Here is a 43748-nt window from a genome sequence, read left to right on the forward strand (position 1 = left end):
CCTCCGTGACGGTGTGCTCGACCTGGATGCGCGGGTTCATCTCGATGAACACGTGCTGGCCGGCCCGCTCGCCGACGGTGTCGACGAGGAACTCGACGGTGCCCGCGTTGACGTAGCCGAGGGCCTTGGCGAACTTGATGGCGTCCGCGTAGAGGGCCTGGCGGATCGAGTCGTCGAGCTGCGGGGCAGGCGCGATCTCGATGACCTTCTGGTGCCGGCGCTGCAGGGAGCAGTCGCGCTCGAAGAGGTGGACCACGTTGCCCTCGCCGTCGGCCAGGACCTGGACCTCGATGTGGCGCGGGCGCAGGACGGCCTGCTCGAGGAACACGGTCGGATCGCCGAACGCGGCGTCCGCCTCGCGCATTGCCGCGCTGAGGGACTCGGGAAGGGCCTCGCGCGTGTCCACGCGGCGCATGCCGCGCCCGCCGCCGCCCGCCACGGCCTTGACGAAGATCGGGAACCCGATCTCGTCCGCGGCCGCGATCAGCTCGTCGGCGTCCGAGCTGGGGGCGGAGGACTTGAGCACCGGAATGCCCGCCTTGCGTGCAGCCTGGAGGGCGTGGACCTTGTGGCCGGCCAGCTCGAGCACATCGGCCGGAGGGCCCACGAAGGTGATGCCCGCCGCCGCGGCCGCGCGCGCCAGCTCCGGGTTCTCGGAGAGGAAGCCGTAGCCGGGGTAGATGGCATCTGCACCGGCTTCCTTGGCGACGCGGACGATCTCGTCCACATCGAGGTAGGCCCGGACCGGATGGCCCTCCTCGCCGATGAGGTAGGCCTCGTCTGCCTTCTGCCGGTGGATCGAGTTGCGGTCTTCGTGGGGGAACACGGCCACCGTCTTGGCACCGAGCTCGTAGCTCGCACGGAACGCGCGGATGGCGATTTCACCGCGGTTCGCTACCAGAATCTTGGAGAACATGGGACTCCTGTTGTCGCAACGCAGGATTGTCTAGGTGGTGCCTAGTGTCTATGCCAGCAAAGTAGCAGGGCAATGTGCTGTGTCTTGAATCACGGATGTAACGTCCCGCCACGTGGACGCGGCGCGAGCGCGGGCGGTCGCCGGCCGTGGCGTGGCCGGGGCGGCTGCCCGCTTCCCTTTAGGATGGAACGGTCGGCCAGCGGATAGATAGTGGATCTCACGTGCAAGTAGTCAGTATCAGCAGCCTGAAGGGCGGGGTCGGGAAGACCTCGGTGACAACGGGGCTGGCGTCGGCCGCCCTCGCGGCCGGGATCCCCACCCTCGTGGTCGACCTCGACCCGCATGCTGACGCCTCGACCGCGCTCGGTGTGAACCCCGACCGCGAGCTCGAGGTGGGGCGGCTACTCAAGGCCCCCAAGCGGGTCTTCCTCGAGGACAACGTCGTGGCGAGCCCGTGGGTGCGGCGCGCCGCAGCCCTGAACGGCCAGCAGAACCGGGTGCTCAACGTGGCCTACGGCGGTTCGCTGAGCGGCATCTACGACCGGCCGGACCTGGGGCGCCGGGACCTCCGCCGGCTGACCACGGTGCTCCACGGCCTCGAGGGCTACGGCCTCGTGCTCATCGACTGCCCGCCCTCGCTCAACGGCCTCACGCGCATGGCCTGGGCCGCGAGCAACCGCGTGCTCCTCGTCGCCGAGCCCGGCCTGTTCTCCGTGGCCGGCACCGAGCGCACGCTGCGCGCCATCCAGCTCTTCAAGCAGGAGTACGCCCCCAAGCTCGCCCCCGCCGGGATCGTCGCCAATCGGGTCCGCCCCTCCTCGACCGAGCACAGCTACCGGCTCGAGGAGATGAAGCAGATGTTCGGCACGCTCCTGCTGAACCCCCAGATTCCCGAGGTGGCCAACTGGCAGCAGATCCAGGGCGCCGCCCATGCGGTGCACCACTGGCCCGGGGAGGCCGCCCGCGGTACCGCCGCGCTGTATGACGAGCTGCTCGGCTCGGTCGTCAAGCAGGGGCGCGAGCTCCGTCCCCGCGTCGCACGGTAGGACCGCCCGCGGCAGGGACACCCGCTCAGAGACGTCGAGGGGCCGCCACCCGTAGGTGGCGGCCCCTCGACGTCGGGATGCGGGGAGGAGGTGACTCAGCCCGTCCTGCGCGCGGCGCGGCGCTTGCTCAGCTCATCCCCGGGAAACGTCTGGTCGGCGGCGTGCTCGCTCGGAAGCTCGGCGAGGCTCCCCTCCACCTCGCGCCACACGCGTCCCACTGCAATGCCGAACACGCCCTGTCCTCCTTGGACGAGGTCGATGACCTCATCGGCCGAGGTGCACTCGTACACGGACGCGCCGTCGCTCATCAGCGTGATCTGTGCGAGGTCTTCGACGCCGCGCTCCCGCAGGTGCCCGACGGCGCTGCGGATCTGCTGGAGCGACACGCCGGTGTCGAGCAGTCTCTTGACCACCTTGAGGACGAGGATGTCGCGGAAGCCGTAGAGGCGCTGGGAGCCGCTGCCGGCTGCCCCGCGCACGGTGGGCTCGACGAGGCCTGTGCGGGCCCAGTAGTCGAGCTGGCGGTACGTGATCCCGGCGGCCTTGCACGCGGTGGGCCCGCGGTAGCCGGCCTCCTCGTCCAGTGCGGGGAGGTCGTCATCGAAGAGGAGGCCCTGAGTGCCGGTCGGCGCCTCGGTGCCCGTGCCGGAAATATGCCTGAGATCTCCGTGCTCGCGCTTGGGACTCACTAAACCCTCCTTCACAGCTCCCCTGGGGGAATCGCAGTCCCCGCCAGCCTGCCTCGAAAGTGCCCCTCGTGTAATTACACTCGGGTCCACCTTCCAGTGTCGCCTGTGGCCATCGGGGAAGCAATGGGAGCTTGTCTCTAACGACGTTAGAACCGTCGGGGAACGAAATCAAAGACATCGCCTCCGGCGGTGGGGGCGTGTCGGGCTCCGCCGCGCGAGTGGCGCACGGCGGAGCCGCTCACTCGTCGAAGTCCTCCGGCTCCACGTCCGCGAGGAACTCGCGGAAGCGGCGCATCTCGGTCTCCTCCTCCTCGGCGCTGGCACCCTCCTCGGTGCCGTCGCTGCCCTCGGCCAGCTGGACGCCGGCCTCCTCGAGGACCGCGTCCGCGCACCAGATGCGGCAGTTGACCCGCAGGGCCACGGCGAGGGCGTCTGAGGCCCTCGACTCCACCGTGGTGCCGTCGTCGAACCCGAGCTGAGCGTAGAAGACGCTGTCCTCGACCGCCACGATGGTCGCGCTGACGATCTGCCGGCCCAGGCTGTGCACGACGCTCACGAGGAGGTCGTGGGTCAGCGGCCGGGGCGGCACGACGTGCTGCTGGGCCAGAGCGATGGCGCTGGCCTCCGCGGTGCCGATCCAGATCGGCAGGTGCCGCTCGCCGTGGGCCTCCTTCAGGAGCACCAGGGGCTGGTTCGAGGGCAGCTCGATGCGGACACCTACGACTTCTACCTCGATCATCAGCCATCCATCCTCGAGATCAGCCCGTGGACCAGTGCACGGTGCAGGGTCAGGAACAGCTCACCCAGCTCGCGCGCCTCCTCGGCGGCCCGCACGCGGGAGGCGGAGTCCCGCCGCGACGCGCTCGGCGCCACGGCGCGCTCGATCAGCGCCACCTCGCGCTCCGCGGTCGTCTGGAAGGGCCGCAGGTGCCGGGGCTCGAGGCCGTGGTCCGCGAGCGCGACGCAGGAGCGGGCCACGGCGAGATCGTGCTCGTCGTACCGGCCATCCTCGGCGGTGATGAGCCCGAACGTGGCCATGGCCTCCACGAGGTCCGCGCTCGCCCCTGATTCCGCCCGCAGCTGCGCCTCGCCGAGGGAGCGCGGACGCGCGCCGCCCAGCTGGGCACTGAGCTCGTCCGAGACGGCGCGCGGGGCGATGCTCACCCCGCCGGGAAGCGCCTCGGGCCGCTCGCCGCGGTCGACGGCATCGAGATAGTCCTTGATGACCTTCAGCGGCAGGTACTGGTCGCGCTGGAGGGCCAGGATGAAGCGGAGACGCTCCACGTCGCCGTCGCTGTACTGCCGGTAGCCCGAGGGCGTGCGGTGCGGCGCAATGAGCCCCTTGTCCTCCAGGAAGCGGATCTTGGAGGCCGTCATCGAGGGAAAGTCCTCGGCCAGGGTGGCCAGGACCTCACCGATGTTCAGGGCCGTGGCCCCCTTGCGCTCAGGCTGAGCAGCTGCCATGGATCCGCCTCTCAGGCGGTAGGCCGCACCGGGCTCTGTGCGGGGCTGAGGTAGAAGGTGAGCCGGAACTTGCCGATCTGCACCTCCGAACCGTTGCGCAGCGCGACCTGGTCGACCCGGTCGTGGTTGACGTAGGTTCCGTTGAGGCTCCCGGCGTCGACCACCTCGAAGCCGCGGCCCACCCTCCTGAACTCGGCGTGGCGGCGCGAGACGGTCACGTCGTCGAGGAAGATGTCCGCGTTCGGATGGCGTCCCGCGGTCGTGACATCCGAGTCGAGCAGGAACCGTGCGCCCGAGTTGGGCCCGGCATGCGCGATGAGCAGCGCCGAACCGTAGGGCAGCGCGGCGACTGCCTTGGCCTCCTCGGCGCTCAGCGCAGGTGCGATCGTCGTGTCGGCATGGATCGGCGGCATGTGGATCGACGTCGTCTCGGACGCCGATTCCTGACGCTGCGTCACCTCGTCGGCGCCGACGTCCCGGCGCTCGTGGCTCACCATCAGTTCCTCCTGAACAGTCCCGGAATCAGACTTCTACCCTACCTGCTGCTCGTACTCGGCGGCACTGAGGAGGCTCTCCGTCTGCGCGTCGTCGGCGAGGCGGACCTCGAACAGCCAGCCTTCGCCGTAGGGGTCGGAGTTCACGAGCGCCGGATCGGAGTCCAGGGCCTCGTTCCGCGCGACGACGGTCCCGCCGACGGGGGCGTAGATGTCGCTGACGCTCTTGGTCGACTCGACCTCGCCGACGACGCCGTTGGCGCTCACTTCCGTGCCGACCTCCGGCATCTGGACGTAGACCACGTCGCCGAGGGCATCCTGGGCGAAGTCGGTGATGCCGATGCGCACCACGCCGTCTCCGGGCTCAGTCGAGACCCACTCGTGCTCGGCCGTGTAGGACAGCTCCGCGGGGACCTTGCTCATGGGGCTCGCCTTTCGTCGACGTCGAGGCCGGCGGGCATGCCCGGCAGGCCTCTGGGTGCGGTATCGCTGAAAGTATAGGCACAAGCACACCGCGCCGATTCGCCACGGCCCGCTGCGCCGGGGGCCGTTTCCTGCCACGATGGAGCACGAGCAGTCCATGCCAGGTCAGGAGGGGTCCCATGCCGGAACTGCCGGAGGTCACCGCGCTGGCCGAGTACCTCGACCAGCGCCTGGCCGGAGCGGTCATCGAGCAGGTCCGGATCGGGGCCATCAACGCGCTCAAGACCGCCGATCCCCCGTACACCGCTCTCGTGGGACGACGGGTCGACTCTGTGGGCCGCCGCGGCAAGTTCCTCGTCCTGGTCACCGAGCCGCTCCCGGCCGAGGACGCAGGGTCCGGCGGCGGCGCGGTCGACGCCGGCCCGCTCGCCGTCGTCGTCCATCTCGCCCTGGGCGGGTGGGTGCGGGTGACCGACGAGGTGCCGAAGGCGGCGCCACCCCGCGGAAAGGGCTACGTCGCGGCGCGGTTCGGGTTCGTGCGCGACGGGCAGGAGACCGGGATCGACCTGACCGAGGCGGGGACGTGGAAGCGGCTCTCCGTGCACATCGTCCGCCGGCTCGAGGACGTGCCCGCCCTCGCCGACCTCGGCCCCGAGCCGCTCGCGGAGGACTTCACCCTCGAGGCCTTCCGGAAGCTCCTGCATCACCGCAAGCAGGTCAAGGGGCTGCTCCGGGACCAGAAGATCATCGCGGGCATCGGCAACGCCTACAGCGACGAGATCCTGCACGCCGCGAAGATCTCGCCGTTCGCGATCGCCTCGACCCTCGACGACGACGCGACTGCGCGGCTCTACACGACGATGCGCCGGGTCCTCACCGAGGCGATCGAGGAGGACCGCGGCCATCCGCCCGACGAGCTCAAGGACGAGAAGCGCCGGATCATGCGCGTGCACCGCCGGGCGGGCGAGCCGTGCCCGGTGTGCGGGGACACGATCCTGGAGGTCTCGTTCGCGGACAGCGCCCTGCAGTACTGCCCCACCTGCCAGACGGGCGGGAAGCCGCTCGCCGACCGCCGCACCTCCAAGTTCCTCAAGTAGCCGGGCGCCGCCGCCGACAGCGGCCCCGATCCTGTCGAGGGCTCAGATCCGCTCGAGGAAGGCGAGGACGCGGTCCACCGCGAGCGAGGCCGAGGCTGCGTCGAAGCCCGTCTGGGTCGAGTCCGCGAAGTAGTGGGCGGTGGACGGATAGAGGAAGAGCTCCGCGTCCGGTGCCCCGGCGACGATCGCGCGGGCGGCGTCGACGTCGCCCTCCTCCATGAAGATCGGGTCCTGCTCGGCGCCGTGGACCTGGAGCGGGACGCCGGCGGGCCACGGGCCGCCGAACTCCTCGGCCGGCACGCACGAGTAGAAGAAGACGGCGCCGCGCGCTCCCGCGCGGGTCTGGGCGAGCTTCTGCGCGGGCAGCACGCCGAGCGAGAGGCCCATGTAGACGAGGTCCTGCGGCAGGGACGAGGCCGCGCGCTCCCCGCGGGCCATGATCTCGTCGAAGCCGATCTCGCGCGCGTGCGCGACCCCCTCGTCGATCGTCGCGAACATCCTGCCCTCGAACAGGTCCGGCGTCGTCACGGTGTGGCCGTTGCGGATCAGGGTGTCCGCGAGGGACGCCACCCCGGGAGTGAGGCCGAGCGCGTGGTGGAACAGGAGGATGTCTGCCATGCCGCACACGCTAGCCCGGGCGCGCCCGGACGGCCAGCGATGAGGGACCGACACGCGCCGGAACGCGCGCTCAGCCGACCGGATCGCCGGCGACGGGGCCTTCCGTGTTGGGCTTCCAGCCGAGCTCCGGGGCCACGTGCTCCGCGAAGGCCTCCAGGATGTGGAGGTTGTACTCGGCCCCGAGCTGGTTCGGGATGGTCAGCATCACGGTGTCGGCGGCCATGACGGCCGAGTCCGCCCGCAGCTGCTCGACGAGCTCGTCCGGCTCGGCCGCGTAGGTCTTGCCGAAGGTGGACTGGAAGCCGTCGATGATGCCGATCTGGTCGGAGTCCGTGCGCCGGCCGAAGTACATCGCGTCCTTCGAGTTCACGATCGGGAAGATGCTGCGGCTGACCGAGACGCGCGGCGGACGCGTGTGCCCCGCCTCCCTGTAGGCGGCCCGGTAGGCATCGATCTGGTCCCGCTGGAGCTCGTGGAAGGGCACGCCCGTGGCCTCGGTGAGCAGGGTCGAGCTCATGAGGTTCAGCCCCAGCCTCCCGGTCCATTCCGCCGTGGCACGGGTGCCGCTCCCCCACCAGATCCGCTCGCGCAGGCCCGGCGAGTGCGGCTCGACGGGGAGCAGGGTCCCGGGCGGCGCCTGCCGCGGGTCCGCCGGCGCGATGCCCTCGCCGTCGATCGCCTTGAGGAACAGCTCGAAGTGGGCCCGGGCGAGGTCGGCGCCCCGCGGATCCTGCGCCCCCGTGTAGCCGAACGCCTCGTAGCCGCGCAGGGCGGGTTCAGGCGAGCCCCGGCTGACGCCGATCGCGATCCGGCCGGCGCTGATGATGTCGAGGGCGGCCAGCTCCTCGGCGAGGTACAGGGGGTTCTCGTAGCGCATGTCGATCACGCCGGTGCCGACCTCGATGCGCGCGGTCCTGGCGGCGATCGCGCTGAGGAGCGGCACGGGTGCGGCCTGCTGCGGCGCGAAGTGGTGGACGCGGAAGTAGGCGCCGTTGACGCCGAGCTCGTCCGCGCCCACGCCCAGGTCGACGGCCTGGCGGATCATGTCCGCCGCGCTGCCGGTCTGCGAGCCGCGCACCTGCGCGTAGTGTCCGAACGAGAGGAATCCGAAGGCCTTCACACGGGCGACAACTGCCGGCCGGTGCAGGCGTATTCCTCGCCCTCGCGCTGCCGCCGGCCTCAGCGCGCCTGGACGAGCTTGACCTGGTGCCCGGCCGGGTCCAGGACCCAGGCGTACCGGAGCCGGCCGTCCGGCGAGTCCATGGGGCCGGCGACGGCGGCCGCGCCCGCAGAGACGGCGCGCGCGAACAGCCCGTCGACGTCCTGCGACCAGAGCACCACCTCGGAAGACCGTCCGCCGCCCGTGCCCACTCCGAGGCCGGCGATCCGGTTGGCAGCCGCGGCGGACGTGAGCCCCAGCCGCGTGCCGGCCGCGTCCACCTCCGCGTGCTCGACGGCACCGCTCGCCGGGAAGCGGAACACCTCGGGAAGGCCCAGGGACCGGTAGAAGCCGAGGCAGGCCGGCACATCGTCGCAGAAGAGGTTGATCTGGATGTGCGCCACGGCGATCGGATCGTTGTCCACGGTCGGAAACGTGGCGCTCCCGGGCGGATCCGACGGCGCCCAACGAGAAAGGGACCCGATCCGCTTCCGCGGATCGGGTCCCTGCCGGTCGGGCTGACAGGATTTGAACCTGCGACCCCTTGACCCCCAGTCAAGTGCGCTACCAAGCTGCGCTACAGCCCGAACATCGCCCGCGCCTGACGCTCTCACGCCCGGCGAAGCAACCGCTCCAGCATATCCGAACGGGGCGATCGGCGCGAATCGAGCGGCGCCCGGCGCGCCTCCGCCGCGGCTGCCACGGGACACGGTATGGGCGGAGAAAGCACGACGCCGGTGGGCCGCCCTCTGGGGGCAACCCACCGGCGTCGTGCGGGGCCTACTTCTTCTTCGAGCGGCGCTCGCGCACGCGCATGCTGATCTCGATCGGAGTGCCCTCGAAGCCGAACGTCTCGCGCAGGCGGCGCGTGATGAAGCGGCGGTAGCCCGGGTCGAGGAACCCGGTGGTGAAGAGGACGAACTTCGGCGGCCGGCTCTGGGCCTGGGTGCCGAAGAGGATGCGCGGCTGCTTGCCCCCGCGCACCGGGTGCGGGTGGGCAGCGACGAGCTCGCCGAGGAACGCATTGAGCCGGCCGGTCGGGATGCGGGTGTCCCAGCCGGCGAGGGCCTTGTCGAGCGCGGGCACGAGGCGGTCGCGGTGCCAGCCGGTCTTCGCGGAGAGGTTGACGCGGGGCGCCCACTCCACGTGGGCGAGGTCCTTCTCGATCTCGCGCTCGAGCCAGCGGCGGCGCTCGTCGTCCATGAGGTCCCACTTGTTGAACGCGATGACGAGGGCCCGCCCGGACTCGATCGCGAGCGAGAGGATGCGCACGTCCTGCTCGGAGAGCACCTCGTCCGAGGCGAGGAGCACGACGGCGACCTCCGCCTTCTCGAGCGCGGCCTGCGTCCGCAGGGACGCGTAGTACTCGGCGCCCTGGGCCATGTGCTGCCGGCGGCGGATGCCCGCGGTGTCCACGAAGCGCCACGTCCGGCCGCCGAGCTCGATGTACTCGTCGACCGGGTCCCGGGTGGTGCCGGCGAGCTCGTTCACGACGGAGCGCTCGGAGCCGGCGAGCTTGTTCAGGAGCGAAGACTTGCCCACGTTGGGCCGGCCGATGAGCGCGACGCGCCGGGGGCCGCCCGAACGCTCGACGCCCGCGATCGCCGAGAACTCGGGCAGGACCTCGAGCGCGGCGTCGAGCAGGTCCGCCACGCCGCGGCCGTGAAGGGCCGAGACGGGATACGGCTGGCCGAATCCGAGCCCCCACAGCATGGAGGCGTCGGCCTCCTGGGCGAAGTCGTCCACCTTGTTCGCCACGAGCAGCACGGGCTTCTTGGACTTGCGCAGCATGCGCATGACGGCCTCGTCGGTGGCCGTCGCCCCGACCGTGGCGTCGACGACGAACAGGACGGCGTCCGCCATGCTCACCGCGACCTCGGCCTGCTCGGCGACCATCGCGTGCAGGCCCTTGGCGTCGCGCTCCCAGCCGCCCGTGTCCACGAGGGTGAACTTCCGTCCCGTCCACTCCGCGGGGTAGGAGACGCGGTCGCGCGTGACGCCGGGGACGTCCTCGACGACCGCCTCGCGGCGGCCCAGGATGCGGTTGACGAGCGTGGACTTGCCCACGTTGGGGCGGCCGATGATCGCCAGGACGGGGTCCATCCGGGTCGGGGTGTCCGCGTCCCAGTCCTCGCCCTGGTCCGCGAGGAGGCGCGCGTCCTCCTCGTCCAGGTCGTAGTCGTCCAGGCCCGCGCGCAGGGTCGCTGCGCGCTGGTCCGCCTCGGCGTCGTCCATCGCCGCGAGATGCTCGGCGACCTGGTCGGCGCCCTCGGGCACGTACTCGTCGTTCCCGGCGGCGCCGGCGGTCCCAGTGTCCAGGGAATCGGTCATGGGGGTCTCCTTGAAGGGTGTCAGGGGGCCGGGCTCACGCGCCGGCCGGGCGGCTCACGGCCGCGTGCACGACGCCGAGGACGGCGTCGACGGTCTGGTCGAAGTCGAGGTCGGAGGAGTCGACGGTGAAGACGCCGTCGGCGGCCTGGGTGAAGCTGGCCACCGCCGAGTCCTTGGCGTCCCGGGCGACGACCTGCTCATGCAGCTCCTCGGCGTTCTGGGTGCCGCCGAGCTGGGCCCCGCGGCGGCGCATCCGGGCCTCCTCGGAGGCGGTGAGCAGGAGCCGCACCTCGGCGTCGCGCGCGACCACGGTGGTGATGTCCCGGCCCTCGACGACCATGCGCCGGCCGTGGGCCGCGATGATCGCGCGCTGGCGGCGGATGAGCTCGTCCCGCACGCCGAGATTCGTCGCGACGGCGCTCACCGAGGCCGAGATGCGGGGCTCGCGGATCGCCGCGGTCACGTCCACGCCGCGCACGCGGACCCGCTCGGTGGCGGGGCTGGTGCTCAGCTCGAGGTCGAGGCTGCGGGCCGCGGCCTCCACGAGCGCGCCGTCGGAGAGGTCCAGGCCCCGCTCGAGGCAGTCCCACGCGACCGCGCGGTACATGGCGCCGGTGTCGAGGTAGGCGAGCCGGAGCCGGCGCGCCACCTCCTTCGAGACGCTCGACTTCCCCGAGCCGCTCGGGCCGTCGATCGCCACGACGAGAGGCCGCCCCAGCCGCAGCGGCTCGGCGCCGGGCGCGGGCATATAGCGCACGGAAGTGCCCTGCGCCGTGCTGAGGGAATGGAGCTCCGTGGACCGCGCCACGTCCTGCCCCGTCTCCTGCTCGCTCATTGCAGTACCCGCCATCCGCGCTCCTCCAGTTCCGCCACCAGGGCGTCGTGCTTGCTCGGCAGCACCGAGATCTCCACCATGCCCACGTTCCGCCCCGACGAATGGTCGAGGCGCAGGTCTTCGAGGTTGACCCCGATCTCGCCGATCTCCGTGAGGAGCCTGGCGATCTGCCCGGGCCTGTCGTCGACCAGGACTGTGAGCCATGCGAACGCCTGCGGCGGCCCGCCGTGCTTGCCCGGGATCCGCGCCTGGCCCGCATTGCCCTCGGTCATGAGCTGGGCCAGGTCGAGCCGCGCCCCCGGGGCCGTGGGGGCCTCGAGGGTGCGGATGAGGCGTTCGACGTCCTCGCGCACACCGTACAGGTGCTGGACGATCTTGGACGCATTCGCCCCGAGGATCTGCACCCAGAGGCCCGGATCGCTCGCGGCGATGCGCGTCGTGTCGCGCAGCCCGTTGCCCGCGAGGGCCAGCAGCCGCAGGTCGGTGCCCTGCAGGCGCGAGGCCAGCAGGGAGGACATGACCTGGGGCAGGTGGCTCACGAGCGCGACCGCCTCATCGTGCTCGTCGGCGTCCAGCTCGACGACGATGCCGCCGAGGTCCGAGCCGAGGGCCTTGGCGAGGCGGACCGCGCCGGGATCGGACTCGGGGGCCGTGCACACGACCCAGGGCATGGACGTGAAGAGCTCGCCCCTGGCCGCGACGGGCCCGGACTTCTCGCGGCCCGCCATGGGGTGCGTCCCGACGTAGCGGCCCAGGTCCGAGCCGCGCTCCCGCAGCCCGCGCACGATGGCGCCCTTGACGCTCGCGATGTCGACGACGACGGCGCGCGGCCACCGCTGGAGGGCGCCCGCGGCGACGTCGACGGCCACGTCCGGCGGCGTGGCCACCACCACGAGCTCCGGCTGGGCCCCGCGGTCCGCCTCGAACTCCGCGATGGGCCGCCCCGCGCCGATGTCGACGGCGACGGCCTGGTTGGTGGGCGAGGTGTCCTCGAGGAAGACCGGGACGCCGCGGTGCTCGAGCCCGAGGCCGATGCTCGTTCCGAGCAGCCCGGTGCCGATGACCACGACCGGGCCGTGGAGGTGTGTTGCGGACATGCTCTCCCCCTACAGGCCCACAGAGGCCATGAGGTGCCCGATCTCCTGCTTGCCGAGCCGGCGGATCGTGCCCTGCTTCTGGTCGCCCAGCCCGATCGGACCGATCTTGGCCCGGACGAGCCGCTGGACCGGGAAGCCCACGGCGTCGAACATGCGGCGGACGATCCGGTTCTTGCCCGAGTGCAGGACCACCTCGACCAGCACGAACCCGGGCGTGGAGTCGACGAGCCGGAACGAGTCGACCTTCGCGAGGCCGTCCTCGAGCTCGACGCCGCGGCGCAGCTGGGCGCCGATGCCCTGGGGCATGGGGCCGCGGACCTGCACGACGTAGGTCTTGGGGACCTCGTAGGAGGGGTGGGTGAGGCGGTTGGCGAGCTCGCCGTCGTTGGTCAGCAGCAGCAGGCCCTCGGTGTTCGTGTCGAGCCGGCCCACGTGGAAGAGCCGCTCGGGCGAGCCCGGGCGCAGGTAGTCCGTGATGCAGGGGCGGCCCTCGGGGTCGTCCATCGTGGAGACCACGCCGCGGGGCTTGTTGAACGCCATGTAGACGAGGTGCTCGTCGGTCTGCACGCGGACCCCGTCCACGTGGATGACGTCCGTCTCCGGGTTGACCCGGGTGCCGAGCTCCGTCACGATCTGCCCGTTGACCTCGACGCGGCCCTCCGCGATGAGCTCCTCGCACACCCGGCGCGAGGCGACGCCCGCATTGGCCATGACCTTCTGCAGGCGCACGCCCTCCTCGGCCATCTGGGCCCGGGTGCGCGGCTCGTGGGCGGGCAGCGGCGAGGGCGACCTGCGCGGCGCGCCCTGGCCGGCGCGGTCCACCGGGCCGAGCCTCCTGCCGAAGCGTTCGTTGGCGAAGGGCGCCGCGCCCGTCCCCTTGGGGGTGGGGCGCTCGCCGCGCTTGCGCGCCGCGCCCTTCGGGGCGCCCTTGGCGCCTCCGCGCGCCGCGCTGCCGCGCGCGCTGTTCCTACGGGGGTTGTCCCCGTTGCGTGGTGAACCCTGGCGTCCCGCCTGTGCCATAACCAATGCCTCTGCAGTATGAAGCAGCCCGTCCGGGGCTGCGTTGGTGGTAGAAAGTGGGCGAATGCCCCCGTCAAGGATACCGGATCGGCCCTCCCGGCCCTCCCGGGCTCAGAAGGGGGCGTCGATCCCGCCCAGCTCGTCGAGCCCGGGCAGGTGCGGCGAGAGCTTGGGCAGCTCCGCGACGGAGCCGATGCCGAGCCGCTCCAGGAAGTACGACGTCGTCCGGTACAGGATCGCTCCCGACTCGGGGTCGGTGCCGGCCTCCTCGACGAGGCCGCGGGTCACGAGCGTCTTCACCACCGAGTCCACGTTGACGCCGCGGATCGCCGCGACGCGGGAGCGGCCCACGGGCTGCCGGTAGGCGATCACGGCGAGGGTCTCGAGCGCCGCCTGGGTCAGGCGGGCGGTCTGGCCCTCGAGCACATACCGGGAGACGATGTCCGCGTACTCGGGGCGCGAGTAGAACCGCCACCCGCCGGCGACCGCGCGGAGTTCGAAGCCCCTCCCCTGCCGGGCGTACTCGGCGGCGAGCTCCTCGAGCGCGTCCTCGGCGTCCTGCTGGGGCACCTCGAGGGTGGCCGCGAGCTCGGCCGCGCTGATCGGCTCGTCGACGACCATGAGCACGGCCTCGAGCGCCGCGCGGACCGCCGGGTCAGCCAGCTGCATGCTGTCCCTCCCTGTCTGAGGCATCCTCGTACTCCTCGCTCACCCGTTCGGCGCTCCAGTCCTCGCCGGCGGTCCAGCGCACGCTCAGCTCGGCGAGCGGCGCCGCCTGCTCGAAGGCCACGGCCCGGTCGCGGAACAGCTCCAGCAGGGCCAGGAACCGCGCCACCACGACGAGCCGGGACTCGGCATCCGCCGTCAGGGCGCGGAAGCTCAGCGGGCCGGAGCCCTGCAGCCGCAGGCCGATCAGCTCGGCCTGCTCGCGCACGCTCACCGGCGGGGCGTGCAGGTGCTCCGTCCCGACCTCGCTGGGCGGGGCCTCCTTGGGCGCGAAGGCCTTCGCCGCGAGGGCGGCGAACTGCTCCGGCGTGTGCCGCCACACGAGCTCGGGGAGCAGGGCGGCGAAGGCCGGCTCGAGGGTCACCGAGCGCGGGAAGCGGCGCGCCTCGGCGTCGAGGGTTGCGGTGAAGATCCCTGCGATCTCCTTGAAGGCGCGGTACTGCAGGAGGCGGGCGAAGAGGAGGTCGCGGGCCTCGAGCCGGGCCACGTCCTCCTCGTCCTCGACGGCGCCCTGGGGCAGGAGCCGGGCGGCCTTGAGGTCGAGCAGCGTCGCGGCGATGACGAGGAACTCGCTGGCCTCGTCGAGCGCCCAGTCCTCGCCCTTCGCCTGGAGCGCCCGGGTGTAGGCGATGAAGTCGTCGGTGACGGTCGCCAGGGCCACCTCGGTGATGTCGAGGCGGTGCTTGGCGATGAGCCCGAGCAGCAGGTCGAACGGTCCGGTGAAGTTCTCGAGGCGGACCTCGAAGCCGCCCGCACCCGGTGCGGCGTCGGCCGGCTCGGGATCAGGGAGCTCCACCGCGGGCCACGAGCTCGCGGGCCAGGCTGCGGTACGCCTCGGCGCCCGGGTGGTTGGACGCGTACCGGGTGATCGGCTCCGCGGCCACCGTGGCGTCGGCGAACTTGATGGTCCTCTTGATGACGGTCTCGAAGACCTTGTCGCCGAAGGCCTCGACGAGGCGCGCGAGCACCTCGCGGCTGTGCAGGGTGCGGGCGTCGTACATCGTGGCGAGCACGCCGTCCACGACGAGGCGCGGGTTGAGGCGGTCCTGGACCTTCTCGATGGTCTCGACGAGCAGGGCCACGGCGCGCAGCGCGAAGAACTCGCAGATGAGCGGGATGACCACGCCGTGCGCGGCAGTGAGCGCGTTGACGGTGAGGAGGCCGAGCGAGGGCTGGCAGTCGATGAGGATGACGTCGTACTCGTCCTCGACCTTGCGCAGCGCGCTCGCGAGGACCTGCTCCCGGGCCACCTCGGTGACGAGCTGGACCTCGGCGGCGGAGAGGTCGATGTTGGCCGGAAGGAGGTCCACGTTGGGCTCCTCCGTGCTGCGGATGGCCTGCCGGACGTCCACGTGGCGGTCCATCATCACGTTGTACACCGTGGTGTCGAGCTCGTGCGGGTTGATGCCGAGCCCGGCGGAGAGGGCGCCCTGGGGATCGAAGTCGACGAGCAGGACCTTCCGGCCGTACTCCGCGAGGGCGGCGGCCAGGTTGATGGTCGACGTCGTCTTGCCCACGCCGCCCTTCTGGTTGACCATCGCGATGATCCGGGCCGGCCCGTGCGAACTCAGCGGCGCGGGGACCTGGAACGTGTGCAGGGGCCGGCCCGTGGGTCCGAGCTCCACCGTGCCCTCCGTTCCCTCGAGGGAGCCGGAGATGCCGTCCAGAGTCGCTGCGCTCTGCTCTGTGCTCACGTGTCCATCCACACTTTCGATTCGTTGGCGGCGATTCGCGTACCTACGGCGTCCTTGGCTCACCAGCCTACACACGGGCGACATGCATTGTGCGGACCTTGACAATCGGCCCCCGGGCGCGCCTCACCCTCAACTTGAACTTCAAGGTTCGCCTCGCGGAAGGCGGGCACGACGCCGGGCGGGGCCCCTCGCGGAGGCGACCCGCCCGGCGTCGTGCGCGGGGTCCGGCGGCGGCAGATCAGGCGCGGACGAGCTCCTCCTCGGCGCCGGCGCCGGTGGCCCCGACCGAGAGCTCGCCGCCGTCGCCGTGGCCGTGGTCGGCGATCATGGTGGTCTCGTCGAACGGGCTGCGGCCGGAGAGCACCTCGGTCACCTGCGCGGCGTCGATCTCCTTGGTCCACGTCCCCATGAGGACCGTGGCCACCGCGTTGCCGGTGAAGTTGGTCAGGGCGCGGGCCTCGGACATGAAGCGGTCGATGCCGACGATGAAGGACACGCCGCCCACGAGCTGCGGGGCGTGGGCCTGGAGGCCGCCGGCGAGGGTGGCGAGGCCGGCGCCGGAGACGCCCGCTGCGCCCTTGGAGGCGATGATCATGAACACGAGCAGCCCGATCTGCTCCCCGAGGGCGAGCGGCTGGCCCATCGCGCTGGCGATGAACAGGGAGGCCATCGTCAGGTAGATCGCCGTGCCGTCGAGGTTGAAGGAGTAGCCCGTGGGCACGGTGACGCCGACCACCGGCTTGGACACGCCGAGGTGCTCCATCTTGGCGATGAGGCGCGGCAGGGCGGCCTCGGAGGAGGACGTCGAGACGATGATGAGGTACTCGCGGCCGAGGTACTTCATGAGCTTGAAGATGTTCACGCCGGAGACGACCTTGAGGATCGTGCCGAGGACCACCACGATGAACAGGATGCACGTGATGTAGAAGGCGATCATGAGCGTCGCGAGGCTGAGGACGGCCTTCCAGCCCGTCGCGCCGACCACGGCGGCGATCGCGCCGAACGCGCCGATGGGCGCGACCCACATGATCATGATCAGGATCCGGAACACGAGGGCCTGGGCCTGCGCGATGAAGTCGAGCAGCAGCCGGCCGGTGCGGCCCATGCGCTGGAGCGCGAAGCCCACGAGCAGGGCCACGAAGAGCGTCTGGAGGACGTCGCCTGCCGTGAGCGAGGAGAGCAGGGACTTAGGGATGATGCCGAGGAGGAAGTCGGTCGTGTCCGCGGACTGCGTCGCCTTGTAGGTCGCGTCCTTGAGGTTGAGGCCCTGACCCGGGTGGACGAGGTTGCCCACCACGAGGCCGATGCCGAGCGCGAACGTGCTCATGACCATGAAGTACAGCAGCGCGAGGCCGCCGACCTTCCCGACCGTCTTGGCCTTCGCGATCGAGCCGATGCCGAGGACGATCGTGCAGAAGATGACCGGGGAGATCATCATCTTGATCAGGGCCACGAACCCGTCGCCGAGGGGCTTGAGGTTGGCCGCGAACCCGTCCTTGCCGGGGAACATCAGGCCGACCGCCACGCCGAGGACCACGGCGATGACGACGGCGATGTAGAGCCAATGGGTGCGGTCGACCGACTTCTTCTTGGCGGGCGCCGCATCGGGTGCCGTTGGCGACATTGCCACGGAGAGCTCCTTCGTTGATACCTTGACTTCTGGCCCGGGGTGGGCCGGTTCACATCCCACTGTGGATGGCGCTGTGACAGACCTCACCGTTGCGGTCATATTGGTCACTGGAGGATGAGAGGAATCCGATGCGCCCGCTGAGCCTGGCCGCCCGGATGCTCTGGACCCTCGTGCTCGCCGTCATCGTGCTCACGGGCTTCATGGGGACGGCCATGTACGTCGACGCGCGGGACCAGACGCACGACCAGGCCGGGCGCCGCACCCTGGCCGTGGCCTCGGCCCTTGCCGACAGCCCCTTCGTGGTGGACGCGGCCCGCGGTGCCGCACAGGTCAACCCCTCCTCCGTCCTGCAGCCGTACGCGAAGAGGGTCATGGCCGATGCCGGCCTGGACTTCATCACGATCATGGCCCCGGACCGGACGCGGTGGACGCACCCGGACCCGTCCCAGATCGGCGGGAAGTACATCGGGAGCATCGACCAGGCGCTCGCGGGGCACCCGTTCACCGAGGAGGTCGAGGGGACCCTGGGGCCCTCCGTGCGCACGATCGTCCCGATCACAGACGGCGGCAGGGTCATCGGCATGGTCGCGGCGGGCGTGACCGTGAGCGCCATCGAGGTCGCCGTCGCCGGCCGGCTGCCCGCGCTCCTGGCGATCGCCGCCGTCGTGCTCGCCCTCGGTTCCCTCGGCTCCCTCGGCGTGGGCCGGTACCTCAAGCGGGTGACGCGCGGCTACGGGCCCGAGCAGCTCGGCCAGCTCTTCGCCTACTACGAGTCGGTGCTGCACTCGGTCCGCGAGGGGGTCCTCCTCGTCGACGCCAGAGGCCGCGTGGTGATCCGGAACGACCAGGCCTCCCGGCTCCTCGGCCTCCCGGAGGAACAGGAGGCGGACGACGCCGGCCCCCGCACCTCGCGCTGGCCCCGCGCCCCGCGCCGTGCGCTCCCCGCGCCTCCGGCCCTGAGCCGGCTCGGCATCCCGGGCAGCCTGCGCGAGCTGCTCGCGAGCGGCCGGACGGCCCGCGACGAGATCCACGTGACCGACGAGCGGGTCCTCGTGGTGAACCAGGAGCCGGCTATCTCCCAGGAGGGCCGGCGCAGCCGCGTCCTCGGTTCGGTGGCGACCCTGCGGGACCAGACGGAGATCGAGGCCCTCGGGAACGAGCTCGAGACGATGCGCACCCTCTCCGACGCGCTCAGGAGCCAGACGCACGAGCACGCCAACCGGCTGCACACCATCGTCTCGCTCCTCGAGCTGGGCCAGACGGACCGGGCCCTGGCCTTCGCGACCGAGGACCTGCAGCTGAGCCAGTCCCTCGCCGATGAGCTCGTCGTCTCGATCGACGAGCCGGTCCTCGCCGCCCTCATCATGGGCAAGGCGGCCCAGGCCAACGAACGGGGGGTCCGGCTCGACGCGGAGGCCACCGCGTCCCTCGCCGGGGCGGGCCTCGCGGCGGCAGACCTGGTGACCATCGTCGGCAACCTCGTGGACAACGCGATCGACGCCGCAGCGGCGGGGGACGCCCCCCGCTGGGTCTCCCTCGAGATCGCCGAGCACGGGGCCTCCCTCGTGATCGAGGTCGCCGATTCGGGGCCGGGCGTGCCCGGAGGCGAGGCGGAGAAGATCCTGCGCTACGGGTACTCGACCAAGCCGCATGCCGGCCAGGGCCGCGGGCTCGGCCTCGCCCTCGTGAAGCGGTCCGTCGAACGCCTCGGCGGCACCCTGGCCGTCACCGGCGGAGCCGGGGCGGTGTTCACGGTGGAGATCCCGAGGAAGGGGGACACCCCGTGAGCGCGGCGAAGGGACGCGGGTCGGCCACCTCCGGGATCCGGGTGCTCGTGGTCGAGGACGAGCCGATCGCGGCGGCGGCGCACGCCGCGTACGTGGAGCGCGTCCCCGGATTCGTCCATGCCGGGACGGCGCGCGACGGCGCGTCGGCGCTGCGCCTGGCCGGCGAGCTCGCGGCCGCCGGGGAGCCCGTGGACCTGGTCCTGCTGGACATGAACCTGCCGGACCTGCACGGGCTGGACGTGGGCCGGCGCATGCGGGCCGCGGGCCATCCGGTGGACATCATCGCGATCACGGCGGTGCGCGAGCTGCCGGTCGTGCGGCGGGCGATCTCTGTCGGCGTCGTGCAGTACCTCATCAAGCCGTTCACCTTCGCCGCGTTCGCCGAGCGGCTCGAGCACTACCGCGCCTACCGGGAGGCGCTCGCGGACGGCGCGGGCCCGGCCTCGCAGGCCGCCGTGGACGAGGCCCTGGCCGCCCTCCGCGCCCCGGTGGCCCGGCCCCTGCCCAAGGGCCTCTCGGCGGGGACGCTCGAGGCGGTCCGGGACTTCCTCCGTGCAAAGGCGGCGCCCGTCTCCGCCTCCGAGGTCACGGAGGCGGTGGGGGTCTCCCGGGTGACGGCGCGCCGGTACCTCGAGCACCTCGCGGAGACGAAGGAGGTCACCCGCTCGGCCCGGTACGGGGCGCCCGGTCGTCCCGAGAACGAGTACCGCTGGAACGGCTAAGGCGCCTTCCCGGGACCCTGTCGCGACCGCCGCGGGCGGCCTAGATTTGATGCAGGAACAGCGAGAGGACAGATGATGACCCACAGCCTCGACTTCGGCAACACCGAGGACGATGACCTCACCGAGCCCCTCGACGGCCGGGACAGCCAGGCTCCGGAGGGCTCCAGCGACAATCCGGAGACCATGGACGAGCTCGACCCGCTGCACGATCCGCGCCGGATGATCGAGCTCGACGCGGAGGAAGAGGAGAACCCGGACATCGAGCTCGGGATCGACTGACGCGCGTGCGGCGCAGACTCGCCGGCGCGGATCGCGCGCACACGTGGACACTCGCCCCAAGGGCCCCGCTCCTGTACCGTTGTACCTGTAGTCGTTGTGTTTCACGTTGTGCCTGTACGGCTCCTGCCTCCGCCGGAGGCGGGGTGCGGTGCGTGCTAGCGGTTTTACGAACACCGCTGCATATCAGGTCCCGACCGCCGGGGCCTGCACCGACCCCGAAAGGGCAGTCATGACAACTGGCACCGTGAAGTGGTTCAACAGCGAAAAGGGCTTCGGCTTCATCGCTCCCGACGACAACTCGGCTGATGTGTTCGTTCACTTCAGCGCCATCGAATCGAACGGCTACCGCGAGCTCCTCGAGGGCCAGAAGGTCGAGTTCGAGACCCAGCAGGGCCCCAAGGGCCTGCAGGCCGCCAAGGTCCGCCCGCTCTGATTCCCGGGCGCCCCGCACGGGGCGCCGGTGATTGATGAAGCCTGAAGAGGGCCGGCAGCGACTCGCTGCCGGCCCTCTCGGCGTCTCAGGACCCGGATCGGCGGAGGCCGCCCGGGCCCTCCTCCGGCCTAGACGTGGTCGCGCCAGGAGTGGCGCGGATCGTAGCCGAGCAGCCTGCGCGCCTTGTCGATCCCGAGCAGGGTCTCGTGCTCGCTCAGGCCCTCCCGCACCTCGACCCCGGGGAAGACCTCGGCGGCGAGCGAGGCGGAGCTGCGCGACATGACTGTGTCGGCCGCAGCGATGATGTAGGCCTCGAAGCCGGGCCGGGCCGACTCCAGGGCCCGCTCGACGGCCTGGGCGCCGTCCCGGGCGTCGATGTACCCCCACAGGTTCCACTTCCGCTGCGTCGGGTCCGCGTCGAACGACGGGAAGGCGGCGTAGTCCTCGGGCACCATGACGTTGGAGAACCTGAACGCGCTGATGCTCAGTTCCGGGTCCCAGCGGCACAGCTGGATCGCCATCTGCTCCTCGAGGTGCTTCACGAGCGAGTAGGTGCTCTCGGGCCGCGCGGCGTACTCCTCGTCGACGGGGATGTAGGGCGGCGGGGTGTCGAAGGGCAGCCCGAGCACGGTCTCGCTCGAGGCGTAGGCGATCCGCTTTACGCCCGCGCGCCGGGCGGCCTGGAACACGTTGTACGTGGCCAGCATGTTGTTCCGGAACGTCGCGGCGTCCGGAACGAGTCCGGGCGCCGGGATGGCGCCGAGGTGGACGACGGCGTCGATGCCGTCATGGCGGTCGTCGACCCCGAGGAAGGCGTCCACCACCTGGCCGTAGTCGGTGAGGTCGGTGCGGATGAACCCGGGGTCCCGCTCCCCCGCCACGTCCAGGCTCCACACGCGGTGGCCCGCCTCGCGCAGGTGCGCTAGGACCACCCGCCCCAGCTTCCCGCTTCCTCCGGTGAGCACGATCTCCATGGACTCCCCTTCCCGTGCGGCCCGTGTGGCCACTGCCGACCATCCTTGCCGGGTTCGCCCCGGGGCGCCACCCCCGTCCGTCAGAGGGCGGTGGCCCCCGCGCGGACGGACTCGAGCGCCCTGGTCCACACCACGAGCTGGTCCAGCATGGGATCGACCGAGGCCGCCTGCATCTCCGTCGGCGCGAACACCGAGAAGTTCTCGAAGTCGCCGAAGAGCGAGAACATGCCGGCCTTCTGCACATGCGCGACCTGGAGCTCGGAGAGGATGCCGCGCAGGTGCTCGACCGCGCGGACGCCGAACGCCGAGCCGTAGGAGACGATGCCCGCAGCCTTGTTCGCCCACTCGGCATTGAGGTAGGACAGCGCGTTCGCCAGGGCCGGGGCCACCGAGTGGTTGTACTCGGGCGTGACGAAGATGAAGCCGTCGAACTCGTCGATGCGGGCCGAGAATTCCTTGGTGGCCTCGTTGCTGTACTGCTGGTACCCGGCCGGGACCGCCTCGTTGAGGAGCGGGAGGTTGAAGTCGGCGATGTCCACGAGCTCGAACTCGACCTCGGGCTGGCGCTCCTGGGCGCGGGCCAGCACCCACTCGGCGACCTGGCGGTTGTTCCGGCCCGGGCGCGTGCTTCCGGTGATGACGGCGATCCTGCTCATGTGCTCTCCTTGTTGACGCATCAATCAAAGTTGATGGTTCAACTACAGCACGCGCATAATTGATGTGTCAAGCATCAAGGGGACCCGAGGAGATGCCGTGAGCACCCGCACCACCGCCGAGCCGCGCTGGCTCGATGACCGAGAGAAGGACGTCTGGCTCGCCCTGCGCCGCCTCGTGTGGGGCCTCACCCCCGCGGTGGACCGGCAGCTCACGAGGGACTCGCAGCTGTCCGGACCCGAGTACTCGGTACTCGCGACCCTCTCGGAGTGCCCCGACAGGGTGCTGCGTTCCGGGACCGCCGCCCAGGAGCTCGGCTGGGAGCGCAGCCGGCTCTCGCACATCCTGAGGCGGATGGAGGCCAAGGGACTGATCCGCCGCAGCTGTTCCGCGGACGACGCCCGCGGCCAGGATGTGACCCTCACCGAGGCCGGCCGGGCGGCGATCGTCGACGCGGCGCCCGGCCACGTCGACTTCGTCCGGCGCATCGTCTTCGACCCCCTCACCCCGGAGCAGCAGGCGGTGTTCGGGCAGGCGTGCCACCGGATCGCGGAGGCGATCGCCGCGGCCGAGGGCGAGGCCGCCGGGCCCGCCGGATGCGGGGACACCGGCCATTAGACTGCGGCCATGACCTGGCATCGCACGGCATCCCAGTGGTTCAACCTCCCGGCAGGCGCCCTCTGGGAGGTGCTCTCCGAGGTGCGGCGGTGGCCGGAATGGAATCCTGCGGTCGGTGAGGCCGGGCTGGGCTCGGCGCTCGCCGAGGGGACCCGGGGGCACTACGCGCCCGCGCAGCGGCTTCTCGGGGCGCTCCACCGGCGCACGGCTCCCGGGTTCACCGTCACGCAGGTCGAGCCGGGCCGCCGGCTCGTGCTCCGCCAGCCCCAGCCCCGGGGCGCCCAGGAGATCGAGTGGGCCCTCACCGAGCGCGACGGCGGCACGCTCTTCACCCAGCGCGTCGTGATCGACGGCCCGCTCGCGCAGCAGTTCGGCCTCACGGCCGGAGAGCCCCTCGTGCGCGGCTTCGCGGCCCAGTGCGCACGCCTGTACCAACTCGCCGCGCCCGCGGGGAATCCTGCGGACGACGCCGCGGCACGCCCGGCGCTCACGGTCCTCGCCGGCGGCAGCGGGTACCTCGGCACCCTGCTCGCGGCGGACCTGCTCTGCTCGGGCCACGAGGTGGCGCTGCTCGCCCGGTCCCCCCGCCCCGGGCCCTTCCGGCAGATCCTCTGGGACGGGCGAAGCCAGGGCCCCTGGAGTGCCGAGCTGGGCGCGGTGCAGCGGCTCGCCCTCGTCAACCTCAGCGGCGCAAGCCTCGACAGGCCCGCGACCGAGGCGAACCTCGCGCTGCTCCGCGACAGCCGGGTCGCGCCCACGCGCGCCCTCGTCGAGGCGAGCCGGACCTGGGCCCGGCCGGTCGAGCGCTGGGTGCAGCTCAGCGCCGTCGGCATCTACGGCGACTCGCAGGAGCCGATGGACGAGCGGGCCGCTCCCCCGTCCGACGCCCCCGGCCTCGCGGCGGTGGTGCGCGACTGGGAGGCCGCGTTCGATCCCTCCGCCGCCGCCCGCGCGACGGTGCTGCGCACGGCGGTGGTGCTGGACCGCGACGCCGCGGTCCTGTCGCGCCTCACCGGGCCCGCGCGGCTGGGGGCGGGAGGCCACCTCGGCACGGGCGAGCAGTGGTTCAGCTGGATCCACGCCGCGGACTGGCTGCGGATCGCGCGCGCGGCCCTCGGCCTCGTCCCGTCGGCGGGCGAGGCCGCGGTGGAGCTGCCCGACGGGGTGGTGAACGCCACGTCGCCGCAGCCGGTGCAGAACCGCGAGCTCATGGCGCACATCCGGGAGTTCGTGGGAGTCCCCGTGGGCATCCCGGCCCCGGCCGGACTCCTGCGGGCTGCCGCCGGGGTCCTGCGCACCAATCCCGACCTCGCCCTGGACAGCGTCCGGGCCGTCCCGGGCGTGCTCAAGGACGCCGGCTTCGAGTTCCGCTACCCCCAGCTCGCCGCGGCCTTCCGCGAGATGGCTGCCTAGCGCGGGCCCAAGGCGCCGTCAGCGCCCGACGGCGTAGCCGGCCATTCCCCGGGGATTCGCCCCTGCGCGCAGGATGCCGGTGGCCGGGTCCCGGGCCACGGCGCACAGCCGCCCGATCTCCCAGTTCCCGGCCACGCCCACCCGGTGGCCGCGCCGCCGCAGCCCTTCCACGACGTCCGCGCCGAACCGTCCCTCGAGCAGGGCAACGCCGGGCTGGTGCTCGTGCGGGTAGAAGCTCGACGGCGAGTGGACGGAGTGGAACCCGGGGGCGTCGATCGCCTCCTGCAGCCCGGCTCCCCGCAGGGCGACGTCGAGGAAGAAGTGCGGCTGCCACTGGTCCTGCTGGTCGCCGCCGGGCGAGCCGAAGGCGAGCACCGCGTCCCCGCCGCGCACAGCGAGGGAGGGCGAGAGCGTGGTGCGGGGCCTGCGCCCCGGCGCCAGGGTGTTGGGCAGCCCCTCCTCGAGCCAGGCCATCTGGAGCCGGGTGCCGAGCGGGAAGCCCAGCTCGGGGATGACCGGCGAGCTCGAGAGCCAGCCGCCGCTCGGCGTCGCCGACACCATGTTCCCCCACCGGTCCACGACGTCGATGTGGACAGTGTCGGTCCGGGCCCTCCCGTCCGCTGCGGGCAGGCCGCCCGCGGCAGTGGCCTCCTGCAGCGCGCGCACCGCGTTGGGCTCCCCCAGCCCGTTCACACCGGCCGCGTCGAAGCCGCCCCGCACCACGAGATCGGGCAGGCGCGGCTTTCTCCCGGCGGGCGAGCCGGGGACCAGCTCGAGCGAGGCCGTCTCGCCGATGAGCGCCGCACGGGCGGCCGCGTACCCGGGCGAGAGGAGCTCGTCCGCCGGCACACCCGGTCCGTCGCCGTACCACGCATCCCGGTCCGCGAGCGCGAGCTTGGTCGCCTCGAGGACGGTGTGGAGGTACCCCTCGGTGCCCGGGGCGAGCGCGCCCTCGCCGAAGCCGGGGACGGCATCCAGGATGGCGAGCTGCTGCAGGAAGGCGGGCCCCTGGCTGAAGAAGCCGCACTTGTGCACGGTCCAGCCCCGGAAGTCGAGCGAGACCGTGGGCTCGTAGTGCGGGCGCCAGGCGGCCAGGTCCGCCGCCGTGATGAGGCCCGCGTGGGCGTCGCCGCTCGAGTCCCGCTGCGGCACGCGGCAGAACGCGTCGATCGCCTCGGCGACGAATCCGGCCGTCCATTCGCGCACGACGGCGCCGATCGCGTCCGCGCGGCCCGCACCGCGGGCGGCCGCCCCGGCCTCGGCCTCGAGGAGCCGGCGCCACGTGCGGGCGAGCGCCGGGTTCCTCAGCAGGGTGCCGGCGGCCGGCGGCTGCCCGCCGGGGGCGTACACCGCGGCCGAGGAGGGCCAGTGCTGGCGGAAGTGCGGCGCCATGCGCTCGAGGACTGCTGCGAGCCTGGCCGTGACGGGCAGACCGTCCTCGGCCACGGCCAGCGCCGGCCCGAGGACGTCCGCGAGGGCGAGCGTGCCATGGTCGGCCAGGAGCGTGAGCCAGCCGAGGGTCGAGCCGGGGATGGCCGCGGCGAGGAGCCCGGTGCCCGGCACGTGCCCGAGGCCGAGCGCCCGGAACGCGGCGGGCGTTGCCGCGGCGGGCGCGGGACCCTGGGCGCTCAGGACGCGGGGCGGCCGCCCGGGCTCGGCGACGATGAGGGTCATGTCGCCGCCGGGGCCGTTCTGCTGCGGCTCGGCGGCCTGGAGCGCGAAGCCGGCGGCAGCGGCGGCGTCGAACGCGTTGCCCCCGCGTTCGAGCATCGCCATGCCCGCCTGGGCGCCGATCCAGTGGGTCGCCGAGACCATGCCGAAGGTGCCGGCGAGCTCGGGCCGGGTCGTGAAGTCCATCACCCCACGCTAGCCCTACCAGAGGTGCGGTGCGGGGCGGCGCGTGCTGGGCAGCGCGTTCTCCTCGCGCCAGCGGTGGAGGAACTCGGGCAGCACGAGGTCTGCGGGCGGCCGGCCGGTCTCGGCGAAGATCTCCTCGTTGGCCACCGGCCCGGACTTCGAGACCAGGCGCGTGGCGAGGTAGGCGCGGGCGTAGATCTCGCCGCCGGCCACCATGCGCTGCTCGAAGAAGATGGCCTTCTCGTCGAACCCGATGATCCTGGTCTCGATGGTGTAGGCCTGCCAGAGCGTCAGCGACCTGCGGAACGTGATGGTCTCGAGGTTCACCACGGGGCTCCAGCCGCGGGCGCGCATGCGGTCCCACATCCCGGCCCGCACCATGAGGTCGAACCTGCCGAGGTCCATGAGCGAGAAGTACATCCCGTTGTTGACGTGCAGGGCGATGTCGATGTCGGTGGGAAGGACGCGCAACTTCAGGGACGAGGTCCCCCAGAGGCTCAGCGGAGGCCGCCGGCGCGAGGTGACCAGGAGCATCAGGGTTCGCAGGAGCAGGTGCATGCCGCTATGTTACCCGTGGGTAACCGTGGGGGGTCACGCGCCGCGCAGGACGGGGACGAGGCGCTCGATCACCTCCGGGTCCTCGATCGTGGAGGGCACCGTGTACGCCTCGCCGTCGGCGATCTGCCGCATGGTCTTGCGCAGGATCTTCCCCGAGCGCGTCTTGGGCAGGGCGTCGACGACGAGCGCCTGCTTGAAGTCCGCCACCGCGCCGATCTGCGAGCGCACGAGCGCCACGAGCTCGGAGGCGAGCGCTTCCTCGGACACCTCTGCGCCTGCCTTGAGCACCACGTAGCCCACCGCGCGCTGGCCCTTGAGCGTGTCCTTGAGGCCGATCACGGCGCACTCGGCAACCGCCGGGTGGCCCGCGAGCACCGCCTCGATGGCCCCCGTCGAGAGGCGGTGGCCGGCCACATTGATGATGTCGTCGGTGCGGCCCATGACGAACACGTATCCGTCCGCGTCGCGGTAGCCGGAATCGCCCGTCGCGTAGCAGCCGGGGAAGGCGCTCAGGTAGGAGGAGATGTAGCGCTCGTCGTTGTGCCAGAGCGTGGTGAGGGTGCCGGGCGGGAGCGGCAGCCGCAGGACGATGTTGCCCTCCTCGCCGGATGCGACGGGCCCCCCGGCGCCATCGAGGATGTCCAGGTCGTAGCCGGGCATCGGCACCGACGGCGACCCCGCCTTGAGCGGGAGGTCCTCGAGCCCGCGCGGGCTGCCGCAGATCGCCCAGCCGGTCTCCGTCTGCCACCAGTGGTCGATCACCGGGACCTCCAGCTTCTCCCCGGCCCAGCGGTACGTCTCGGGGTCCAGGCGCTCGCCGGCGGCGTAGAGGCGCTCGAGCGAGGAGATGTCGTAGCCGGCGAGCAGCTCGGCCTCCGGGTCCGCGCGGCGGATGGCCCTCAGGGCGGTGGGCGCCGTGAAGAGGACCTTGACCCGATGGTCCGCGACGACGCGCCAGAACGCCCCGGCATCCGGGGTGCCCACGGGCTTGCCCTCGTACAGCACCGTCGTGGCCCCGGCCAGGAGGGGCCCGTAGACGATGTAGGAGTGGCCCACGACCCAGCCGACGTCCGAGGCCGTCCACATGACCTCTCCGGGCCCCACTCCGTAGAGGTTCTTCAGGGTCCAGGCGAGCGCGACCGCATGGCCGCCATTGTCCCGCTGGACACCCTTCGGGGTGCCGGTGGTGCCGGAGGCGTAGAGCACGTAGAGCGGATGGGAGGCCGCGACGGGCACGCATGCTGCCGGCGCGGCGGAGCGGAGGGCGGCGTCGTAGTCCTCCCAGCCGGGGTAGTCCTCGAGCTGGTGCGCGAACCCCGGGCGCACCTTGACGAGGACGGGGAGCTCCGGCAGCTCCCCAATCCCCAGGGCCTCGGCGACGGCCGGGAGGTATTCGACGCGGCGGTTCGGCTCGATGCCGCCGCTGGCCGTCACGATGAGCCTGGGGCGCGCGTCCCTGATCCTGGCGGCGAGCTCGCGCGGGGCGAACCCCCCGAACACCACGGAGTGGACGGCTCCGAGCCGCGCACACGCGAGCATGGCGACGACGGCCTCCGGGACCATGGGCATGTAGATGACGACGCGGTCCCCGGTCCCGACGCCGCGGGCGGCCAGGGCGCCGGCGAATCGCGCCACGAGGTCGGTCAGCTGCGCATAGGTGAAGGTGGACCTCGTGCCGGTCACGGCGGAGTCGTAGACCAGGGCGGCCGCGTCGCCGCGGCCGCCGGCCACGTGGCGGTCCAGGGCGTTGTAGGCGGTGTTGAGGGTGCCGCCCGGAAACCACCGGTAGAGCGGCGGCTCGGAGCCGTCCAGTGCTGCTGTGGGCTCTTCCACCCAGTCGACGGCCTTGGCGGCGTCGAGCCAGAAGGCCTCGCGGTCCGCCAGGCTCCGGCGGTAGACCTCGGCGTACGGTCCCGTCCCCTGTGTCACTGTCCCTTGGGTCATGGCAGCACTCCTCACTTCCTCGTGATGGGGTTCAGCGTAGGGCAGCAGCCGGGCGGACGACAAGGGTTCTGTATACATTGTCTGCTGCGATCCGGGGCAGCGGCCTTGATTTCGGCCTACTGGCCTGCGAATGTATACAGAGAACGAGTGAGGGACGAGGGAACGAGTCTGGAGAGGAGAGCCGTGAAGGCCAGCGACCGCGCCTACGCGTCACTGCGCGAGGACATCGTGGAATGGCGGCTGCCTCCCGGGACCGTGCTGGGCGAGGTCGAGCAGTCGGAGCGGCTCGGCGTCTCGCGCACCCCGCTGCGCGAGGCCCTGGCCCGCCTCACCGCGGAGGGCCTCGCCTCGGCCCAGCGCGGGCGCGGTGTGGTGGTCAGCGACATCTCCCTGGCCCACATCGACGAGCTGTTCGAGCTCCGCGAGGCGCTCGAGGCGAAGGCGGCCGCGCTCGCAGCACTGCGCGGGGACCGCGCACGGTTCGCCGGGCTGCGCGACCGCTTCGCCGCCGCCTCGACCCTCCTGCACGACGACGACCCGCAGCGCCACCAGTACTACGCGCTCGCGGCAGAGCTCGATGCAGCGATCGACGACTCGATCGCCAATGCCTACCTCACCCAGTCGCTCGAGGGCCTGCGCGTCCACCTCACCCGTGTGCGGCGCCTGGCCAAGGACGATGCCGCACGCCTGAGGCAGGCAGCCTCCGAGCACGCTGCCATCGCCGGGGCGATCGCCGACGGCAACGCCCACCTCGCGGCGGCGGCCACCGCCGTCCACCTCAGCAACAGCCTGCAGCACATCAAGAACACCCACCCGCTCCCCTGAGCCCCACCGGAAGGTCTGCCATGGTCGAGATGCACAAGGTCCGCGTCTACAAGAGCGAGGAGAACCTCCCCCGCGAGGACCAGCTCGCGCACAAGATCGCCACGGTCGCTGCCGACCCCGTCGAGGTCTCCGACGAGGTCACCGAGATGATCATCAACCGGATCATCGACAACGCCTCGGTCGCGATCGCCTCGCTCAACCGCGGCCCCATCATCGCCGCGCGGGCGCAGGCGCTGGCCCACGCGCCGTCGTCCGGCGGGAAGGGCGCGCTCCTCTACGGCATCACCGACCGGGTCTCCCCGGAGTGGGCCGCCTGGGCCAACGGCGTGGCCGTGCGCGAGCTCGACTACCACGACACGTTCCTCGCGGCCGAGTACTCCCACCCGGGCGACAACATCCCGCCGATCCTCGCGGTGGCCCAGCACGTCGGCTCGACCGGCCGGGACCTGATCCGCGGCATCGCCACCGGGTACGAGATCCAGGTGGACCTCGTGAAGGCCATCAGCCTCCACAAGCACAAGATTGACCACGTCGCCCACCTCGGTCCCTCCGCGGCCGCAGGGATCGGCACGATGCTCGGGCTCGACGTCGAGACCATCTTCCAGGCCGTCGGCCAGGCGCTGCACACCACCACGGCGACCCGGCAGTCCCGCAAGGGCGAGATCTCCACATGGAAGGCCCACGCCCCCGCGTTCGCCGGCAAGATGGCGGTCGAGGCCGTGGACCGCGCCATGCGCGGGCAGACCTCCCCGGTGCCGATCTACGAAGGCGAGGACGGGGTCATCGCGTGGATGCTCGACGGCCCCGACGCGGCCTACGAGGTCCCGCTGCCCGCGCCGGGCGAGGCGAAGCGGGCCATCCTCGACACCTACACGAAGGAGCACTCCGCCGAATACCAGGCCCAGGCCTGGATCGACCTGGCCCGGAAGCTGCACCGCGAGCACCCCGAGGTGACCGACCCGCAGAACGTGGCCAGCATCCTCATCAGGACCAGCCACCACACCCACTACGTCATCGGCTCCGGGGCGAACGACCCGCAGAAGTACGATCCGACCGCGTCCCGCGAGACCCTGGACCACTCGATCCCCTACATCTTCGCCGTGGCCCTCCAGGACGGCACGTGGCACCACGTCGACTCCTACTCCCCCGAGCGCGCCGGCCGGCCCGACACGGTGGCCCTGTGGCACAAGGTCACCACGGAGGAGGACCCGGAATGGACGCGCCGCTACCACTCCCTCGACATCGCGGAGAAGGCCTTCGGCGGCTCCGTGGTCATCACGCTCACGGACGGGACCGTGATCGAGGACGAGATCGCCGTGGCGGACGCCCATCCGCTCGGGGCGCGGCCGTTCGGCCGCGAGCAGTACATCGCAAAGTTCCGGACCCTCGCCGCCGAGTCCGTGGCCCCCGAGGAGATCGAGCGCTTCCTCGACGCCGTGCAGCGGCTCCCCCAGCTCGGCGCCGGGGAGCTGGACGCGCTCAACATCGTCGCCAAGGAGGGCGTGATCGATCTCGCCTCCGCCCCGAAGGGACTCTTCTGATGCTGTACTCGACCACCACCCCCGAGCAGAAGCGCGTCAGGCTGCGCGAGATCCTCGGCTCGGGAACGCTGCAGCAGTTCCCGGGAGCCTTCAGCCCCCTCTCCGCGCGCCTCATCGAGGAGAAGGGCTTCCCAGGGGTGTACATCTCCGGGGCGGTCCTCGCCAACGACCTCGGCCTGCCGGACATCGGGCTGACCACCCTCACGGAGGTGGCCACCCGCGCCGGGCAGATCGCGCGGATGACCGACCTGCCAGCCATCGTCGACGCCGACACCGGATTCGGCGAGGCCATGAACGTGGCCCGGACGGTCCAGGAGCTCGAGAACGCCGGCCTGGCCGGGATGCACATCGAGGACCAGGTCAACCCCAAGCGCTGCGGCCACCTCGACGGCAAGGCTGTAGTGGACCTCGACACGGCGCTCCAGCGCGTCAGGGCGGCGGCCGACGCCCGCCGCGATCCGAACTTCCTCATCATGGCCCGCACCGATGTCCGGGCCACCGGCGAGGGGGCGGCGGGCCTGGAGGCCGCCGTCGAGCGCGCGAAGGCCCTCGTCGAGGCGGGAGCCGACGCGATCTTCCCCGAGGCCATGGCCAGCCTCGAGGAGTTCCGGGCGATCCGCGACGCCGTGGACGTGCCGGTGCTGGCGAACATGACCGAGTTCGGCAAGAGCCGGCTGTTCAGGGCCGAGGAGCTCGCCGGCGTCGGGATCAACCTCGTGATCTACCCGGTGACCCTCCTGCGCATGGCCATGGGCGCCGCGGAACGCACCCTCGAGAGCATCCGCGCGGACGGGACCCAGGAGGCCCAGGTCGCGAACATGCTGACTCGCTCCCGCCTCTACGAGCTGGTTGACTACGAGGCGTACAACCGTTTCGACACCGGCGTGTTCAACTTTCAGGTTCCCGGCCGATACTGAGGCCACGGGGCCATTGACGAAGGAGTCCTGCGATGACACAGGTGCCCAACACCGAAGAGATCAAGAAGGGCCTTGCCGGCGTGGTGGTGGACTACACCGCCATCTCGAAGGTGAACCCTGAGACCAACTCGCTCCTCTACCGGGGCTACCCGGTGCAGGAGCTCGCCGCCCGGTGCAGCTTCGAGGAGGTGGCCTACCTGCTGTGGCACGGCGAGCTGCCCACCCCCGAGCAGCTGGCCGAGTTCGAGGCGCACGAGCGCTCGGGCCGGGCGCTCGACCCGCTCCTGAAGCGGCTCATCGACGACCTGCCGGCCACGTGCCACCCGATGGACGTGTGCCGCACCGCGGCGAGCATCCAGGGTGCACGCCACCCCAAGGCCGGCGACTCCTCCCGTGAGGCGAACCTGGCCAAGGCCGTCGAGCTGTTCGCGGCCATGCCCGCGGTGGTGGCCTACGACCAGCGGCGGCGCCGCGGCCAGGAGCTGGTCGAGCCGCGCGAGGACCTCGGCTATTCCGCGAACTTCCTGTGGATGACCTTCGGCGAGGAGGCCGCCCCCGAGGTGGTGCGGGCGTTCGAGGTCTCGATGATCCTGTACGCCGAGCACTCGTTCAACGCCTCGACGTTCACCGCCCGTGTCGTGACCTCGACCCTCTCCGACCTCCACTCGGCCGTGACCGCCGCGATCGGAGCCCTCAAGGGCCCGCTCCACGGCGGGGCCAACGAGGCCGTCATGGAGACGTTCGAGGAGATCGGCATCCGGACGGACGAGACCCACGAGCAGGCCAAGACCCGCGCGAAGGCCTGGATGGACGAGGCCCTCGCCGCCAAGAAGAAGGTCATGGGTTTCGGCCACCGCGTCTACAAGCACGGCGACTCGCGGGTGCCCACCATGAAGGCCGCGCTCGACGACCTCATCGCCTTCTACGGCCGCCCGGAGATCCTGGGCCTGTACGACGGGCTCGAGCAGTCGATGGACGAGGCGAAGGGCATCAAGCCGAACCTCGACTACCCGACCGGGCCGGCCTACCACCTCATGGGCTTCGACATCCCCACGTTCACGCCGCTGTTCGTGGCCAGCCGGATCGTCGGCTGGACCGCCCACGTGATGGAGCAGCTCGAGAGCAACTCGCTCATCCGCCCGCTCTCGGCCTACAACGGCCCCGACGAGCGCCACCTGGACTGACCCGCCCGGGCGGCCCCGTCTCGGAGGGCCTTCGCGGACTCACTGGCCGAGGACAGCGAAACGGAACACCGTCTCGTTGTCCTCGGCCATTTCCACGTAGAAGTCCGCGACCGTGCCCGCCAGGACCAGGGGAAGCCAGTGGTCAGCGTCCTGCCACATGCCCTCGACCGGCAGGGCCTCGACCGGGTACCACGAGGGCTCGATCTCCTCGCTCTCGCCGATCTCTCCGTCCCAGACGGTCGCGGTGAACATGGTGCACGCCATGTCCCATGCGGGCCGGGCGGGGAACCGGAAGTCGACGGTACCGGCGGGCACCAGCACGGCGGCGTCGAGCACGACGCCGGCCTCCTCCTCGAGCTCCCGCACGGCGGCCTCCGCGGGGGTCTCCCCCGGTTCGATGTGGCCGCCCAGGCCGACGATCTTGCCCCGGCCGAAGCCGCGCTTCTTGCGTCCGAGCAGGACCTCCCGCCCCGCCGCCGTCTCGCGCAGCAGGAAGCACAGCGCCACCGGCGCGCCCATCAGGGCGCACCTCCGCGCGTTCCGGCACCGGCGCTCATCCGCGGGCCCTCGGGTGCGCCGCCGCGTAGACCTCGCGCAGGGTGTCAGCGGTGACGAGGGTGTACACCTGCGTGGTCGTCACCGAGGCATGCCCCAGCAGCTCCTGGACGACGCGGACGTCCGCACCGCCCTCGAGGAGATGGGTGGCGAAGGAGTGCCGGAGGGTGTGCGGGGAGACGTCGCGGTCGATCCGGGCCTTCTCCGCGACATCCTTGAGGATGGTCCAGGCGCTCTGCCGGCTCAGCCTGCCGCCGCGGGCGTTGAGGAAGAGGCCGGGCGTGCCCCGTCCCTTGGCCACGAGGGCGGGGCGGCCGCGGACGATGTAGGCGTCGAGCGCGCGGGCCGCGTAGGAGCCGATCGGGACGAGGCGCTCCTTGGAGCCCTTGCCGAAGAGCCGGACCACGGCCGGGCCGCCGTCGGCCGCTTCGAGCCGCAGGTCGTCCACATCGAGGCCGACGGCCTCGCTGATGCGGGCACCGGTCGCGTACAGGAACTCCAGGAGCGCCCGGTCGCGCAGGCCCGAGGGTGTGTCCGCCGAGGCCGCTTCGAGGATCCGGGTGACCTCGTGCACGGTGATGGCCTTGGGCAGGCGCTGCCCGGCGAGCGGAGGGTGGACGTCCGCGGCGGGGTCGTCCGCGGTGGTGCCCTCGAGGGCCCAGAACCGGTGCAGGCCGCGCACCGCGACCACGGTCCTCGCCGCGGATCGGGCGGTCAGCGGGCTGCCGCCGTCGGCCCCGTCACGCAGCGCCTGGGCGAAGCCGCCCACGTGGCGCCGCTCGATGCCGCGGGGCGAGACGACGCCCTCGCCCGCGAGATAGGCGCCGTAGCGCGCGAGGTCCCGCCGGTAGGCCGCGAGGGTGTTCGCGGCGAGGCCGCGCTCGACCGCGAGGTGGCGCAGGTAGTCCTCGACGGCGCGTGCGAGCGCCGCGGGGACATCTGCCACCGGCGCAGGTACGGGGGCGGCGGCGCCTGCCGCGACGGCAGGCGCGGGATCGGGAGCCTGCACGGCCACGCCGCTCAGCGCTGGGCCGGGTGGGCCGGCCACGGGCTGTCCCCGGGACGCAGCGAGGCGTACCCGCTGCGCCGCGCGGCATCCGCGGCGAGCACCGCGACGACGGCACTGGGGTTGTGGAGCCGGCCGGAGAGGACGGCCTGCACGGCGTCCTCGAGCTCCACCCAGACGAACTCGATCTCCGCCTCCTCGTCGGTGCGCTCGTGCCGGTCTGCGTGCGGGATCTCCGTCAGCCCCCGGGCGAGGAAGATCCGGATGGCCTCGCTGGAGGACCCCGGGGAGGTGAAGAACTCGGCGAGGATGTGCCACTCGGAGGCCGTCAGGTCCGCCTCCTCGGCGAGCTCCCGCGCGGCCGCGTCGAGCGCGTGCTCGCCCTCGACGTCGAGCAGGCCGGCCGGGATCTCCCACAGGTCCATCCCGACGGGGTGTCGGTACTGGCGCAGCAGCAGGATGCGGCCCTCGGCGTCCATGGGCAGGATCGCCACGGCCCCGGGGTGGTCGATGTAGTCCCGCTGGAGTGTGCCGGCGCCATCCGCGAGCTCGAAGGCGTCGCTGCGGACGTCCCAGATGCGCCCGCGGTAGACGGTCTCCGAGGACAGCACGCGCCGAGGGCTCAGGGCGTCCTCGACTCCCGAGGCGCGGTGGCCGGACGTCGGATCGCCGTGCGCTCCCGGCGCGTGCGTGCCCATGGCGTTACTTGCCCTTGCCCGCAGCGGCCGCGGGGGCCTCGGCGGTGGCCTGGGTGCGGCCCTTCGGGGCCGCGGTGCCGGCCTGGCGCTCGAGGGCGGCCTTGACGAGGCCCACGAACAGCGGGTGCGGGCGCGTGGGCCGCGAGCCGAGCTCGGGGTGGGCCTGGGTGGCGACGTAGTACGGGTGCACGTCCTTGGGCAGCTCGACGAACTCGACGAGCTTCCCGTCCGGGGAGGTCCCGGAGAAGACGAGGCCCTTGGCAGCGATCTGCTCCCGGTAGGCGTTGTTCACCTCGTAGCGGTGGCGGTGGCGCTCGGCGACCTTCGTGGTCCCGTAGGTCTCCGCGACGACCGAGCCCTCGTCGAGGACCGCGTCGTAGAGGCCGAGGCGCATGGTGCCGCCCAGGTCGCCCTTGCCCTCGACGATGTCGAGCTGCTCGGCCATGGTGGCGATCACGGGGTACTTCGAATCGGGCTCGAACTCGCTCGACGAGGCGCCCTCGAGGCCCACGACGTTGCGCGCGTACTCGATGACCATGCACTGCAGCCCCAGGCACAGGCCCAGGGTGGGCAGGCCGGTCTGGCGGGCGAGGGTCAGGGCGCCGAGCTTGCCCTCGAGGCCGCGGATGCCGAAGCCGCCGGGCACGAGGATCGCGTCCACTCCGGCGAGGGCCTTCTTGGCCCCGGCCGGGGTCTGGCACTCGTCCGAGGCGACCCAGCGGATGTTGACCTTGGCATCGTTGGCGAAGCCGCCGGCGCGCAGGGCCTCGGTGACGGACAGGTAGGCGTCCGGGAGGTCGATGTACTTGCCGACGAGCGCGATCTCGACCTGGTGCGCGGGGTGGTGGACCACCTCGAGCAGCCGGTCCCACTTGGCCCAGTCGACGTCCTTGAACGGCAGGTCGAGGGCCCGCACGATGTACGAGTCGAGGCCCTGGGCGTGCAGCACCTTCGGGATGTCGTAGATGCTCGGGGCATCGGGGCAGCTGATCACGGCGTCGGTGTCGACGTCGCACATCCGGCCGATCTTGTCCCGCATCGCGTCCGGGATCGCGCGGTCCGAGCGGATGACAATGGCCTCCGGCTGGATGCCGATCGAGCGGAGCGCCGCGACCGAGTGCTGGGTCGGCTTGGTCTTGAGCTCCTGCGACGGGCCGATGTATGGCACGAGGGACACGTGCACGAAGAAGACGTTCGTCCGGCCCACGTCCTGGCGGACCTGGCGGGCCGCCTCGAGGAACGGCTGGGACTCGATATCGCCCACCGTGCCGCCGATCTCGGTGATGATCACGTCCGGGGCGTTCTCGCCCTCGGAGGGCAGCCGCATGCGCCGCTTGATCTCATCGGTGATGTGCGGGATGACCTGGACGGTGTCGCCGAGGTACTCGCCGCGGCGCTCCTTGGCGATCACGGTCGAGTACACCTGGCCGGTGGTCACGTTGGCCGAGCCGTCGAGGGACTCGTCGAGGAAGCGCTCGTAGTGGCCGATGTCGAGGTCGGTCTCCGCGCCGTCCTCGGTGACGAAGACCTCTCCGTGTTGGAAGGGGTTCATCGTGCCCGGGTCCACATTGAGATAGGGATCGAGCTTCTGCATCGTGACCGAGAGGCCGCGGCCGCGCAGCAGGTGGCCGAGGCTGGATGCCGTCAGGCCTTTCCCGAGCGAGGAGGCCACGCCACCGGTGACGAAGATCTGCTTGGTCGTCTTGGCGGAGTCTGAGAAACGGGAATGAGTTCGCTGCACCACGGAGTTCGAGCTTATCACCGATTCCGCGGCCAGCCTCCCGCCCGCGGGCGTGTCTCCCGCGTGTCCCCGGGGCCGGCGGCTTAGCCGGCGGCGGCCGCCCGCGAGGACTGGGCGTCCTCGAGGAGCTCGAGGGCGTGCGCTCGGGCGCTGGCGGAGTCCTCCTGGCCCGCCAGCATGCGCGCGAGCTCGACGACGCGCTCGGACTCGTCGAGGACCCGGACGTCGCTCGAGGTGACCCCCGCGACGCCGTCCGCCGAGCGGCCCGAGGCGAGCGAGGTCTTGATCACCGTGATGTGCCGGTCGGCGAAGGCGGCGACCTGGGGCAGGTGGGTCACGACGAGCACCTGGACGTGGCGGGCGAGCATGGCGAGCCTGCGCCCGATCTCGACCGCGGCGCGGCCGCCCACCCCGGAATCGACCTCGTCGAAGACGAAGGTGGGCACCGGGTCCACTGCCGCCAGGACCACCTCGATCGCGAGCATGACGCGCGAGAGCTCGCCGCCCGAGGCGCCCTTGCCCAGCGGGCGCGCAGGGGCGCCCGCGTGCGGCTGCAGGAGGATCGCCACCGTGTCCGCGCCGTCCGGCCCGAGCTCCCCGGTCTCCTCGACCTCGACCCGCAGGGACGCGTCCGGCATCGCGAGGGCCGTCAGCTCCTCGCTGACCCGCTCGGCGAGCTCCACCGCCGCGGCCCGGCGGAGGGCCGTCATCTGGCCGGCGAGCTCCACCAGACGGGCCTCGTCGTCGGCGATCTGCGCCGTGAGCGTCTCGATCCGCCCGTCGTCGTCCTGGAGCTCGAACAGGCGGGCCTGGCCCGTCTCGGCCCAGGCGATGACCTCCTCGAGCGTGGGGGCGTACTTGCGGGTCAGCCCGCCGAGGGCGGCCCTGCGCTCCTCGACCTCGGCGAGGCGACCGGGCCCCTCGGTGTCGAGGGACGCGGCGTAGCTGGCGAGCTCCTGGGCGATGTCCGCCAGGGCGTACCCCACATCGGCGAGCCTCTGCGCGGAGGCCCCGAGGGCGGCGTCGTGCTCCGCGACGTGCTCGAGCGCGCGGCGGGCGCCGTCGACGAGGGTCGTCGCGTCGGGCACCTCGCTGAAGTCCTCGGCGACGATGGCCTCGTGGGCCTCCTGCGCGGCCAGGCGCAGGGCTTCGGCGTTGGAGAGGCGCTCGGACTCGGCCTTGAGCGCGGCGTCCTCCCCCGGCTGGGGATCCACCTCGCTGATCTCGGCGAGGGCCGCGCCCAGCGACTCGGCCTCGCGGATCCGCTCGCGCGAGGAGGAGGTCAGCTCCTCGAGCTCCCGCCGCGCAGCGGTCCACGAGGCGTAGAGCGCACCGTAGGCGGCCCGCTCCTCGGCCAGCGGAGCGCCGGCGAAGGTGTCCAGCGCGTGCCGCTGCGCGGCGGGCCCCTTCAGGCGCAGCTGCTCGGACTGGCCGTGGATGACCACGAGCTGGGAGCCGACCTCGGCGAGGGCCCCCACGGGCGCCGAACGCCCGCCGAGGTGGGCCCTGCTGCGGCCGTCCGAGCCGACGGTGCGTGCCAGCAGGAGCTCGGCGGCGCCGTCGTGCTCCTCGACGTCCGCTCCCGCCTCTTCGGCGCGGACGACGGCGGCGTGGCCCGGCTCGAGCTTCACGGTCGCCTCCGCGAGTGCGGACTTCGCCCCCGTGCGCACGGCGCCGGCGTCCGAGCGGCCGCCGAGCAGCAGCCCGAGGGCGGTGACCACCATCGTCTTGCCCGCGCCGGTCTCGCCCGTCACGACGCTCAGGCCGGGTCCGAGCGGCAGGGCGGCGTCCGTGATGACACCCAGGTCGCGGATTCTCAGTTCCTCGATCATGCGTGCTCCTCATTGGCTGGATCGATGGCGCCGACGTCCCCGGCGGCGCGCTGGGCCCAGGCCACGGGCGGAACCTCCGGGACCATGGGCCCGGGCTCGGCGAGCGGGGCGCCGGGGGCCGGCCCCCGCCAGCCGTGGATGGGCAGTTCGAACTTGCGCACGAGGCGCGCCGAGAACGGCGTCGTGCTGATCCTCGCGAGCCGGACCGGCAGCGGCGACTTCGTCACCTCGACGCGGGAACCCGGCGGCAGGTCGACCGAGCGGCGCCCGTCGCACCACAGCACCGCGGCCGCGTCGGTGCGGCCCAGGATCTCGACCGCGAGGGTCGAGCGCGGGGAGACGACGAGCGGCTTGGCGAACAGTGCGTGGGCGCTGATCGGGGCGATGAGCAGGGCCTCGACCTCGGGCCAGACCACGGGGCCGCCGGCGGAGAACGCGTAGGCCGTGCTGCCCGTCGGTGTCGCGAGGACGATCCCGTCGCAGCCGTACGAGGTGAGCGGCTTGCCGTCGACCTCCGTGACGACCTCGATCATGCGCTCCCGGTTGGCCTTCTCGATGGCGGCCTCGTTGAGGGCCCACGTGTGCGCGACCTTCGTGCCGTGGTGCCAGACGGTCACGTCGATGGTCATGCGCTCCTCGACGGAGTAGCTCTTGGACGCGATCCACTGGACGGTCTGGGCCAGGTCGGCCCGCTCGCTCTCCGCCAGGAACCCGACGTGGCCGAGGTTGACCCCGAGCAGCGGGACGTCGACGTGGCGGACGAGCTCGGCCGCCCGCAGGATGGTCCCGTCCCCGCCGAGCACCATGACGAGTTCGACGTCCTCGAGCCGGACCTCCTCGCCGAGGACCTCGGTGGGGTGGTCGAGGCCGTCGAAGCGGGCCTCGAGGTGCGCCTGCTGCCCGGCGGGCATGACCGGGGACAGGCCCGAGCCGTACAGCTGGGCCGAGGCCTCGCGGGCGGCGAGCATCGAGTCCTCGCGGCCCAGGTGGGCAAGGAGCAGAATACGGCGGGTCACGCGGGCGCCTCCTGGGGGTCGGTGGCAGGCCAGTGGGCGGCGACCCACTCTGCAGGCTCCTGCCCGGGCGGTGCTGGGTGGCCGGCAGCCGGCGCGTCGCCGTCGTGCGCGAGCCAGAGGAAGTACTCGACGTTGCCGTCCTGGCCCGGCAGCGGGCTGCGGGCGAGGCCGCACAGGGCCAGCCCCTCGCGGGCTGCGGCCTCCGCGACGGCGGTGACCGCGCGGCGTCGTTCGCCGTCGGAGCTGACGACGCCGGTCCGCGCCAGCCGCTCGCGGCCCACCTCGAACTGGGGCTTGACCATGAGCAGGAGGTCGCCGCCCGCCTCGGTGCACGCGGCGAGGGCGCCGACGACGAGGGTGAGGGAGATGAAGGAGAGGTCCGCCACGGTGAGCGCGGCGGCCCCGCCGATCTGCTCCGGGCCTAGGTCGCGGACATTGAGGCCCTCGTGGACGCGGACGCGCGCGTCGTGGCGGAGCGCGTCGACGAGCTGGCCGTGGCCGACGTCGACCGCCACGACCTCGGCCGCGCCGGACTGCAGGAGCACGTCCGTGAAGCCGCCCGTCGAGGCGCCCGCGTCGAGGCACCGCTTGCCCCGCGGGTCGATGCCGCCGAACGCGGCCAGGGCGCCGGCGAGCTTGTGCCCCGCCCGGCTCACGTAGCGGTCGTGCTCGGTCTCGTCCACACTGATGTCCGCCTGCTCGTCGACGGGCTGGGAGGCCCGACCGGCCGCGGCGCCCGCGACGCGCACCGCACCGCTGGCGATCAGCTTCGCGGCGTGGGTGCGCGAGCGGGCCAGGCCGCGGTGCACGAGTTCGAGGTCGAGTCGGGCCACCGCTACTCCGCCGGCTCCGTGTCGAGGATCTCCGACAGGGCCGCGTGGAACGCGTCGAACGCGTCGGCCTGGTCGGCGAGCGGGCGGCCCGCTGCGGCATCCAGCGCCGCGAGGGCGGCATGGGCCTCTGGCAGCGCCGCCGCCGCGGCCGTGTGCGGATCCTCGCTCATGCGTCCCAGCTTAGCGAGACTCGGAGGCCGCTCGGCTCAGGCCCCGCGCCGTCAGTGTGCCCAGCGCAGCTCCGGGGCCGTCCGCTCCTCTGCCTCGGGCAGGGCAGCCCACCACGCGGCGCAGGCCGCGCGCCAGGCGTCCAGGTCCTCGCGGGACCCGGAGACCTCGACCACCTCGCCGTTGGTGCGCGCCGACGAGGTGCCGACGTGCCAGGCGCCCCCGGAGGCAACGGTCTCGGGGTATGGGCGGAACAGGTCGTCCAGCGTCCGCAGGATGTAGGTGGGCCGCTCGGCGTGGCGCGCCCCGAGGATGGACTGCTCGGTGTCGACGCCGGTGAGCACCACCGCGGTCGCGAAGCCCGCGCGGTTCCCTCCCAGGATGTCGGTGTCGAGCCGGTCACCCACCACGACGGGACGCCGCGAGCCGAGCCGCTCCGCCGCCGCGAGGAACAGGGGCGCCTCCGGCTTGCCCGCGACGAGCGGCTCACGGCCGGTAGCTGCGCGCACCGCGGCGACGAGTGTCCCGTTGCCGGGCGCGATGCCGCGTGCCTGCGGGATGGACATGTCCGTGTTGGTCGCGATCCACACCGCACCCGCTGCCACGGCGTAGGCGGCCTCGGCGAGGTCCCGCCAGCCGAGGTCCGGGCTGAAGCCCTGGATCACGGCGGCAGGGTCCTCCTCGGCCGACCACACCGGCGTCAGCCCGCGCAGCTCGACCTCGTGGGCCAGGGCGGCGCTCCCCGTCACCAGGACCCGGGCCCCGGCGGGCACCTGCTGCGCCAGCAGCGATGCACCCGCCTGGGCCGAGCTCACCACGTCGTCGTCCCCGGCTGGGGCGCCGAGCTCCCGGAGATGGGCGGCGACCTCGGCCGGGGAGCGGGAAGCGTTGTTCGTCACGTAGCCCAGGCGGACCCCGCGCGGGGCGAGCGACTGCAGTGCCTCGACGGCGCCCGGGATGGCGTGCGGGCCGGCGTAGACGACGCCGTCGAGGTCGGACAGGACGGCGTCGAACGCCTCGATGAGCTCGGCCATGCTACGCCTGGTGCTCCTCGCCGCCCGGCGCCTGCTCGTCCGCGGCGTCGGCCTCGAGGGGGGCGCCCTCGGTGGGCTCGACTGCGTCGTCGGTCTCGTGGATGCCGATCTCGTCCTCCGCCAGATCCGTCTCCTCGTCGTCGTCCTCGTCCGACGGCGCGTGGCCGGCGTCCTCCGCCGTCCCGCCGTCGCGCTGCTCGCCGGCCTCGTCGCGGGGAGACGCGGCAGCCGCCTTGGCGCGGCGCTCCTCGGCCTCGCGGCGCTCCTCGGCCTCGTCCCAGCCGAGATCGACGATCTCGGGCTCCTCGAACTCGCCCACGCCGAGCGCCTTCTCCGCGACACCGATCTGGCGGTACCACTTGGAGGCCTCCGACGAGCGTCCGGCGGCGGAGAGCGCGTCGGCATAGGCCTCGAAGAGGCGCGGGCTGAAGGAGAACGCCCGGTTGATGTCCAGCTGCGGGATCTCGAGCTCCGCGACGGCGCCCTCGTGGTCGCCCATGTCCGACCGCGCCCCGGAGGCCACGATGGCCAGTTCGGCCTTGTTGGCGTTGTCGAGCATGTTCTGCTCGTCCGAGTGGGCGAGCTCGAGCGCCTTCTCGGGACGGCCGAGGCCACGCTCGCAGTCCGCCATGTGGGCCAGGTGGATGCTCGAGCCGGTTATCCGGCGGAACGTGCGGAATTCGCGGAGTGCGTCGTCGTAGCGGCCCGCGGCGTAGGCAGTCATGCCGACGGCCTCCCGCACGGCGCCGATGCGGCCCCCGCGCCGGCTCGCGGCGAGGGCATGCTGGAAGGCGGCCTCGGGGTCATCCTCGATCAGGCGGCCGGCCATCACCAGGTGCTTCGCGACCCAATCGCTGTTGTTGCCCTCGAGGGTGCGGAGCTGCCCGAGCGTTCCCCGGTCCAGCTCGCGCCCGGTGACGTCCGGGTCGATCTCCGGGGACCGCTCGCGGTCCGCCCGGTTCGAGACGCGCAGGTCCCCGGCATTGTGCGGGCGGGGACGCTCTTCCCGACGCTCGCCGCGGTCGTCACGGTTGAACTGACGGGGACCACGGTCATCACGCTGCGGGCGGTCACCGAACGGACGACGCTCACCACGGTCATCACGCTGGAACGGACGACGCTCGCCGCGGTCGTCACGGTTGAACTGACGCGGACCACGGTCATCACGCTGGAACGGGCGACGCTCACCACGGTCATCACGCTGCGGGCGGTCACCGAACGGACGACGCTCACCACGGTCGTCACGCTGGAACGGACGACGCTCGCCGCGGTCGTCACGGTTGAACTGACGGGGACCACGGTCATCACGCTGCGGGCGGTCACCGAACGGACGACGCTCACCACGGTCGTCACGCTGGAACGGACGACGCTCACCACGATCGTCACGCTGGAACGGACGACGCTCACCACGATCGTCACGCTGCGGGCGGTCACCCGCGTCGCGCCGGCCGGACTGCCGCTCGTCGCGATCGCCGTACGAGCGGCGCTCACCGAACTGGTCGTCGCGGTTCCGGTCCCGGAAGCCGCGCGGGCGTCCGCCCGAGTTGCTCGTACCACGGAAGGGGCCACCCCGCCTGTCAGAGCTGCCGCCGTCGCCTTGGCCCCTGCGAGGACCGTTGTAGTCCCCCCTGCCCGAGCCGCGCCCGTTCTGCTCTGCCATGATGGCTCCTCTTTCTGTGTATTCCTTGGATCGACGGCCTGTAGGCCGCGTCTCGTCACTATTGGTTTGACGGCCCAGTGCTCACCTGTGCGGTGACGTCTGGCAACCATCAACAATTCTACGGTGCTGCCAGCCGGGACGCGGTCCCGGGGCTCCCTGGGTGGGTGTTAAGTGCGGGAGCCCCCCAACCGGGTGGTTGGGGGGCTCGACCGTGTGGTGTTGTCCGGCGGTGTCCTACTCTCCCACACCCTCGCGGGTGC

The 43748-nt window shown here is 72.1% G+C and carries 45 protein-coding genes and 1 tRNA gene (1 of these 46 only partly in view); 13 read left to right on the forward strand and 33 right to left on the reverse strand.

The genetic code is table 11. From position 1 onward, the window contains the following. Nucleotides 1–916, reverse strand: partial view of a pyruvate carboxylase gene (locus ACVWWH_RS16940; RefSeq protein WP_457317343.1) — the 5' portion only. 2486 nt of this gene lie to the left of the window's left edge; only the first 916 of its 3402 coding nucleotides appear in the window; its start codon is at nucleotides 914–916; its stop codon lies beyond the left edge, outside the window. A 221-nt stretch (nucleotides 917–1137) separates the two neighbouring features. Between ACVWWH_RS16940 and ACVWWH_RS16945 the strand changes: the two genes are divergently transcribed. After that, a complete protein-coding gene (locus tag ACVWWH_RS16945; RefSeq protein ID WP_066497394.1) occupies nucleotides 1138–1962 on the forward strand; it encodes a ParA family protein in 825 nt (274 codons plus the stop codon). Nucleotides 1963–2057: 95 nt separating this feature from the next. On the opposite strand, the gene ACVWWH_RS16950 is transcribed toward ACVWWH_RS16945, so the two are convergent. The 5 genes from ACVWWH_RS16950 to gcvH form a co-directional block, all read right to left on the reverse strand. Next, the gene (locus tag ACVWWH_RS16950) at nucleotides 2058–2651 is read right to left on the reverse strand and encodes a MerR family transcriptional regulator (RefSeq protein ID WP_066497393.1); all 594 of its coding nucleotides are present in this window, start codon (nucleotides 2649–2651) and stop codon (nucleotides 2058–2060) included. Nucleotides 2652–2889: 238 nt separating this feature from the next. Continuing rightward, nucleotides 2890–3390, reverse strand: a complete 501-nt coding sequence (locus ACVWWH_RS16955) for a bifunctional nuclease family protein (protein ID WP_066497392.1) — start codon at nucleotides 3388–3390, stop codon at nucleotides 2890–2892. After that, entirely contained in the window at nucleotides 3390–4115 is a 726-nt protein-coding gene (ftsR, locus tag ACVWWH_RS16960) for a transcriptional regulator FtsR (RefSeq protein WP_066497390.1), read from the reverse strand. The genes ACVWWH_RS16955 and ftsR overlap by 1 nt, the downstream gene beginning before the upstream one ends. A gap of 11 nt (nucleotides 4116–4126) precedes the next feature. Continuing rightward, a complete protein-coding gene (locus ACVWWH_RS16965) occupies nucleotides 4127–4612 on the reverse strand; it encodes an FHA domain-containing protein (protein WP_066497388.1) in 486 nt (161 codons plus the stop codon). Between the two features lie 33 nt (nucleotides 4613–4645). Then, nucleotides 4646–5032: a glycine cleavage system protein GcvH gene (gene gcvH, locus ACVWWH_RS16970; RefSeq protein ID WP_066497387.1), complete on the reverse strand. Its 387-nt coding sequence runs from the start codon at nucleotides 5030–5032 to the stop codon at nucleotides 4646–4648. A gap of 179 nt (nucleotides 5033–5211) precedes the next feature. On the opposite strand from gcvH, the gene ACVWWH_RS16975 reads away from it, so the two are divergent. Then, nucleotides 5212–6129, forward strand: a complete 918-nt coding sequence (locus ACVWWH_RS16975; RefSeq protein ID WP_066497386.1) for an Fpg/Nei family DNA glycosylase — start codon at nucleotides 5212–5214, stop codon at nucleotides 6127–6129. 42 nt (nucleotides 6130–6171) lie between these two features. On the opposite strand, the gene ACVWWH_RS16980 is transcribed toward ACVWWH_RS16975, so the two are convergent. The 12 genes from ACVWWH_RS16980 to ACVWWH_RS17035 form a co-directional block, all read right to left on the reverse strand. Next, on the reverse strand, nucleotides 6172–6747 hold the full coding sequence (locus ACVWWH_RS16980) for a dienelactone hydrolase family protein (protein ID WP_066497384.1): 576 nt from the start codon (nucleotides 6745–6747) through the stop codon (nucleotides 6172–6174). A 70-nt stretch (nucleotides 6748–6817) separates the two neighbouring features. Then, entirely contained in the window at nucleotides 6818–7867 is a 1050-nt protein-coding gene (locus ACVWWH_RS16985) for an LLM class flavin-dependent oxidoreductase (RefSeq protein ID WP_066497383.1), read from the reverse strand. Nucleotides 7868–7926: 59 nt separating this feature from the next. Further along, nucleotides 7927–8331, reverse strand: coding sequence for a VOC family protein (locus ACVWWH_RS16990; RefSeq protein ID WP_066497381.1), 405 nt, complete (start codon nucleotides 8329–8331; stop codon nucleotides 7927–7929). Nucleotides 8332–8419: 88 nt separating this feature from the next. Beyond that, nucleotides 8420–8493: transfer RNA gene (locus ACVWWH_RS16995), tRNA-Pro, on the reverse strand. 193 nt (nucleotides 8494–8686) lie between these two features. Then, nucleotides 8687–10237 carry a ribosome biogenesis GTPase Der gene (gene der, locus ACVWWH_RS17000; protein WP_066497380.1) on the reverse strand — a complete coding sequence of 517 codons (1551 nt, stop codon included), beginning with the start codon at nucleotides 10235–10237 and terminating at the stop codon, nucleotides 8687–8689. Nucleotides 10238–10271: 34 nt separating this feature from the next. Beyond that, nucleotides 10272–10985 (reverse strand): (d)CMP kinase, encoded by a 714-nt coding sequence (cmk, locus tag ACVWWH_RS17005; RefSeq protein ID WP_457317359.1) that lies wholly within the window; start codon nucleotides 10983–10985, stop codon nucleotides 10272–10274. An 83-nt stretch (nucleotides 10986–11068) separates the two neighbouring features. Beyond that, nucleotides 11069–12169 carry a prephenate dehydrogenase gene (locus tag ACVWWH_RS17010; protein WP_066497377.1) on the reverse strand — a complete coding sequence of 367 codons (1101 nt, stop codon included), beginning with the start codon at nucleotides 12167–12169 and terminating at the stop codon, nucleotides 11069–11071. A gap of 9 nt (nucleotides 12170–12178) precedes the next feature. Further along, the gene (locus tag ACVWWH_RS17015) at nucleotides 12179–13189 is read right to left on the reverse strand and encodes a pseudouridine synthase (RefSeq protein WP_066497375.1); all 1011 of its coding nucleotides are present in this window, start codon (nucleotides 13187–13189) and stop codon (nucleotides 12179–12181) included. A 111-nt stretch (nucleotides 13190–13300) separates the two neighbouring features. After that, complete coding sequence (scpB, locus tag ACVWWH_RS17020; protein ID WP_457317344.1) at nucleotides 13301–13858, reverse strand: SMC-Scp complex subunit ScpB; 558 nt, start codon at nucleotides 13856–13858, stop codon at nucleotides 13301–13303. Beyond that, nucleotides 13845–14711 carry a segregation and condensation protein A gene (locus ACVWWH_RS17025; RefSeq protein WP_457317345.1) on the reverse strand — a complete coding sequence of 289 codons (867 nt, stop codon included), beginning with the start codon at nucleotides 14709–14711 and terminating at the stop codon, nucleotides 13845–13847. The genes scpB and ACVWWH_RS17025 overlap by 14 nt, the downstream gene beginning before the upstream one ends. Next, a complete protein-coding gene (locus ACVWWH_RS17030; protein ID WP_066497371.1) occupies nucleotides 14698–15609 on the reverse strand; it encodes a ParA family protein in 912 nt (303 codons plus the stop codon). The genes ACVWWH_RS17025 and ACVWWH_RS17030 overlap by 14 nt, the downstream gene beginning before the upstream one ends. A gap of 238 nt (nucleotides 15610–15847) precedes the next feature. After that, a complete protein-coding gene (locus tag ACVWWH_RS17035; protein ID WP_447421759.1) occupies nucleotides 15848–17233 on the reverse strand; it encodes a cation:dicarboxylate symporter family transporter in 1386 nt (461 codons plus the stop codon). 134 nt (nucleotides 17234–17367) lie between these two features. Between ACVWWH_RS17035 and ACVWWH_RS17040 the strand changes: the two genes are divergently transcribed. The 4 genes from ACVWWH_RS17040 to ACVWWH_RS17055 all read left to right on the forward strand — a co-directional run bounded on the left by ACVWWH_RS17040 (nucleotide 17368) and on the right by ACVWWH_RS17055 (nucleotide 20460). Beyond that, nucleotides 17368–19026 carry a sensor histidine kinase gene (locus tag ACVWWH_RS17040; RefSeq protein WP_457317346.1) on the forward strand — a complete coding sequence of 553 codons (1659 nt, stop codon included), beginning with the start codon at nucleotides 17368–17370 and terminating at the stop codon, nucleotides 19024–19026. Beyond that, the gene (locus ACVWWH_RS17045; protein ID WP_066497366.1) at nucleotides 19023–19748 is read left to right on the forward strand and encodes a response regulator; all 726 of its coding nucleotides are present in this window, start codon (nucleotides 19023–19025) and stop codon (nucleotides 19746–19748) included. Before ACVWWH_RS17040 ends, ACVWWH_RS17045 begins: the two co-directional genes overlap by 4 nt. A 75-nt stretch (nucleotides 19749–19823) precedes the next feature. Then, entirely contained in the window at nucleotides 19824–20027 is a 204-nt protein-coding gene (locus ACVWWH_RS17050) for a hypothetical protein (RefSeq protein WP_380665838.1), read from the forward strand. 229 nt (nucleotides 20028–20256) lie between these two features. Further along, on the forward strand, nucleotides 20257–20460 hold the full coding sequence (locus tag ACVWWH_RS17055; RefSeq protein WP_066497363.1) for a cold-shock protein: 204 nt from the start codon (nucleotides 20257–20259) through the stop codon (nucleotides 20458–20460). A gap of 128 nt (nucleotides 20461–20588) precedes the next feature. Here the strand turns inward: ACVWWH_RS17055 and ACVWWH_RS17060 are convergent, their stop codons facing one another. Next, nucleotides 20589–21434, reverse strand: a complete 846-nt coding sequence (locus ACVWWH_RS17060) for an NAD-dependent epimerase/dehydratase family protein (protein ID WP_066497362.1) — start codon at nucleotides 21432–21434, stop codon at nucleotides 20589–20591. An 80-nt stretch (nucleotides 21435–21514) separates the two neighbouring features. Further along, nucleotides 21515–22090 (reverse strand): NADPH-dependent FMN reductase, encoded by a 576-nt coding sequence (locus ACVWWH_RS17065; RefSeq protein WP_066497360.1) that lies wholly within the window; start codon nucleotides 22088–22090, stop codon nucleotides 21515–21517. 97 nt (nucleotides 22091–22187) lie between these two features. Between ACVWWH_RS17065 and ACVWWH_RS17070 the strand changes: the two genes are divergently transcribed. Together ACVWWH_RS17070 and ACVWWH_RS17075 are read left to right on the forward strand one after the other, a co-directional pair. Beyond that, on the forward strand, nucleotides 22188–22706 hold the full coding sequence (locus ACVWWH_RS17070; RefSeq protein WP_457317347.1) for a MarR family winged helix-turn-helix transcriptional regulator: 519 nt from the start codon (nucleotides 22188–22190) through the stop codon (nucleotides 22704–22706). 9 nt (nucleotides 22707–22715) lie between these two features. Then, nucleotides 22716–24119, forward strand: coding sequence for a DUF1731 domain-containing protein (locus ACVWWH_RS17075; protein ID WP_457317348.1), 1404 nt, complete (start codon nucleotides 22716–22718; stop codon nucleotides 24117–24119). Nucleotides 24120–24137: 18 nt separating this feature from the next. Here ACVWWH_RS17075 and ACVWWH_RS17080 read toward each other — a convergent pair whose 3' ends face one another. Genes ACVWWH_RS17080 through ACVWWH_RS17090 form a run of 3 tightly spaced genes read right to left on the reverse strand, consistent with a single transcriptional unit; the run spans nucleotide 24138 to nucleotide 28478 of the window. Further along, nucleotides 24138–25976 (reverse strand): gamma-glutamyltransferase family protein, encoded by a 1839-nt coding sequence (locus ACVWWH_RS17080; RefSeq protein ID WP_457317349.1) that lies wholly within the window; start codon nucleotides 25974–25976, stop codon nucleotides 24138–24140. A 15-nt stretch (nucleotides 25977–25991) separates the two neighbouring features. Beyond that, nucleotides 25992–26534, reverse strand: a complete 543-nt coding sequence (locus ACVWWH_RS17085) for an acyl-CoA thioesterase (protein WP_457317350.1) — start codon at nucleotides 26532–26534, stop codon at nucleotides 25992–25994. A gap of 33 nt (nucleotides 26535–26567) precedes the next feature. Beyond that, the gene (locus ACVWWH_RS17090; RefSeq protein WP_457317351.1) at nucleotides 26568–28478 is read right to left on the reverse strand and encodes an AMP-binding protein; all 1911 of its coding nucleotides are present in this window, start codon (nucleotides 28476–28478) and stop codon (nucleotides 26568–26570) included. 183 nt (nucleotides 28479–28661) lie between these two features. Here ACVWWH_RS17090 and ACVWWH_RS17095 point away from each other — a divergent pair, with 183 nt between their 5' ends. The 4 genes from ACVWWH_RS17095 to ACVWWH_RS17110 are packed head-to-tail and all read left to right on the forward strand — an operon-like array spanning nucleotide 28662 to nucleotide 32945. Next, nucleotides 28662–29303, forward strand: coding sequence for a GntR family transcriptional regulator (locus tag ACVWWH_RS17095; protein ID WP_066497350.1), 642 nt, complete (start codon nucleotides 28662–28664; stop codon nucleotides 29301–29303). 20 nt (nucleotides 29304–29323) lie between these two features. Beyond that, entirely contained in the window at nucleotides 29324–30844 is a 1521-nt protein-coding gene (locus ACVWWH_RS17100; RefSeq protein ID WP_457317352.1) for an MmgE/PrpD family protein, read from the forward strand. After that, on the forward strand, nucleotides 30844–31761 hold the full coding sequence (gene prpB / locus ACVWWH_RS17105; protein WP_457317353.1) for a methylisocitrate lyase: 918 nt from the start codon (nucleotides 30844–30846) through the stop codon (nucleotides 31759–31761). The genes ACVWWH_RS17100 and prpB overlap by 1 nt, the downstream gene beginning before the upstream one ends. Before the next feature lie 32 nt (nucleotides 31762–31793). Next, nucleotides 31794–32945: a bifunctional 2-methylcitrate synthase/citrate synthase gene (locus tag ACVWWH_RS17110; RefSeq protein WP_457317354.1), complete on the forward strand. Its 1152-nt coding sequence runs from the start codon at nucleotides 31794–31796 to the stop codon at nucleotides 32943–32945. A gap of 39 nt (nucleotides 32946–32984) precedes the next feature. Here the strand turns inward: ACVWWH_RS17110 and ACVWWH_RS17115 are convergent, their stop codons facing one another. The 10 genes from ACVWWH_RS17115 to ACVWWH_RS17160 form a co-directional block, all read right to left on the reverse strand. Next, nucleotides 32985–33467, reverse strand: a complete 483-nt coding sequence (locus ACVWWH_RS17115) for an 8-oxo-dGTP diphosphatase (RefSeq protein WP_141305433.1) — start codon at nucleotides 33465–33467, stop codon at nucleotides 32985–32987. A 31-nt stretch (nucleotides 33468–33498) separates the two neighbouring features. After that, the gene (xerD, locus tag ACVWWH_RS17120) at nucleotides 33499–34446 is read right to left on the reverse strand and encodes a site-specific tyrosine recombinase XerD (RefSeq protein ID WP_066502267.1); all 948 of its coding nucleotides are present in this window, start codon (nucleotides 34444–34446) and stop codon (nucleotides 33499–33501) included. A 74-nt stretch (nucleotides 34447–34520) separates the two neighbouring features. Continuing rightward, on the reverse strand, nucleotides 34521–35204 hold the full coding sequence (locus ACVWWH_RS17125) for an NUDIX domain-containing protein (RefSeq protein WP_066497343.1): 684 nt from the start codon (nucleotides 35202–35204) through the stop codon (nucleotides 34521–34523). Nucleotides 35205–35208: 4 nt separating this feature from the next. Next, nucleotides 35209–36966 (reverse strand): CTP synthase, encoded by a 1758-nt coding sequence (locus tag ACVWWH_RS17130; RefSeq protein ID WP_066497342.1) that lies wholly within the window; start codon nucleotides 36964–36966, stop codon nucleotides 35209–35211. A 62-nt stretch (nucleotides 36967–37028) separates the two neighbouring features. After that, on the reverse strand, nucleotides 37029–38777 hold the full coding sequence (gene recN, locus ACVWWH_RS17135) for a DNA repair protein RecN (protein ID WP_066497337.1): 1749 nt from the start codon (nucleotides 38775–38777) through the stop codon (nucleotides 37029–37031). Beyond that, on the reverse strand, nucleotides 38774–39793 hold the full coding sequence (locus ACVWWH_RS17140; protein WP_066497336.1) for an NAD kinase: 1020 nt from the start codon (nucleotides 39791–39793) through the stop codon (nucleotides 38774–38776). The genes recN and ACVWWH_RS17140 overlap by 4 nt, the downstream gene beginning before the upstream one ends. Continuing rightward, entirely contained in the window at nucleotides 39790–40626 is an 837-nt protein-coding gene (locus ACVWWH_RS17145; protein WP_084249420.1) for a TlyA family RNA methyltransferase, read from the reverse strand. The genes ACVWWH_RS17140 and ACVWWH_RS17145 overlap by 4 nt, the downstream gene beginning before the upstream one ends. Before the next feature lie 2 nt (nucleotides 40627–40628). Continuing rightward, nucleotides 40629–40796 carry a hypothetical protein gene (locus ACVWWH_RS17150; RefSeq protein ID WP_157089122.1) on the reverse strand — a complete coding sequence of 56 codons (168 nt, stop codon included), beginning with the start codon at nucleotides 40794–40796 and terminating at the stop codon, nucleotides 40629–40631. Nucleotides 40797–40847: 51 nt separating this feature from the next. After that, on the reverse strand, nucleotides 40848–41828 hold the full coding sequence (locus ACVWWH_RS17155; protein ID WP_066497335.1) for an HAD-IIA family hydrolase: 981 nt from the start codon (nucleotides 41826–41828) through the stop codon (nucleotides 40848–40850). A gap of 1 nt (nucleotide 41829) precedes the next feature. Then, nucleotides 41830–42657, reverse strand: coding sequence for a hypothetical protein (locus ACVWWH_RS17160; protein ID WP_457317355.1), 828 nt, complete (start codon nucleotides 42655–42657; stop codon nucleotides 41830–41832). Here ACVWWH_RS17160 and ACVWWH_RS17165 point away from each other — a divergent pair. Next, complete coding sequence (locus ACVWWH_RS17165) at nucleotides 42610–43584, forward strand: hypothetical protein (protein WP_457317356.1); 975 nt, start codon at nucleotides 42610–42612, stop codon at nucleotides 43582–43584. The genes ACVWWH_RS17160 and ACVWWH_RS17165 overlap by 48 nt on opposite strands. Nucleotides 43585–43748: the final 164 nt, after the last annotated feature.

The sequence above is a fragment of the Sinomonas sp. RB5 genome (assembly GCF_054063535.1).

Excerpts from the sequence above, each read along its gene's own strand:
- ACVWWH_RS16955 (WP_066497392.1), bottom strand. The coding sequence starts at position 3,390 with ATGATCGAGGTAGAAGTCGTAGGTGTCCGCATCGAGCTGCCCTCGAAC.
- ftsR (WP_066497390.1), bottom strand. The coding sequence starts at position 4,115 with ATGGCAGCTGCTCAGCCTGAGCGCAAGGGGGCCACGGCCCTGAACATC.
- ACVWWH_RS16965 (WP_066497388.1), bottom strand. The coding sequence starts at position 4,612 with ATGGTGAGCCACGAGCGCCGGGACGTCGGCGCCGACGAGGTGACGCAG.
- gcvH (WP_066497387.1), bottom strand. The coding sequence starts at position 5,032 with ATGAGCAAGGTCCCCGCGGAGCTGTCCTACACGGCCGAGCACGAGTGG.
- ACVWWH_RS16975 (WP_066497386.1), top strand. The coding sequence starts at position 5,212 with ATGCCGGAACTGCCGGAGGTCACCGCGCTGGCCGAGTACCTCGACCAG.
- ACVWWH_RS16980 (WP_066497384.1), bottom strand. The coding sequence starts at position 6,747 with ATGGCAGACATCCTCCTGTTCCACCACGCGCTCGGCCTCACTCCCGGG.
- der (WP_066497380.1), bottom strand. The coding sequence starts at position 10,237 with ATGACCGATTCCCTGGACACTGGGACCGCCGGCGCCGCCGGGAACGAC.
- cmk (WP_457317359.1), bottom strand. The coding sequence starts at position 10,985 with ATGCCCGCGCCCGGCGCCGAGCCGCTGCGGCTGGGGCGGCCTCTCGTC.
- ACVWWH_RS17010 (WP_066497377.1), bottom strand. The coding sequence starts at position 12,169 with ATGTCCGCAACACACCTCCACGGCCCGGTCGTGGTCATCGGCACCGGG.
- ACVWWH_RS17015 (WP_066497375.1), bottom strand. The coding sequence starts at position 13,189 with ATGGCACAGGCGGGACGCCAGGGTTCACCACGCAACGGGGACAACCCC.
- scpB (WP_457317344.1), bottom strand. The coding sequence starts at position 13,858 with ATGCAGCTGGCTGACCCGGCGGTCCGCGCGGCGCTCGAGGCCGTGCTC.
- ACVWWH_RS17035 (WP_447421759.1), bottom strand. The coding sequence starts at position 17,233 with ATGTCGCCAACGGCACCCGATGCGGCGCCCGCCAAGAAGAAGTCGGTC.
- ACVWWH_RS17040 (WP_457317346.1), top strand. The coding sequence starts at position 17,368 with ATGCGCCCGCTGAGCCTGGCCGCCCGGATGCTCTGGACCCTCGTGCTC.
- ACVWWH_RS17050 (WP_380665838.1), top strand. The coding sequence starts at position 19,824 with ATGACCCACAGCCTCGACTTCGGCAACACCGAGGACGATGACCTCACC.
- ACVWWH_RS17055 (WP_066497363.1), top strand. The coding sequence starts at position 20,257 with ATGACAACTGGCACCGTGAAGTGGTTCAACAGCGAAAAGGGCTTCGGC.
- ACVWWH_RS17060 (WP_066497362.1), bottom strand. The coding sequence starts at position 21,434 with ATGGAGATCGTGCTCACCGGAGGAAGCGGGAAGCTGGGGCGGGTGGTC.
- ACVWWH_RS17065 (WP_066497360.1), bottom strand. The coding sequence starts at position 22,090 with ATGAGCAGGATCGCCGTCATCACCGGAAGCACGCGCCCGGGCCGGAAC.
- ACVWWH_RS17075 (WP_457317348.1), top strand. The coding sequence starts at position 22,716 with ATGACCTGGCATCGCACGGCATCCCAGTGGTTCAACCTCCCGGCAGGC.
- ACVWWH_RS17080 (WP_457317349.1), bottom strand. The coding sequence starts at position 25,976 with ATGGACTTCACGACCCGGCCCGAGCTCGCCGGCACCTTCGGCATGGTC.
- ACVWWH_RS17085 (WP_457317350.1), bottom strand. The coding sequence starts at position 26,534 with ATGCACCTGCTCCTGCGAACCCTGATGCTCCTGGTCACCTCGCGCCGG.
- ACVWWH_RS17090 (WP_457317351.1), bottom strand. The coding sequence starts at position 28,478 with ATGACCCAAGGGACAGTGACACAGGGGACGGGACCGTACGCCGAGGTC.
- ACVWWH_RS17100 (WP_457317352.1), top strand. The coding sequence starts at position 29,324 with ATGGTCGAGATGCACAAGGTCCGCGTCTACAAGAGCGAGGAGAACCTC.
- prpB (WP_457317353.1), top strand. The coding sequence starts at position 30,844 with ATGCTGTACTCGACCACCACCCCCGAGCAGAAGCGCGTCAGGCTGCGC.
- ACVWWH_RS17110 (WP_457317354.1), top strand. The coding sequence starts at position 31,794 with ATGACACAGGTGCCCAACACCGAAGAGATCAAGAAGGGCCTTGCCGGC.
- ACVWWH_RS17125 (WP_066497343.1), bottom strand. The coding sequence starts at position 35,204 with ATGGGCACGCACGCGCCGGGAGCGCACGGCGATCCGACGTCCGGCCAC.
- recN (WP_066497337.1), bottom strand. The coding sequence starts at position 38,777 with ATGATCGAGGAACTGAGAATCCGCGACCTGGGTGTCATCACGGACGCC.
- ACVWWH_RS17150 (WP_157089122.1), bottom strand. The coding sequence starts at position 40,796 with ATGAGCGAGGATCCGCACACGGCCGCGGCGGCGGCGCTGCCAGAGGCC.
- ACVWWH_RS17155 (WP_066497335.1), bottom strand. The coding sequence starts at position 41,828 with ATGGCCGAGCTCATCGAGGCGTTCGACGCCGTCCTGTCCGACCTCGAC.
- ACVWWH_RS17165 (WP_457317356.1), top strand. The coding sequence starts at position 42,610 with ATGCTGGAAGGCGGCCTCGGGGTCATCCTCGATCAGGCGGCCGGCCAT.
- ACVWWH_RS17160 (WP_457317355.1), bottom strand. The coding sequence starts at position 42,657 with ATGGCCGGCCGCCTGATCGAGGATGACCCCGAGGCCGCCTTCCAGCAT.